General features: G+C 44.9%; 50 protein-coding genes and 3 pseudogenes. 21 read left to right on the top strand and 32 right to left on the bottom strand.

Going from position 1 to position 57,671, the window contains the following annotated elements:
- Positions 1-5: 5 nt before the first annotated feature.
- The gene (locus tag AB4209_RS15005; RefSeq protein ID WP_065584096.1) at positions 6-773 is read right to left on the bottom strand and encodes an SDR family NAD(P)-dependent oxidoreductase; all 768 of its coding nucleotides are present in this window, start codon (positions 771-773) and stop codon (positions 6-8) included.
- A gap of 105 nt (positions 774-878) precedes the next feature.
- On the opposite strand from AB4209_RS15005, the gene AB4209_RS15000 reads away from it, so the two are divergent.
- Positions 879-1,217, top strand: coding sequence for a helix-turn-helix domain-containing protein (locus tag AB4209_RS15000; protein WP_004741127.1), 339 nt, complete (start codon positions 879-881; stop codon positions 1,215-1,217).
- A gap of 47 nt (positions 1,218-1,264) precedes the next feature.
- Here the strand turns inward: AB4209_RS15000 and AB4209_RS14995 are convergent, their stop codons facing one another.
- Positions 1,265-2,170, bottom strand: a complete 906-nt coding sequence (locus tag AB4209_RS14995) for a LysR family transcriptional regulator (protein WP_136974130.1) — start codon at positions 2,168-2,170, stop codon at positions 1,265-1,267.
- A gap of 210 nt (positions 2,171-2,380) precedes the next feature.
- Between AB4209_RS14995 and AB4209_RS14990 the strand changes: the two genes are divergently transcribed.
- Positions 2,381-3,100 carry an SDR family oxidoreductase gene (locus tag AB4209_RS14990; RefSeq protein ID WP_372056363.1) on the top strand — a complete coding sequence of 240 codons (720 nt, stop codon included), beginning with the start codon at positions 2,381-2,383 and terminating at the stop codon, positions 3,098-3,100.
- A 110-nt stretch (positions 3,101-3,210) separates the two neighbouring features.
- Here AB4209_RS14990 and AB4209_RS14985 read toward each other — a convergent pair whose 3' ends face one another.
- Both AB4209_RS14985 and ompW read right to left on the bottom strand, forming a co-directional pair.
- Positions 3,211-5,022, bottom strand: a complete 1,812-nt coding sequence (locus AB4209_RS14985; protein ID WP_372056361.1) for a choice-of-anchor I family protein — start codon at positions 5,020-5,022, stop codon at positions 3,211-3,213.
- A 201-nt stretch (positions 5,023-5,223) separates the two neighbouring features.
- The gene (gene ompW, locus AB4209_RS14980; protein WP_372056359.1) at positions 5,224-5,868 is read right to left on the bottom strand and encodes an outer membrane protein OmpW; all 645 of its coding nucleotides are present in this window, start codon (positions 5,866-5,868) and stop codon (positions 5,224-5,226) included.
- A gap of 402 nt (positions 5,869-6,270) precedes the next feature.
- Between ompW and glgC the strand changes: the two genes are divergently transcribed.
- Complete coding sequence (glgC, locus tag AB4209_RS14975; RefSeq protein WP_102393453.1) at positions 6,271-7,491, top strand: glucose-1-phosphate adenylyltransferase; 1,221 nt, start codon at positions 6,271-6,273, stop codon at positions 7,489-7,491.
- Between the two features lie 121 nt (positions 7,492-7,612).
- On the opposite strand, the gene AB4209_RS14970 is transcribed toward glgC, so the two are convergent.
- Positions 7,613-9,043, bottom strand: a complete 1,431-nt coding sequence (locus AB4209_RS14970) for a YfcC family protein (RefSeq protein ID WP_372056357.1) — start codon at positions 9,041-9,043, stop codon at positions 7,613-7,615.
- 413 nt (positions 9,044-9,456) lie between these two features.
- Positions 9,457-9,684, bottom strand: a pseudogene (locus tag AB4209_RS14965) (hypothetical protein); the annotation flags it as partial.
- Between the two features lie 57 nt (positions 9,685-9,741).
- Here AB4209_RS14965 and AB4209_RS14960 point away from each other — a divergent pair.
- From AB4209_RS14960 to AB4209_RS14950, 3 genes are all read left to right on the top strand, one after another.
- Entirely contained in the window at positions 9,742-9,999 is a 258-nt protein-coding gene (locus AB4209_RS14960; RefSeq protein ID WP_229648214.1) for a hypothetical protein, read from the top strand.
- A 337-nt stretch (positions 10,000-10,336) separates the two neighbouring features.
- Complete coding sequence (gene hpf / locus AB4209_RS14955; protein ID WP_017061680.1) at positions 10,337-10,693, top strand: ribosome hibernation-promoting factor, HPF/YfiA family; 357 nt, start codon at positions 10,337-10,339, stop codon at positions 10,691-10,693.
- A gap of 240 nt (positions 10,694-10,933) precedes the next feature.
- Entirely contained in the window at positions 10,934-11,089 is a 156-nt protein-coding gene (locus AB4209_RS14950; RefSeq protein WP_017061679.1) for a DUF3012 domain-containing protein, read from the top strand.
- Between the two features lie 162 nt (positions 11,090-11,251).
- Here the strand turns inward: AB4209_RS14950 and dgcA are convergent, their stop codons facing one another.
- The 5 genes from dgcA to AB4209_RS14925 all read right to left on the bottom strand — a co-directional run bounded on the left by dgcA (position 11,252) and on the right by AB4209_RS14925 (position 15,832).
- Positions 11,252-12,238, bottom strand: coding sequence for an N-acetyl-D-Glu racemase DgcA (dgcA, locus tag AB4209_RS14945; protein ID WP_372056355.1), 987 nt, complete (start codon positions 12,236-12,238; stop codon positions 11,252-11,254).
- Between the two features lie 57 nt (positions 12,239-12,295).
- A complete protein-coding gene (dgcN, locus tag AB4209_RS14940) occupies positions 12,296-13,303 on the bottom strand; it encodes an N-acetyltransferase DgcN (RefSeq protein WP_017061677.1) in 1,008 nt (335 codons plus the stop codon).
- Between the two features lie 91 nt (positions 13,304-13,394).
- Positions 13,395-14,300: a LysR family transcriptional regulator gene (locus tag AB4209_RS14935; protein WP_372056353.1), complete on the bottom strand. Its 906-nt coding sequence runs from the start codon at positions 14,298-14,300 to the stop codon at positions 13,395-13,397.
- Between the two features lie 95 nt (positions 14,301-14,395).
- Complete coding sequence (locus tag AB4209_RS14930) at positions 14,396-15,232, bottom strand: SGNH/GDSL hydrolase family protein (protein WP_017061675.1); 837 nt, start codon at positions 15,230-15,232, stop codon at positions 14,396-14,398.
- Positions 15,233-15,319: 87 nt separating this feature from the next.
- Positions 15,320-15,832 carry an RNA methyltransferase gene (locus AB4209_RS14925; RefSeq protein ID WP_017061674.1) on the bottom strand — a complete coding sequence of 171 codons (513 nt, stop codon included), beginning with the start codon at positions 15,830-15,832 and terminating at the stop codon, positions 15,320-15,322.
- A 275-nt stretch (positions 15,833-16,107) separates the two neighbouring features.
- On the opposite strand from AB4209_RS14925, the gene AB4209_RS14920 reads away from it, so the two are divergent.
- Positions 16,108-17,769, top strand: a complete 1,662-nt coding sequence (locus AB4209_RS14920; protein WP_102429235.1) for a methyl-accepting chemotaxis protein — start codon at positions 16,108-16,110, stop codon at positions 17,767-17,769.
- Positions 17,770-17,883: 114 nt separating this feature from the next.
- On the opposite strand, the gene AB4209_RS14915 is transcribed toward AB4209_RS14920, so the two are convergent.
- The gene (locus tag AB4209_RS14915) at positions 17,884-18,753 is read right to left on the bottom strand and encodes a LysR family transcriptional regulator (RefSeq protein ID WP_017064933.1); all 870 of its coding nucleotides are present in this window, start codon (positions 18,751-18,753) and stop codon (positions 17,884-17,886) included.
- Between the two features lie 209 nt (positions 18,754-18,962).
- Here AB4209_RS14915 and AB4209_RS14910 point away from each other — a divergent pair, with 209 nt between their 5' ends.
- A complete protein-coding gene (locus AB4209_RS14910) occupies positions 18,963-19,310 on the top strand; it encodes a DUF3316 domain-containing protein (RefSeq protein ID WP_017064934.1) in 348 nt (115 codons plus the stop codon).
- 153 nt (positions 19,311-19,463) lie between these two features.
- On the opposite strand, the gene AB4209_RS14905 is transcribed toward AB4209_RS14910, so the two are convergent.
- Positions 19,464-21,101: a methyl-accepting chemotaxis protein gene (locus AB4209_RS14905; RefSeq protein ID WP_372056351.1), complete on the bottom strand. Its 1,638-nt coding sequence runs from the start codon at positions 21,099-21,101 to the stop codon at positions 19,464-19,466.
- Positions 21,102-21,360: 259 nt separating this feature from the next.
- Between AB4209_RS14905 and AB4209_RS14900 the strand changes: the two genes are divergently transcribed.
- On the top strand, positions 21,361-21,786 hold the full coding sequence (locus AB4209_RS14900; RefSeq protein WP_017071370.1) for a DUF3010 family protein: 426 nt from the start codon (positions 21,361-21,363) through the stop codon (positions 21,784-21,786).
- 103 nt (positions 21,787-21,889) lie between these two features.
- On the opposite strand, the gene AB4209_RS14895 is transcribed toward AB4209_RS14900, so the two are convergent.
- Positions 21,890-22,789, bottom strand: a complete 900-nt coding sequence (locus tag AB4209_RS14895; protein ID WP_372056349.1) for a DMT family transporter — start codon at positions 22,787-22,789, stop codon at positions 21,890-21,892.
- Positions 22,790-22,913: 124 nt separating this feature from the next.
- On the opposite strand from AB4209_RS14895, the gene AB4209_RS14890 reads away from it, so the two are divergent.
- Positions 22,914-24,341 (top strand): PLP-dependent aminotransferase family protein, encoded by a 1,428-nt coding sequence (locus AB4209_RS14890; protein ID WP_372056347.1) that lies wholly within the window; start codon positions 22,914-22,916, stop codon positions 24,339-24,341.
- Positions 24,342-24,454: 113 nt separating this feature from the next.
- Here AB4209_RS14890 and AB4209_RS14885 read toward each other — a convergent pair whose 3' ends face one another.
- The 3 genes from AB4209_RS14885 to AB4209_RS14875 all read right to left on the bottom strand — a co-directional run bounded on the left by AB4209_RS14885 (position 24,455) and on the right by AB4209_RS14875 (position 27,045).
- The gene (locus AB4209_RS14885; RefSeq protein WP_017069794.1) at positions 24,455-25,003 is read right to left on the bottom strand and encodes a carboxymuconolactone decarboxylase family protein; all 549 of its coding nucleotides are present in this window, start codon (positions 25,001-25,003) and stop codon (positions 24,455-24,457) included.
- Between the two features lie 236 nt (positions 25,004-25,239).
- Positions 25,240-25,809: a GNAT family N-acetyltransferase gene (locus tag AB4209_RS14880; protein WP_372056345.1), complete on the bottom strand. Its 570-nt coding sequence runs from the start codon at positions 25,807-25,809 to the stop codon at positions 25,240-25,242.
- Positions 25,810-27,045, bottom strand: a complete 1,236-nt coding sequence (locus tag AB4209_RS14875) for a MerR family transcriptional regulator (RefSeq protein ID WP_372056343.1) — start codon at positions 27,043-27,045, stop codon at positions 25,810-25,812. It abuts the gene before it with no gap.
- A gap of 490 nt (positions 27,046-27,535) precedes the next feature.
- On the opposite strand from AB4209_RS14875, the gene AB4209_RS14870 reads away from it, so the two are divergent.
- Positions 27,536-28,699: an amino acid permease gene (locus AB4209_RS14870; RefSeq protein WP_017061663.1), complete on the top strand. Its 1,164-nt coding sequence runs from the start codon at positions 27,536-27,538 to the stop codon at positions 28,697-28,699.
- A 121-nt stretch (positions 28,700-28,820) separates the two neighbouring features.
- On the opposite strand, the gene AB4209_RS14865 is transcribed toward AB4209_RS14870, so the two are convergent.
- Complete coding sequence (locus AB4209_RS14865) at positions 28,821-30,800, bottom strand: methyl-accepting chemotaxis protein (protein WP_372056341.1); 1,980 nt, start codon at positions 30,798-30,800, stop codon at positions 28,821-28,823.
- Between the two features lie 395 nt (positions 30,801-31,195).
- Here AB4209_RS14865 and AB4209_RS14860 point away from each other — a divergent pair, with 395 nt between their 5' ends.
- Positions 31,196-31,369, top strand: coding sequence for a hypothetical protein (locus AB4209_RS14860; RefSeq protein ID WP_372056339.1), 174 nt, complete (start codon positions 31,196-31,198; stop codon positions 31,367-31,369).
- A gap of 139 nt (positions 31,370-31,508) precedes the next feature.
- Positions 31,509-32,093, top strand: coding sequence for a TetR/AcrR family transcriptional regulator (locus AB4209_RS14855; protein WP_017064940.1), 585 nt, complete (start codon positions 31,509-31,511; stop codon positions 32,091-32,093).
- A 125-nt stretch (positions 32,094-32,218) separates the two neighbouring features.
- Here the strand turns inward: AB4209_RS14855 and AB4209_RS14850 are convergent, their stop codons facing one another.
- Positions 32,219-34,084, bottom strand: a complete 1,866-nt coding sequence (locus tag AB4209_RS14850; RefSeq protein WP_372056337.1) for a fructose-specific PTS transporter subunit EIIC — start codon at positions 34,082-34,084, stop codon at positions 32,219-32,221.
- 328 nt (positions 34,085-34,412) lie between these two features.
- Here AB4209_RS14850 and AB4209_RS14845 point away from each other — a divergent pair, with 328 nt between their 5' ends.
- On the top strand, positions 34,413-34,715 hold the full coding sequence (locus AB4209_RS14845) for a PTS fructose transporter subunit IIB (protein ID WP_017069788.1): 303 nt from the start codon (positions 34,413-34,415) through the stop codon (positions 34,713-34,715).
- Positions 34,716-34,722: 7 nt separating this feature from the next.
- Positions 34,723-35,496, top strand: coding sequence for a PTS sugar transporter subunit IIA (locus AB4209_RS14840; protein WP_017092229.1), 774 nt, complete (start codon positions 34,723-34,725; stop codon positions 35,494-35,496).
- A 155-nt stretch (positions 35,497-35,651) separates the two neighbouring features.
- Here the strand turns inward: AB4209_RS14840 and AB4209_RS14835 are convergent, their stop codons facing one another.
- Positions 35,652-37,430 (bottom strand): sodium:solute symporter family transporter, encoded by a 1,779-nt coding sequence (locus tag AB4209_RS14835; protein ID WP_029236500.1) that lies wholly within the window; start codon positions 37,428-37,430, stop codon positions 35,652-35,654.
- Between the two features lie 564 nt (positions 37,431-37,994).
- Positions 37,995-38,834, bottom strand: coding sequence for a helix-turn-helix transcriptional regulator (locus tag AB4209_RS14830; RefSeq protein ID WP_372056335.1), 840 nt, complete (start codon positions 38,832-38,834; stop codon positions 37,995-37,997).
- 379 nt (positions 38,835-39,213) lie between these two features.
- Here AB4209_RS14830 and AB4209_RS14825 point away from each other — a divergent pair, with 379 nt between their 5' ends.
- From AB4209_RS14825 to AB4209_RS14810, 4 genes are all read left to right on the top strand, one after another.
- Positions 39,214-41,118: a fructose-specific PTS transporter subunit EIIC gene (locus AB4209_RS14825; protein WP_372056333.1), complete on the top strand. Its 1,905-nt coding sequence runs from the start codon at positions 39,214-39,216 to the stop codon at positions 41,116-41,118.
- A 93-nt stretch (positions 41,119-41,211) separates the two neighbouring features.
- On the top strand, positions 41,212-42,429 hold the full coding sequence (gene manA, locus AB4209_RS14820) for a mannose-6-phosphate isomerase, class I (RefSeq protein WP_372056331.1): 1,218 nt from the start codon (positions 41,212-41,214) through the stop codon (positions 42,427-42,429).
- Positions 42,430-42,688: 259 nt separating this feature from the next.
- The gene (locus tag AB4209_RS14815) at positions 42,689-43,129 is read left to right on the top strand and encodes a PTS sugar transporter subunit IIA (RefSeq protein WP_102421523.1); all 441 of its coding nucleotides are present in this window, start codon (positions 42,689-42,691) and stop codon (positions 43,127-43,129) included.
- Positions 43,130-43,142: 13 nt separating this feature from the next.
- Positions 43,143-44,570: a fructose-specific PTS transporter subunit EIIC gene (locus AB4209_RS14810; RefSeq protein WP_372056329.1), complete on the top strand. Its 1,428-nt coding sequence runs from the start codon at positions 43,143-43,145 to the stop codon at positions 44,568-44,570.
- Between the two features lie 157 nt (positions 44,571-44,727).
- Here AB4209_RS14810 and AB4209_RS14805 read toward each other — a convergent pair whose 3' ends face one another.
- From AB4209_RS14805 to AB4209_RS14790, 4 genes and pseudogenes are all read right to left on the bottom strand, one after another.
- Positions 44,728-46,233 carry a putative bifunctional diguanylate cyclase/phosphodiesterase gene (locus AB4209_RS14805; RefSeq protein WP_372056327.1) on the bottom strand — a complete coding sequence of 502 codons (1,506 nt, stop codon included), beginning with the start codon at positions 46,231-46,233 and terminating at the stop codon, positions 44,728-44,730.
- Between the two features lie 208 nt (positions 46,234-46,441).
- A pseudogene (locus tag AB4209_RS14800) lies at positions 46,442-46,665 on the bottom strand (GGDEF domain-containing protein); the annotation flags it as partial.
- Between the two features lie 10 nt (positions 46,666-46,675).
- Positions 46,676-47,161: pseudogene (locus AB4209_RS14795) on the bottom strand (LysR family transcriptional regulator); the annotation flags it as partial.
- A gap of 160 nt (positions 47,162-47,321) precedes the next feature.
- Positions 47,322-48,947 carry an ABC transporter substrate-binding protein gene (locus AB4209_RS14790; protein ID WP_372056325.1) on the bottom strand — a complete coding sequence of 542 codons (1,626 nt, stop codon included), beginning with the start codon at positions 48,945-48,947 and terminating at the stop codon, positions 47,322-47,324.
- Between the two features lie 144 nt (positions 48,948-49,091).
- On the opposite strand from AB4209_RS14790, the gene mpaA reads away from it, so the two are divergent.
- Entirely contained in the window at positions 49,092-49,799 is a 708-nt protein-coding gene (gene mpaA / locus AB4209_RS14785) for a murein tripeptide amidase MpaA (RefSeq protein ID WP_372056323.1), read from the top strand.
- Positions 49,800-50,207: 408 nt separating this feature from the next.
- On the opposite strand, the gene eat is transcribed toward mpaA, so the two are convergent.
- The 3 genes from eat to AB4209_RS14770 are packed head-to-tail and all read right to left on the bottom strand — an operon-like array spanning position 50,208 to position 53,904.
- Positions 50,208-51,605 carry an ethanolamine permease gene (eat, locus tag AB4209_RS14780; protein WP_017061647.1) on the bottom strand — a complete coding sequence of 466 codons (1,398 nt, stop codon included), beginning with the start codon at positions 51,603-51,605 and terminating at the stop codon, positions 50,208-50,210.
- A 24-nt stretch (positions 51,606-51,629) separates the two neighbouring features.
- Complete coding sequence (eutC, locus tag AB4209_RS14775; protein ID WP_017067008.1) at positions 51,630-52,499, bottom strand: ethanolamine ammonia-lyase subunit EutC; 870 nt, start codon at positions 52,497-52,499, stop codon at positions 51,630-51,632.
- Positions 52,492-53,904 (bottom strand): ethanolamine ammonia-lyase subunit EutB, encoded by a 1,413-nt coding sequence (locus AB4209_RS14770; RefSeq protein ID WP_017061645.1) that lies wholly within the window; start codon positions 53,902-53,904, stop codon positions 52,492-52,494. Before AB4209_RS14770 ends, eutC begins: the two co-directional genes overlap by 8 nt.
- A gap of 200 nt (positions 53,905-54,104) precedes the next feature.
- Between AB4209_RS14770 and AB4209_RS14765 the strand changes: the two genes are divergently transcribed.
- Positions 54,105-55,025, top strand: coding sequence for a helix-turn-helix domain-containing protein (locus tag AB4209_RS14765; RefSeq protein ID WP_017061644.1), 921 nt, complete (start codon positions 54,105-54,107; stop codon positions 55,023-55,025).
- Positions 55,026-55,129: 104 nt separating this feature from the next.
- Here the strand turns inward: AB4209_RS14765 and folM are convergent, their stop codons facing one another.
- The 4 genes from folM to folK all read right to left on the bottom strand — a co-directional run bounded on the left by folM (position 55,130) and on the right by folK (position 57,466).
- The gene (gene folM, locus AB4209_RS14760) at positions 55,130-55,846 is read right to left on the bottom strand and encodes a dihydromonapterin reductase (RefSeq protein ID WP_372056321.1); all 717 of its coding nucleotides are present in this window, start codon (positions 55,844-55,846) and stop codon (positions 55,130-55,132) included.
- Entirely contained in the window at positions 55,843-56,481 is a 639-nt protein-coding gene (folE, locus tag AB4209_RS14755; protein ID WP_048611743.1) for a GTP cyclohydrolase I FolE, read from the bottom strand. Before folE ends, folM begins: the two co-directional genes overlap by 4 nt.
- 18 nt (positions 56,482-56,499) lie before the next feature.
- Positions 56,500-56,871 carry a dihydroneopterin triphosphate 2'-epimerase gene (gene folX, locus AB4209_RS14750; protein WP_017067658.1) on the bottom strand — a complete coding sequence of 124 codons (372 nt, stop codon included), beginning with the start codon at positions 56,869-56,871 and terminating at the stop codon, positions 56,500-56,502.
- A 97-nt stretch (positions 56,872-56,968) separates the two neighbouring features.
- Positions 56,969-57,466, bottom strand: a complete 498-nt coding sequence (gene folK, locus AB4209_RS14745) for a 2-amino-4-hydroxy-6-hydroxymethyldihydropteridine diphosphokinase (RefSeq protein ID WP_372056319.1) — start codon at positions 57,464-57,466, stop codon at positions 56,969-56,971.
- Between the last annotated feature and the right edge of the window lie 205 nt (positions 57,467-57,671).

Below are 57,671 nucleotides of genomic sequence, written 5' to 3'. Positions count from 1 at the left end.
CCTAATTAATTGCGGCCAGCAATCACTCCGCCATCAACATCCCAGATTGCACCCGTTACCCAATCTGCACTGTCTGACAGTAGGAAAGAGATGCTATTAGCGATGTCTTTCGGCAAACCTACTCGACCAATAGGATGGAACGCGTTGAAGCCTTCTAGCGCTTGATCCACTTCTTCAGGTTTGATGAAAGATTCGTAAATCGGCGTTTTAACAACAGCAGGAGAAACCGCATTCACGCGAATGTTGTAGTCCGCAAGCTCCATCGCCATGTGCTGTGTTAAAGCGTGCAAGCCAGCTTTTGCCATTGAATACGCAGAGGATGGTGTCGCTCTAATAGCTTGTTTGGCCCACATAGAGCCTACATTTACCACGTTTCCGCCACCGTTTTTGATCATCAACTTGCTGACAGCTTGAGTGATGAAGAAGGTTGCTTTATTGAGCTGCATGTATTGCTCGTAATCAGATTCTTGGTGTTCAATAAACGCTTTAGGGTTGAAGTAACCAGCCGCATTCACAAGGTAACCAATACCTTCTTCGAGCGACTCTAAATGCGTAATAAGACGAGACACACTTGCATCATCATAAAGGTTAGCTTGCCAGCCTGAAGCATGACCGAGCGATTGCAGCTCTGACACCGCTTTATCTAACTTAGTTGGGTTATTGCCGACCACCAACACATGGATGTTTTGAGCGACTAACTGCTTCGCTGTTTCAAAGCCCATGCCGCTTGTGCCACCAATTACGACTGCAATACCATTTTTAGTGAAGTTCATTTTGTTATCTCCTAAGTCATGTGAACGTGGTAATCTTAGGCTTTGAACTAACACTATGAATAGTAAGTACAAATCGGTTAGGTAGGTACTTATTGGTACATCTTTATGAAAAATCAGGAAAACTTTTTTTCAAGAAAATCGGCACCAGAGCGTTCCGCTCGTATGGTCGAAACCATCTACGGCTGTAAATGGTCGCTAACGGTTTACCAATTACTGGCAAATGGCATTAATCGCCCCGGTGAAATGGTGCGCTCGGTCGAAGGGTTATCGACCAAAGTATTGAATGAATGCTTGAAGCGAAATGTTGAGTTTGGGATTTTGGATAAGCAGATGTTCAACGAACTCCCACCAAGAGTTGAATATCAAGTGACGCCCTTTGGTGAGAAGTTCTTACTGATTCTGGATCAACTGGAAAGTCTACAAAACGAAATCGACGAGATGTAAGCCCAAGCAAATCCACTCTATTCCAAATAATGGACAGCACGCACTATTTAGCTGACTGGCATTTGCTCAAAACGGCCTTTCACAAAATCAATGAAGGTTCGAATTCGGCTCGGTTGATAGCGGTCTCGATGATAGATCGCTGAAAAGTCCACTTTCGGCACTATCCACTCATTAAACACCTGCTCCAATTGCCCATCATTGATCTCTTGCAAGCAATAGATGGTTGGTACACGAATAATTCCGTTGCCCGATTTCGCGCCCTGTACTAACACTCGCCCATTCTTACATTGCAGCCTACCCGTCACATGAACATCGACTGTTTTCTTGGTGTCATCCAAAGCTTGAAAGCTCCACTTACGCACAGACCCCGTTAAGCAGTCATGGTGAATGAGATCTTTAGGATGGTTTGGCTTTCCTTTGCGAGCAAAATATTCAGGGCTTGCGAGCGTTCCCATCTCGATGTCCAAAAGCTTTCTCGCGATAAAGCCCGCATCTTCAAGGCTTCCCATACGAAATGCGATATCGAACGCGTCTTCAATCAAGTCGACTCGGTTACTACTGAAATCAAGGCTGATGCTGATGTCTGGGTAGAGTTGCATGAACTCATTGACCAGATCCGCGATGATCACCTCGCCCAGATAACCGCCAACACAGTTTACTTTTATGTCGCCACGTACTTCTTCGACGTCATCCACAGCAGCAATCAAGGCTTGGTCTATATTATCTAAGGCTTGTTCACATCTCGCGTACAGATCTTGCCCTGCGTGAGTCAACCTTAAGGTTCGAGTGGTGCGGATAAACAGTGTCACACCCATCTGCTTTTCTAGGCTGCTCACTTGGCGTGATACGTGGGAACGAGACACATCCAACTCCTCCGCCGCTTTGGTGAAATTACCTAAACGAGCGATCAGCACGAAAGAACGAATATCAGACAGGTTAATTTGATTAAGCATAGTCGCCAGCTTACTAATGGAGTTATGAGATAGACACTTTTATTGTTGCACCACAGCAACAGTGTTTCAAGTAAAGCGCTATATATCAACAATTCTATTTTCCTTAATATACCTCCATCGCAACGAAGCAAGGCAACAAGCACTTGATTCGAATGCACTTAAACAACCCGTCGTAGCCAACCGACGCAATAAAAGTCCAGAGGAAATAAAATGAAAAAACTAATCGTAATTACAGGTGCAAGCTCTGGTATTGGTGAAGCAATCGCTCGCCGTCTAAGCGATGAAGGTCACCCTCTGCTACTTTTAGCTCGTCGTGTTGATCGCCTTGAAGCGCTGAATCTACCAAACTCACTGTCAATAAAAGTAGACGTAACAGACAAAGCGTCTTTTGATGCAGCAATCGCACAAGGTGAAGAGAAGTTTGGCCCTGTAGATGCACTTATCAACAATGCTGGTGCAATGCTTCTTGGTCAAATTGATACTCAAGACGCACAAGAGTGGAAGACAATGTTCGATGTAAACGTGATTGGTCTTCTAAACGGCATGCAGTCTGTACTTGCTCCTATGATGGAACGCAACACAGGTACTATCATCAACATCAGTTCAATTGCGGGTAAGAAAACATTCCCAAGCCACGCTGCTTACTGTGGTACTAAGTTCGCGGTACACGCTATCTCTGAGAACGTTCGTGAAGAAGTAGCAGCTTCAAATGTTCGTGTTACTACTATCGCACCGGGTGCTGTTGAGACTGAGCTTCTGTCTCACACTACATCTCAAGAGATCAAAGACGGTTACGATTCTTGGAAAGAAGACATGGGCGGCGTATTGGCAGCTGACGATATTGCTCGCGCAGTATCATTCGCTTACCAACAACCGCAAAACGTATGTATCCGTGAGATCGCTCTAGCACCAACTAAGCAACAACCATAGAAGCTAATCTATCACGCATATATTCGTGAAAATTAAATAGAAAGCGCCACTACTTACTCAGTAGTGGCGCCTTTGTTTTGATTCAATCTAATTGCTAGTAAGAAGCGTGATTAAAACTCAACGCGATAAACTGATGTGCTACCACTCACTTCGTTTCCAACCGCAATAAAGTGGTTACCAAAGCGAGTGAAATACTTGATTGACTCTGGGCCTAGGTCACCTGCTTTTGAGTTGTACGTATCGTTGTCGCAATCACCGTCTTCATCAACCTTAGTGCACACTGGTTGTGTGAAGTCTCGGTTGTTCAAGTAGCTGATGAAACTTGCATTTTTAGGCTGTGTTACGTCGTAAACCATAATGCCACCTTGGCGCTCAAGTCCAATAAAGGCATACTGCTTGCCGTTAATCTCAGCGACTTCGATCGCTTCAGGCTCTACCCCTTTATCATCGCTACGATCGTCACCACTTTGGTTGTTATCGTTGGTGCTGTTGAAGTTTGCAGGATCTTGCTCCAGCACAATTCGAGCGAAATCATCGCCACTATCAAACACGAGCTCGCCTGACTCATCCCAGATAGAGAAAGAGCGGCTACCGAATACTTGAACCTTTTGGTCGGTGGCAAGTGTCCCTTGTGGCTTAATCACCTTAAGGCGAGCCAATTGATTATTGTCTTTCAATGCACCAGCCAATGGGTGGTTAGCATCAACGTCTAACTTCTTGCCACGCACTTCATCGACATAAGCGATACAAAAGTCTTTTTCTGTTGTGTAGTTTTCGGTGCCTTTATAGTCATCACCATCCCACTCAAAACCTTTCTCGTCACACATTTCTTGCGTGGTTTTGATGCCATACTCACGACCATCACCTTCATTCGCAGTCACAATGTAGGTATTACCATCAACGCTGTAGCTGGTGATGCTGTCTGGCATGTAAAGGCCTTCTAACATCGCGTAGCTTTGCAGATTACCGATATTTTTGTCTTTGTTTGACGCATCTAGCTTAGCGTTATCCCAAGGCTTTCCGCCTAGTCCAAGAATCGCATCCACATGTGCACTCGCCACATCAATCGCTGCCAACGCGTTGTTCTCTTGGAGGGCAACGTAGAGTTTTCCGTTATCCGCAAATGTTAGGTATTCCGGTTCAAGATCTTGAGCAACCGTTGCATTCGGCGCAGAGATTCGAACCTTGTCGGTTAGCTCTGCATGGCGAGGCTGACCTTGATTGAATGCCTTGAAATCAATCTGAGTGACTGTCGCTTGCAAAGGACCATTGGTTAAATCCACCAGCGTTACTGAACCTTCAGGATCAATGCTGTAATCCGCATTCGGCTCACCTTCATTTGCAGAGGCAATGTAGCGACCATCTTTCGAGAAGCTCACCATGTCCGGTAATGCACCAGCCGTATAAGTAGTAATCAGCTCTAACGTGTCTGAACGATAAAGGGCAATGATGCCGTTTTGTTGCTTGTCAGCATTTTCAATCGCGACAGCAACTAATCCTTGATGAGTCGACACACTGTTCGCTGCACCAATATCAATACCAGAAGCTGCAGCCGCTGATTGAAGATCAATCGAACCCGAAGATGTTGGTTCGCTAGCTGAGTTCATTGATAAAACATCAACTTTCTGAGCTTGAGCGTTCACAACATAAAGCTTGTCGGTACATGAATCGTAGCTGACGATTTCGGCTGCAGAAGTATCAAACGGGGCGTCGGCGATTGAACGGCCAACTAGGCTGATTCCGGTTACCTCAGCATTGGAAGCGCTTGGCTGCTCGATGGATTGGCATTGAAGGCTAAAAGCATCAAGTGATGTTTGAGATGGCGTAGCAGTCGTTGGTGATGTTGGTTGAGAACAGCCTACTAGAGCAGAACTTACCGCGATAGGCAGTAATAATGTCAGCTTATTAAATTTACGATTCATATATCCTCCATAATTTGAATCGCGATCATAGAGGGCTGTTATGACACTTATCTTTCCCTTCTATTAACAATAAATGACAGCAATAAGTTTCTCTTACTCATAGCAACAGAAAGTTAAGGTGAGCACTCTATTAACAAGTAAGCAAAAAAAGGGCCCAAGCTGGCTGATGCTTGAGCGCCTTTAGTAAACCGAATAGGGAGATTAGAAGTTGTAACCACCACCAATCATGAATACCCATGGGTCGATATCAACGTCTGTTTTGAACGTATCTGTAGCCGTTTTGTATGTCGCTGTAGTACCGATATCTGCGTACCAAACCGATGCGTTCAAAAACCAATCTTCATTAATCATGTAGTCCATACCAATGTTAGCAGCCAAGCCCCAGGAATCAGCCAAAGACACATCCGTTAGGCCAGCGTCGTTCTTACCCGTACTAGTCAGAGACTCATCAAAGAATACCGTATAGTTGATACCTGCCCCTACATAAGGTCGGAAATCACTATTCGCTTCACCGAAGTAGTACTGAACCATAAACGTTGGTGGGAGGTGTTTAGTTTCAGCGACTTCACCAACACCGTTTACAGAGATACTGTGAGAAAATGGCGTTGCTGCTAGAACTTCCAAACTGATGTTATCAGTAAACATATAGCCAAACGTTAAGCCTAATTGTGTATTTGAGTCTACTGAGAATTCTAAAGATGAGTTACCTAGAACGTCACCGCTGCTATCGTTAGGAGATACAATCGCTGCACCTGCACGGATGATGAAATCACCTTCTTTATGAGCAAGAACATTGGTTGACATAAGAGCCGCAATAACCGCAATACCACATACTGGCTTTTTCATTATAATTTCCTTTTGGGGGGCTTAATCTTTATTGGTGAATGAGTAATCATTTCTTATTTTGCGTGCAAGGTATCATAGAATAACCCTACTTTATTGATGGAAATCAATTTGTGAAAAGTTGTGATTATTTATGTAAATTTATATCGACCCGATCACTTTATTCCTTCATTTTATTGACAGTTTTGTAATGCAGCTTTTCCGTGCGTCATTTTGTTAATCCAATCAATTCACTCTATTCGGATCTTTTTTGGATCAAAATAGAGCAAGCCAATATCTCACGTGCATCATTTTGGTGCAGAACAACAAGAATCAATCTCGCCTCGTATAATATTCAATGAGTTACATTTGGCTTAGTGCTTGCAAGTCTATGTTCATAATCATAAATACATTGAGGTTCTGATCATGCAAGACACTCTAACAATCGTTCTGGCCGGCGGTGTTGGCTCTCGGCTTTCCCCTCTCACCGATAACCGTGCAAAACCTGCGGTACCCTTTGGTGGCAAATATCGAATCATCGATTTCACACTCGCGAACTGCTTACACTCTGGGCTACGCCAAATTTTGGTGCTGACTCAGTACAAATCTCACTCTTTGCAAAAACATTTAAGAGATGGTTGGTCGGTGCTTAACCCTGAGCTCGGCGAATACATCACCAATGTTCCTCCACAAATGCGAACCGGTGATAGCTGGTACAGCGGTACTGCCGATGCGATTTATCAAAACTTGTATCTACTTTCACGCAGTGAAGCCAAGCATGTGGTGGTGTTATCCGGTGACCATATCTATCGCATGGATTACGCACCAATGCTCAAGCAGCACAAAAAGAACGAGGCCGACCTAACTGTGGCGTGCATGGAGGTTTCGATTGACGAAGCCAAAGAGTTTGGTGTGATGGAGATAGATGAATCTCTAGAGATCAATAACTTTACCGAAAAGCCACGTTACCCTGCATGTGTACCTGGAAGGCCAACTCGAAGCATGGCTTCAATGGGTATTTACGTCTTTGATAAAGAAGTACTGACACAGGCATTATTGGCAGACGCAGAAGATCCAGACTCAAGCCACGATTTTGGTAAAGATATCATTCCTAAATTGGTGGGCAACAACAGTGTTTACGCATACAAGTTTGGGGATGAAGAAGGCCGAGTGACCCAAGATGCGTACTGGAGAGATGTTGGTACTATCGACTCTTATTACCAATCCAACATGGACCTGTTAAAGCCAGCTTCGCCTATCGATTTATATCAACCTGATTGGGCGATTCGTACTTACGAACCGCAGCTGCCACCCGCACGAACCATTGCTTCAGTTGAAGGTAATCAAGGAATATTCATCAACTCGATGATAGCGAATGGCGTTGTAATTGAAGGCGGCTCGGCGCAAAACTCAATCTTCTTCCCGAAAGTGAAAGTCAGCAATGCCGCGATTGTGATTGATAGTATTCTGTTTGAAGATGTTGAGATTGGAAAAAATTGCCACATACAAAACTGCATCATCGACAAGAACGTTAAGGTGCCTGACGGAACCCAGATCGGTCTTGATGGCCTTGCCGATGCGAAACGCTTCCACATATCAAAACAAGGCGTGATTGTGGTGCCCTCTTCTTACCAATTTGAAGAGTAACCTTTAACGTTGGAATAGCTTTTCTTTAAACGAAAAAAGGCAGCGAATTCGCTGCCTTCTTATTTACTCACACAGCTTCAGTTAAGCCTTAACTGTCCATGTATTCGATTAAACAGAAACCTTAGAAAGGCCCTAACTCAATCATTTGAGCAATCACAACTGAAATCAAAGCGCCTACCGACCAGAACAAGAACAGTGGTAAGAAGAAACGAACCCACTTGGTGTAAGGCACTTTTGCAATAGCCAATACCGCTAACAAGCCACCATTGGTTGGGTAAATATAGTTAGAAATACCATCACCCAATTGAGAAGCCAGTGCAGCCACTTGGCGAGTCACTTCACCAATATCTGCCAATGGAATAATGATTGGCATGGTAATCACCGCTTGGCCACTGCCCGACGGAATGAACAGGTTGATCGCAGCCTGCGAGAAGTAGATCCCTGCTGCTGCCACAAGTTTAGAGCTACCAGAAATGATTTGTGCAAGATAGAAGATAATAGAATCAACAATCTTCGCGTCTTCCATAATGGTTAGCACTGAACGAGCAAAAAAGATGATCAGTACCGCGATCAATACGTCGCTAACACCTTTGGTCCAGTACTCACAGATCTTGTTCGGAGATAAACCCGCCACCAAACCCGGAATAATAGCCATCGCCACGAATGCACCCGCAATCTCGGTGAAGCCGAACCCCATCGTCAACGTGCCGAAGATCATGTATGCGAATACGCCCAAGAACGCGATGCCCGCAAGCTTTTCACGTGTGGTCAGTGTTTTCGCTTCAACATTTGATTCATAGTGGTAACCCGTGCCGTGTAACAAGCCTTTGGTCGGATCTTGCTTAACTTTGCGCGCGTAGTTAAGCACATACCATGCACCCGTTAACAACATGAACATACCAACAATAAAGCGGTACCACATGCCTGAATACATAGGCAGTTCAGCGATAGTGTGTGCAATACCCGTAAAGAATGGGTTAGCCAAAGCGGCCGCGAAACCGGCACAACTTGCCAGTAAAACAACGCCAAGTGCCGTAATCGCGTCATAGCCAAGCTTGATACAGATCGGGATCATCAAAGAGATGAAAATGACATCAAGTTCACGCATACCGGTGAAGGTAACGTTGAAGAAGATCGCCGTCATGATCACAGGCGCAATCACGTATAAGCCTTGCTTCTTTAGCTTAGTAGTTAGTGCAACAACGGATGCGTCTAACAGACCCATGTGTTTAATAATGCCAAAAGCACCACCCACAAATACCACAACGCCCATCACGCCAGAAGCGGATTTGAAGCCTTTAAAAAATGATTCGAAAAAAGAGGCTAATGTTGTTGGGTTGCTGGTCAATTGTGTGTAGCTGTCTGGGTCGATAACCGTGCGGCCATTCATGACCACTCGCTCGAATTCACCAGAAGGGATGAAGTAAGTTGCAATTGCAGCAACGATCACCATGATAACCAAAGAGAGAAACGGGTGGTTTACTTCTTTCTCTGTGGGCGCTGCGTTAGCAGCTTGAGATGTAGGTACGGATGTAGATACCGTAGTCGTCATATAGACTCCTTATTTGTCAGCAACTAAGGTTCACTTAGCCGCCGGAGGGATTTTTGGAAAAACGAAACCCTTCACGCAGAACATAGTTCACGCTAACTAGGCTGTTTCTAAAAGGCCTTTGATAGATGGTGCTCTCAAATGTACATAGTGAAGTAGTGAGAACTACTCTCTTTGCGTCCGAGCAAAATGCAGATGTTCGGCCAAGTCAGGCCAAACTGAATGAGGTCATTACAAGCAGATAAACAGAAAAAGACTGTTTGGGTAATGCGTTTTTTATCAATTACAAAGACAAGCGGCGCATACTAGCATAACGAGTCATTAATTGTCAGAAAAGTGTGAGTTTCGTCATGCTTTGGTGAGCAAAAGAAAAGCGCCCACTAATAAGTAAGGCGCTTTTCTGCAATCGAATCGAGTTACTTAGGTGCTAATTCGTAGTTTTCTTGCATCTCATGAGGGGCAATCCCGTACTTATAATCCGCTAAGTAGCCATCCTTATAGACCTTCATTCCCTTCTCATCCCAGCTCACTTTGATCATCGCCGTGTTGCCATCTTCACTGCCTAACAGCTCCAGCATTTCTGCATCAATCTTAATGGCTTTGATGGTTTTAATACGCTTAAACGGCTTAAATTCAGTGGCCGAGAATACGATGGCCGAGCGATAACGCTTAAGCTTGAGTCCAATCGCAAAGATTCTCGATTGTTGCTCAAACTGCAACATATTGATCTAGGCTCAATTGATGAGTCTCGCATTTCAGAACTTGTGCGATTCAAAGTCGAAACGCCGGTTCGTTATGAAGGTGACATTAATTATTGGCGTCAGGGCGTCGAATTTCCTGTCGATCAACTGGCATCCAATAAAGAAGTCGATATTCGAGCACGCATTACCATACCCGAGTCTCAACTCACAGCAGGAGAGTTTCACTTCAATATGGAGTGGGCAGTTGAGTGTCTATAAATTAGTAACTTAAGCTGAGTTTTTAATCAAAGAAGAAAAAGTGAGTGAGCTGGAAAGAAAATCAATGGAGTGACAAGTTCGGAATTATAAAACCGATAAAGAGAGATTCACTGGGAATTCGCTGTAGGTTAGCGCAAATTATCAAGGATGGAGTTTTTTTGAACATGTCTTTAAAACACGAAACATAATATGCGATCAGTTCATCGGACTTTCAAGGGAGTAACAAGAGAATATTTGATAACACTGAAGTCAATCACACATGTGCTAATTCTCAGTTGGTTAATCTATGCGATGTTTGCTACGTTTAAATGACACAGTCATTGGAAAGGTATGATTTATGAAAATAAATGTTCAAACACATCATGTATCAATTAACGACGAGTCACGCAAAGACATCGAAGGTAAATTCGAGAAGATATCTAACCATTTCCCATCACTGATCAGTTGCGACATCATCATTACTAAAGAACACGGTCAACATCAGGTTGAAGTATTCACCAACTACGAAGGTGTACGAGTAACAGCAAAATCGACAGACGATGTTATGTACCCAGCTATCGCTGCAGCACTCAAGAAACTTGAAGCTGGCCTAAGTAACCGTAAGGGACAATTGAAAGCCGACCTACACGAGAAACCAACAAGCACGAAGCCAGAGATTGCTTCGGACATCATCCAAGAGATGAAATTGGTATAAATCGATAAGTAGTTAAAGCGAAATAACGAATAGACACTTATTAAGAATTTCAAAGCCAGCACATGTTGCTGGCTTTTTCGATCTTAAAGCCAAGCAAACCTTCCCTTCTTTACCGTCTCTCGAATTCAGCTCAACCCCACATCATTATTAACGCCCTTAAGTTCTTAGCAGCTATAACAATCACTTGTGGTATTTGATACAGTTATAAGCAGAAATTTAGACGACAACGGAATGTTTATTATGAAGAAAATCGCGTTGATACTTTTCCTTGCCACGCAACTAATGGCTTGTACAGAAGTGGGCAGTGAAGCTTGGTGTGCCGATATGAAAGAAAAGCCTAAAGGCGACTGGACGGCTAATGAAGCGGGCGATTTTGCCAAGCACTGCATTTTCTAGGCGGGTTGTATTTAGCAGTTCAGTACACCCCACTCAATGAAGCAAGTGAGTAGTTGCAGTATGGTTTACTTATCTCTGTAAAACGGTACAAACAAAAAATCGCATAAGTTAACGCTTATGCGATTTTTGTATGGAGAGATTCCTAGCTAATTTGTTAGGAACTTAAAGAACAATCATCCCATCTCGATAAGTCAGTGATGGTGCTACATCTTGACCAAGTAAGACTGGGCCATCGAGGTCGACGATTTCAGATTGAACGGCGATAGGCAGAGCTGCACGCATCGCCAGCGATGTACCGAGCATACAACCCGACATCAGCGTAAATCCTAGCCTTTGAGCTTCTTCAGCAAGTACCAATGCTTCGGTCAAACCACCTGTTTTATCGAGCTTGATGTTGACCATTTCATATTTGCCTAACAAAGATGAAAGTTGCGAAGTGGTATGACAGCTTTCATCAGCACACAGTGGTATCGGGTGCTTGATGTGCGCCAATGAGGCATCGTGCTGTTGGGGTAACGGCTGCTCGATCATCGCAATATCAAATTCTACCAGTTGATTGAACAACTCTTCGAGATTCAATCCTGTCCACGCTTCATTCGCATCCAATACAATTTGAACATCTGCCGCAGCTTCTCGTACCGCGCGAACACGCTCTACCACCTGCTCGCCGTCAAGCTTCACTTTCAGAAGTTTCGCACCATTCGCGACATAGTCTCGAGCCTGAGTCGCCATGGCTTCTGGCGTGCCAATCGAGACTGTCATTGCAGTCACGATTTGAGCAGGCAACTCAAACAAGCTATTCGGAAACGTCTGGTCGTTCTGCTGAGCTTGATAATCCCAAAGCGCACAATCGACCGCATTGCGCGCTGCCCCTCCGGTCAATAAAGACTGAAGATGATCTCTTAGCTCTGCCGGATCAGTAACGCCTCGTTCAAACATAGCTTCAAGTGCGCTAGACGCTTGTTGGATTTGCGCTAACACAGACTCCGATGACTCGCCGTATCGTGGGTAAGGCGTGCATTCGCCCTGAGCTCGTTTGCCACCATATTCAATGTAAACACGAACAACGTGACACTCAGTTCGACTGCCACGAGAGATGCGAAAAGGCGTTTGCATCGCGATAATAATGGGTTCAGCTGTAATCTTCATAATTTCACTCGGTTGATGTTCACTTTAACAAATGGAAACGTAGAAATGATGAAGTCGTTAAAGTGAATGTCGCAAATGATCAGTAATGTGTTGTACACCAAAGCGCACTGGGTCCGTCACTGGCACTTGATAGAGTGTGGTCCATTCTTGGCACAATGTCTCAGCCTCTTCAATGCTAATCGCCGACGTGTTCAAGCAGATACCCACCAGCTTCGCGTCTGGATTAGTCAGTCGCGCCGCTTGCAAGTTGGCTTCAATCGTCTGTTCTATGCTTGGTAATTTAGCATGAGGAAGGTTACGAATATGTGGTCGCCCAACTTCATGACACAGCACTAAGGCATCAGCTTGTGCGCCATGTAAAAGACCCAAACTCACGCCTGCAAACGAAGGGTTGAACAAAGAGCCTTGCCCTTCAATGATGTCCCAATCGTGGTCGGTAAAATCAGGGCTAATCGCTTCAACTGCGCCAGAAATAAAATCCGCAACCACCGCATCAATCGAAATACCGCTGCCTTCAATCAAAATACCTGTCTGCCCTGTCGCTTTAAACTGAGCGGATGTTCCCGCTTGTTTAAGCGACTTTTCAATCGCTAATGCCGAGAACATTTTGCCTACTGAGCAATCAGTTCCGACAGTAAGCAGGCGCTTACCTTGACGAAGCTTGCCGTTACCAACATTAAGAACACCGTCAAAATGGCGTACATCATGAAGCTTAGTCAATCCTTGTTGCTGCATGTCAGCAAGCGGTGAAAATTCACTCAATCGTTGGTGCATGCCAGATGCAATCTCATATCCCATTTCTGCAGCGGCCATAATGGTTGACTGCCAAGAATCAGGAATAACACCACCCGGATTTGCGGTACCAATCACTAGCGTCTTCGCGCCCTGCGCTTGCGCCTCTTGCAGGGTCATATCCGTTAAGCCCAGTGAAACGGTATCACCCGTTAAACGCAGTTGACCTAGGCAGATTTCTGGTCGCCATTGATGAATACCGCGAGCTGTTTTTGCAGCGAGTGGGTCAGTAACATCCCCAAGAAAAAGAAGGTAAGGTTGAGCGATCGACATGAGTATTCCTAATTAATAAGCCCTTGTATGGGTTTACTTTAATTAAGAACTTCGAAGCTGCCGAATGCCTATTTATGGCGAGCCTATAACCTTAAGTTATAGGGTGAGTATGGATTTTCAATGAAGCGATAAATTGTTTAACGGAAATCGACTGAGGGGTGTGCTCTGCGCAAAGCATCGATATCGAAAATTGGATGTCTGGTTGAAGCGGCAACACACAGACCGCATCGTCATTTTGATATTGCTCTGCCGTCCACGGATCAACAATCGCAAACCCCGCTTGGTGCTTGACCAGTTCCGCAGCGGCGCTATACCCACGTACAGATATCGGGTGGTGATAATGCTGCTCACGTGCAATAAGGCGTTGATGTAACAGGAGGCCTAATGGATCGCGGCTATCGAGCCCGATGATTGGCAGCGGATAATTGATCAGATCATCTAACGTTAATTCCGCGGGGAAATGATCAACCGTATTGGAAGGAACCAAAACCTTTAGTGATTCGGTTAATAGCGTTTCACTTAATATCGCAGGCGGTGCTTCATCGCCAAACGCGATAGCAATATCAAGCTCATGCTTTAATAGCCCAGCGCACAGTTCATCACGGTTTGCTGTCAGCAACTCAAAAGAGAGATCTTGCTTACTGCCATTTTGCTCGCGAGACATTTGGGCGATTACCGGAGTCAGTAATTTAGTCGCTAAAATCGGCGGCGCACCAATGCGTAAATGCTGATGGCCTTGCTTCACTTTGTTGGTCAGAGATCGAAATTGCCCCAATTGCTGATACACCTTTTCCGCTTCTGGCAGTAAGGTTTTTGCCTCAACCGTTGGCACCAACCGCCCTTTAACTCGTTCGAATAAGCCAAACCCAAGTTGTTGCTCCGTGTGCGCCAAAATACGGGTCACGTTTGGTTGCGACACATGCAAGCTGCGCGCGGCTCCAGATACGGTTCCGGTCTGCATAATGGCGTAAAAGACTTCCAATTGTCTTAGGTTCACATTGATGTCCTTATGGTTCGCGAAACAAATCTAGGGTTTGGCTTTTCTTGTATTAGCTAAGCTGTTTATCGGTCTAGCTAGCGTTTTGCGTGAGTCTATTTTAGTAGCTCAGCTATCGTAGGTTGAAGTATCTCAGCCCAAGTTTGATAAGCCTTCGCATTCAAATGCAGATCATCACACGAGTACTTGTTCGACAACAGCTTATTAGGCGACAATACTGAATTCACATCTAAGAACGCAATGCCTTGCTGTGTACAGTACTCGCTTAGCTTGCTATTGAGCAGTTCAACCGACGGATTTAAACCTTGCAGTTTAGAGCCAACATAAAGCGTTGATTGCACCAATATGCGAATCTCATTTTCTTGCCACACCTTAAGCATATCAATGTAGTTCTGGTAGATATGGTCGACATCATAACCCTGAGCTAAATCGTTTATCCCTGCCATAAAACACACCAGCTTTGGCTTCACATTCAACGTGGTATCAATACGGCGCAACATGCCAGTTGTGGTGTCACCCGCTAAGCCACGGTTGACCATCGAAACATCGCGAAAGATATCCGCCCACGGGGCCCATTCGGTGATCGAATCACCAAACATGACTAGGTCTGCACTTGGGGAAAAATGGCGATGGTTATCTGATGTCATGATGTAACGACTCATACTGTGGCCTCGTTGCTGAATCTCAGACTGAAGAGCGACTGCCTTGAGGATCTCGCTATCTGGCGTGGCGCTATCAAATTGAGCTAGCAATCCTTCGATATGAGGCTTAAAAGGGCTAAGACGAGTACTCAGTTGATGATGTTCTTTAAGGGAAGATAACCTCTCTAGTAATGCATACAAAGAGCGGTTTTGACCAACTTCTTGGAATAACTGATAGAGATCGAGGACAGAGTGTTGCTGTAGCGCGGCAAGTAATTGCTTGTCTTCCATGGTGTTATCTAACCCTTCAATTATCTGATGATGAACTCAAGATAATATCCGATTGCGTACGGGATAGATAACACTAGAAGCAGAGAATTACTTTTCTTTGATTAGCAGATGGTTACGGTTATCACGGCTTTTCTTAATCAGTTCGTTGCTCTCATCCATTTCATCAGATTTAGCAAGACGATCGTAAAGCAGCACATTCACTGTCGCTGCCAAGTTCATGCAGCCAACTGTTGGTACGTACACAACATGATCGGCTCTGTCGGCGACATCTTGAGAAATAGAGCCGTCTTCAGGGCCAAAGATATAAATGGCATTTTCTGGGTGTTTAAAACGCGGTAGTGGTGTTGCACCTTCTGCGAGTTCTACGCAAACGATCTTAGTTTCTGGATCAAGATTGTCTAAAAACGACTCAACACCAGTCAACGGGATAGTACGCGCAGCACTCTTAGTATCGGTGTGGAATTTTGCGGCTTTTTCGTAGCGTTGCCCTGTGTATTTAACTTCGTCGACTTGGTAACAACCAGCCGCACGCATAACAGCACCAACGTTTGTCGGGCTCTTTGGGTTAGTTAAACCAATAGTCACATGGCTTTTGTTCATGAATCTTTCTCACTTAACGAATAGACATAGCAGGGTGCTACAAAGCGTCGCATTCTAACAAAGCAGCGTCGAATTCAAAAGCATCGATACAAACTCACTTTTTCGCGCTTAAGCCTCTAGTTGCAAGGCTTCTCACCCCAAAAACCTAACCGTCATCATATTTATAAAACAAAAACACTCTAGGATAACAATTAAACAACAAGCCCATTTACATTTTGAAACCACATTAATAATGTGTTGAAAATTGCATGAGACAATCACACAGGAAGCGTGACATGACCCTAACCATCAAAAACCGCCTTTATATTCTCTCTTTCATTCCTTTGCTACTAATGGCAATTGGCATGATGAGCGTGACGTATATGAAGAGCACCGAGCTAACCGCACAGCAAGTAGAATCGACGCGTAGCAATATGATGGCGATGAAAGAAAAGGAACTCAAAGCGTACCTGCAAATGGCCTACTCTTCGATCAGCCCATTTTTGGATAGAGGTGCAACATTAGAAGAAGCCTTACCAACATTAAGAACACTCGAATATGGCGAATCTGGCTACATCTTTGGCTACGACTCTAAAGGCGTTCGAGTGGTTGTTGGACAAAACAACGATGGTATTGGTAACAACTACTACGACCTGCAAGACAAAAAAGGCAACTACCTGATTCGTGACTTGATCAAGAACTCAAAGCTTGGTGAATTCACCACCTACTACTTTCCAAAACTTGGTCAATCCGAAGCCCTACCGAAACTGAGCTACTCGATATTCGTTCCCCAGTGGGACTTGATGCTAGGTACAGGCTTCTATACTGACGACATCGATGCGGTCATCGCAGAGATGAAAGAGAGCTCAAATGCTGCGTTACAAAGCTCATTGACGGCCATCGCTATATTCTGTGGTTTGATTGCCCTAGTAGTTGCTGTGTTTGCCGTTGCCGTCAACCGTACCATCATGCAACCACTCGAGCAGTTTGATCGTTCAATCAGCGCATTCGCGAGTGGCGAAGCTGACTTAACCGCTCGAATGGAAACCTTCAAAGCGCCCGAGTTCACAAAACTCAGCGAGAACTTCAATGCCTTTGTGGCAAGCCTGCAAACCATCATTCGCAGCGTAAGTGATGTCGGTCAGCAAGTCGTAGCCGAGACATCTAACATGTCTTCTCGTGCTGCGCAGGTCGACGAGATTGCTACAGGGCAACGTGAAGAGACAGAACAAGTTGCAACAGCGATGACTGAGATGACCACAACGGCGCAAGAGATCTCGAGCAACGCTAGCCAAGCGGCGGATTCCGCTAAACTTGCAGAGGGCAATGCCAAAGAAGCGCAACAGATAGTAAACGCCGCTGCAGATTCGGTGGCAGGCCTAGCGAGCGAAGTATCAGAAGCCAACACTGTCGTGTCTCGTTTAGAAGGTGATGTGCAGAATATCTCCTCTTCGTTGGCGGTCATCCAAGACATTGCCGAGCAAACTAACCTACTCGCGTTGAATGCCGCGATTGAAGCTGCACGTGCAGGCGAACAAGGTCGTGGGTTTGCTGTGGTTGCCGATGAGGTTCGTAAACTGGCAAGCCGTACTCAAGAAAGCACTGGCGACATTCACAAGATGATTGAGCAACTTAAAGCTGCCTCAGATGCTGCTGTGAAAGCGATGGATTCAAGTCAAAACCGAAGTGCGCAAACCGTGGAAGAAGCGAATGCCGCAGCCAAAGCACTGGCGAAGATCCAAGCGTCGATTGATACCATCATGGACATGAACTCGCTTATTGCGACAGCCACTGAACAGCAAAATATTGTAGGACAAGAAATATCTCAACGCATCGTGGTGATTTCTGACCAAAGCTCACAATCGGCAGAACTCGCGAATCAAAACCGTACAGGTAGCCAAAACCTCAACAGTCGTGCAAATGAGCTGTATCACTTGGTGGATCGCTTCACCGTCTAATACATTTTAGGTCTAGTAAGCCGTAATCAAACGCGACTTAACCCTAAAACACGTCGGGCTTCAGAATCTCTATTCTGAAGCCCGTTTTTATCGGTGGAGGTTTTAAGCCATACACTAATCCAATTGCTCAGAAAGGAAGTCCACCAGCAGGCGAACCTTTGAAGATAAGTTGCGGTTCTGAGGATAAAGCGCCCAGATCCCTTCTTTGTCATCTCGATAATCGGACAGCACCTCAACCAACTCACCAGAATCAAGGTCTTCACTCACATAGTATTCAGGCAACTGCACCAAGCCAATGCTCTGCTTAGCTGCGTCTAACAAGGCTAAACCACTGTTGCACTTAATGCGTCCGTTAACACGAACTGAGCGAGGGCGTCTATTTTCTTTGAAACGCCAATGTTCAAATCCACCGACTAAACATTGGTGATTATTTAATTCTGATAATGTATGCGGCTCGCCATAACGTTCAATATATTCAGGGCTTGCACATACATAAAGTTGGCGTTGAGACAGCCTCTTTGCCACAAGGCTTGAGTCTTCCAAGCGGCCAAGACGAATCGCAACATCAACACCCGAATCGATAAGATCGAGCTTTTGATTGGTCAGCATCAGCTCAAGCTCTACTTGCGGGTGAAGCTTTAAGAATTGATGCAGTATTGGGGCGAGTTGGCGCTCACCATAAGTCACAGGCGCGGTGACTTTCAGTAAGCCTTTGGGTGTGGATTGCATCTGCGTGACCGCAAGCTCAGCAATTTCTAAACCTTCGACCAACAACTTACATTGTTGGTAATAGAGTTGCCCAGCCTCTGTAAGAGACACCTTTCGAGTCGTTCGATTGAGCAGTTTCACTGCGAGTCGTTCTTCGAGGTTTGCTACTCTACGACTGATTTGAGCCACCGACGTAGCGAGCTTCTGCGCCGCACCAGTAAAGCTTTCACGCTCTGCCACTGCAACAAACTCACTTACCCCTTCCCAATTGGCCATGCCTTTACCTTATGCTGAACTTTGGTTACCCATACAGTGTATTGAAGTTAGATATCAGTGTCACCTTGCTTGATATGCGCTGTGCATTAATCTTCGGCACCTATAGTCATTCCCTTACAGAACCATATTTTTGTCCTAACATTAACCTCATCCCCTATTGCTAGGGTGAGAATCTCTAAAACACTGGTACAACAAAGTAAGGTATCCCTTTGAAGAAGTTAATCATACTTGCATCAACTCTTGTACTCAGCACCACTGCGTTTGCAGCAACTAAAACAACAATTCAAGAAACAACGCTAAAATCTGACACATATGCTAGTGAAGTCGAAGCATACGATGCAGGCACCAACCTTATGGATGAGTTACGCGCAAAAACACCTTTTGAGCTTTCAAGAGAACTGCCACAGTTCCAACAGACAACCAAATACGATTCGTTCAAGATTGATGATGCAAATATGGAAGTGAAAAAGATCACTAACATGAACGGCGACATCCACTACCAAGCGAACGTAAAAGTGGACTACCGTTACACATACAAAGACGGTCTTAGCAGCTAACACTGAGTGATTGATCAGGTCTAAAAACTGATCACCTAGTCAAAAAGAAAGTCCGCACTCATAGAGTACGGGCTTTTTTTCGTTCAGCGCTGATTAATGGAATTCAAACGAGCAACCATTATCGGCTCATATGCGTCTGTCTAATTTTGAAAATTACACTTCAAACTGAGACACAAGGCTATCTAGCGCTTCACACTGTTCAGCCAATGCCATACATGCATTTTCTGCGCTGCTTGCCATCTCAACCATTTTCATGGTGCTTTCAGCGATGCGTTGAACATTCTTATTCACTTCTTCAGACACTTGAGACTGTTGCGAAGCCGCCGTAGCAATTTGTGTGTTCATGTCATTCATCTTGCCAATTGAGTTTCGAATCTCACTCAATGAAGACGCTGCAGTTCCTGCTTGAACAATGGTTTTCTCGCCACTCACTTTGCTTTCAGTCATCACGCCAACCGCATGTTTAGCCCCCACTTCTAAGCGTTCAATCATTGATTGGATTTCGCCTGTACTGTCTTGAGTTTTGCTCGCAAGCGCACGAACTTCATCAGCCACAACTGCAAAGCCACGACCTTGTTCACCCGCTCGTGCCGCTTCAATTGCCGCATTCAATGCAAGCAGGTTGGTTTGTTCTGCAATACCTTTGATCACGCCAAGGATTGAGGCGATGTTCTTCACATCTGTGTCCAGTTCTTGAACCACACCACCCGCGTTCTCGATATCTTGTGCAAGGCGTTCAATCGAAGTAACAGTTAAGCCAAGCGTAGTATCAGCCGATTCCACTTCATGGTTTGCAACGTTACTTGCGGTTGCCGCATCTAATGCGTTACCACTCACCACTTCACTGGTTGCTTGCATTTCATGAACTGCAGCCGCGACCACTTCACTTTCTCGCTGTTGATTCGACGAGAATTCAGCAACACTTTGCGTGAGTGATTTGATGTTTTCCATCTCGCCACGTACTGCGTTCGATGTGAGAATAACTTGCTCCACGGTGACATGGATCTTGCCAACAAACTGGTTGAACGCAGAACTCAAACGAGCGATCTCGTCATTACCTTCGACCTTCATACGTTGAGACAAGTTACCGTCACCCGATGCGATCTCATTCATCGCTTTCTCTACGTTCTGGATTGGCTGAACGATAAAGCGATTCGATAACCACATCGCGAAAAGTGCAGCGAAAACAGCAACCGCCATACCCACTTCAATGATCAACTTACTCGATTCAATAGAGTCATCGGCTTGCTGGCGAAGCTCTTTCTGCTTCAGTTCGATCAGAGTTCGGATATCGCGCAGTTGAGTACGAATGATCGCAAACTCTGCGTCAAGCGCTGGCGAGTAATCAATATTGTATTGGTCTGCGTTTGCTGGATCAGCGAACATTGGCTCGTGCAGTGCCACCCACTTGCTCATCGCGTTAACAAGCTTTGCTAACTCGCCACGTGAAGATGGATCCAACACGCCCGCTTGATACAAGGTTTCGACACTTTGAAAACGAGGAACCGCTTTGTAAGCGTTGTCTTTAAATTCAAACTTTTGGTACTCGATCGCCGCTTGGTCTTTAGCAAGCAACAGACCTTGTGCCGAAGCGATAATTTGGTAGATATCTCGGTAGCCATCTTCTAGGTTATCTAGCACTGGCTGAACCACATTATTGAGCTCGTTATTAATCGCAGCTTGAGCATTTGATCTGATAACGTTGAGCACAGTAACGGTAGAAAAAACAATCACAATCACCAACAGCGGGATCGCGATTTTACTCTTAATCGAAAGATTATTGATATTCATTGGGATTAATAACCACACTTCAAATAGGGATGCGCGCGCAATATACAGCACACATATGAAATCCCGCTAAGCTTTTGTGAGCTTCATCTCATAGCAAACGATACCGTAAATTCGTGTGGTGTTTTTTCAATCAAAGGTTAACTTTCGGCGACTAAAATACTCTCTGATTTAGACTTATTTGCTGCTGATACGCGCAAATACTGGAGAAGTGTTAGAAATAACACCATAATGTAGGGCTCTAAAATAAGTAGGTAAGAACATGAAAATTTGTGGTGTTGAAATCAAAGGTAACGATGCAGTCATCTGTCTTCTTTCTCTGTCAGACGGCGTATTTAACATTCCTGATTGCCGAGTTTCTAAGGTTGCGATTAGCGACGCAAACGACACACAGAATATGAAAGACTTTCAATTCTCTTTTGCAAAGTTAATGGAAGATTACCAAGTAGAAAAAGTTGTAATTCGCCAACGTCAGACTAAAGGCAAATTTGCTGGCGGTGGCTTCGGCTTCAAACTAGAAGCAGCAATTCAGTTGATCGACGGCCTAGACGTAACCGTTGTATCACCTGCTGACATCAAGGAGAGCCTTAAGCGCAACCCTCTTATGATGAAGTTCAAAGAAACTGGCCTTAAGCAATACCAAGAAGCACCGTTTACAACGGCTTACGCTTGCTTGATGAAACGCTAATCAAAAGTCGCTAGCCAATATTTTATATAGAAAGAGCCTGAATATTCAGGCTCTTTTTTGTTTCTAGTCATCGATTTTTAGTAGGATGAGTTTGGTATATAAACTACCGCTCTAACACTGTTCGCCTACGAGCCTTAATTAACTCAGGCTTTTTCACCACCAAATAAACCGCCGCAGCAGACAAAGCAAAGCCCATCGCGCCATACATGTCGAACGACTCTCCAAAAATAAGCCAAGCTTGAATTGCCGTCGTTGGTGGTACTAAATAAAACACCGATGCTACACTCGAAGAAGCCCCATGCTCCACCATGTACAACAACAACAGAATAGCAATGCAAGATAAGACAATCACTAACCAAGCTAACGTTAGTGTAAATTCAATAGTCCAATTCACATGCATGGTTTCGTAACGCAAGGCGAAAGGTAAAAATAGCGAAGCCGCAGCAAGATATTGCACCATCGCACCACCGACCATGTCTGTCCCGTTGCAGAAACGCTTTTGGTACAATGTACCGACCGTGATACCCACCAGCGAAACCAAACACAACAACGTCGCCATGCCCTTTTGGTCATCAGATTGCCATTCAATATTGCCCATCAACACCAAACTAATACCCGCAAAACCGAGGGCTAATCCTAGCCATTGTGCGAAATTAAAACGCTGCGAACTACAGCTGATCATAATCAATGCGGTAAGAATCGGTTGTAAGCCAACAAGTAGAGAACTCAACCCGGCAGGCATACCCATATCAATCGCCAGATAGGTGCCACCAAGGTAGAAACCATGAATCAAGATGCCGACCACACAAGCATGGAAGAATGCGCGACCAAGAGGGATACGACGCTTAAGGATTGCAATCAAAACCAAGAACAGCACCACGTTGGCTACCATCCTCAGTGAAAGTAATGTTGCGGGTTCCGCGTATTCCACACCAAGACGTGCACCGACAAAGCCTGACGACCACAATATTACAAACACAAACGGAATCATTTTAATCAGCATTACAAACCTCTGGTCAACTCTTCATCAATGCTGTTACCTTAGTTGGGTACAGATAACTAATAAAGATACAGATATAACACTTTAAATGGTTACAGATTGAGAGTGAGCAACGAGGGAGAAAAACGTGGAAGCAGAACTCAGCGGCAATAAATACCTTGCTACCGAACAACATATTAAGGCTCAGATCGATAAAGGACTCTTTCAACCAGACGATCGCCTTCCCTCAATTCGTCAATTAAGCGAGCAGCTTGGTGTGAGTAAAAATACCGTGATTCGCGCCTACCAAGAACTGGAAGCGACAGGCTGGGTTTATTCAGTACCTAAATCAGGCTATCGTGTGAAAGCGCCCAATACCACCAGCTGGGATGCACCAAGCCAACCTCAAAAAGTTGACCTCTTATCTGTCACTAAATCAGTTCTCTCTCGTCCCAAAGGTCGTTTAAAGCTTCTAGCTGGCTCTGCCCATCCCAACATCAATAACCCCGCAATACGAAGCTTGTACGCTGAGATCGGTCGCCACAGCCGATTGCAAACTCAGTTACCCGGTTACTACCAATTGCCTCCTGGTGACGAGCAATTAGTAAAACAATTGTTAAAGATCACCCACGATCTAGGCGTACCTGCGGGATCGAAAGAGATTGCGATTACGCATGGCGCACAACAGGCGATCAGTTTGGCTTTACGCGCGCTCACCAAACCGGGCGACATCGTGGCGGTAGAGTCACCGTGTTACTTCGGCAATTTGTTGTTGCTCGAGTCGCTAGGTTTAAAAGCCCTTGAAATACCAAGCAGTGTTAGCCACGGAATCGACATCCCTTCTCTACAAAGTGCACTGGATAAATGGGATGTAAAAACGCTAGTGCTAACACCAAACTTTACCAATCCAACGGGCTCACGGATGCCATTATCTAATCGAAAAACGTTGTTGGAGATAACCGGAACTTTGCCGATTATCGAGGATGATGTGTTCGGTAGCCTGGCGTTTGATGCACCTATTGCCAGCCTAAAAGAGCTTGATGACCAAGATCGAGTTATCTACGTGAATTCGCTCTCTAAAACCTTAGACTCACGCCTACGTATAGGTTGGTTGCTCTCGGGGCGTTACCAAGCTCAAGTCGAAAAATATCTCCTTTGTGACAACATGGGGAGCTCAAACCTGATGCAATCCGCAGTAGGTCAGTTTCTCACTACAGGCAAATACCGCAGTCATCTTTCTAAAATGAAACGACTCTATCAAACCAATCAAAAGCAGTTCCAAAGCCTATTAATCCATGCATTAGATAGCTACCCTCACCTTGTCGGGCGTTACCACCTATCAAAACCTGAAGGCTCATTTTTAAACTGGATAACACTACCGGAATCGGTCGACAGTTATTCCGTCTATCAAGATTGCTTAAAACATAAATTAGGTATTTTACCTGGTACTGTCTTTGGCACACACGACCAATACAAACACTGTTTGCGCTTCACGGTCGCCAATATTGAAGAGAGCAAAGAGTGGAAAGAAGGGGTTGTAACACTAGCGAAGATAATCGCTAGGCACGTACGTTAGATTACCTTTCTAATTCTCCATTCAGGCCAAACAACAAAGCCCCTCCAACTGAGTGGGGCTTTCATCATTATCATATCTTGAGTTGCTTAAATACGATGGTTAATTAAAAGCGATTACCCTTGCCAAGCGAACTGTTCAAAAACTTTGTCGACTGGCGTTTTAGCAACGTGGTTTACGTAATTACTGATCACTTTCTGAGACAGGCCAAGAATCACTTCTAGCACTTGTTGCTGACCGTAGCCCGCTTCGAAAAATGCTGCCATTTCACTTTCAGGCACATTGCCGCGGTTACGTACCATGCTCAGCGTAAAATCATGCAGGGCTTGCAGCTTTTCAGTGGGTAAATCTGTGCGATTACGCAGTGCTTCGGTGATTGCAGGATCGACCTTCATTGAATGTGCAATGCCAGTGTGTGCAGGAACGCAGTAGTGGCATTCGTGTTCAACGTTGATGGTTTGCCAAACAACCGTTAGCTCTTCAGCATCGAAAGATGAGTCACTAAACGCCTGATGAAGCTGAGTGTAAGCCTTAAGTGTGTTTGGAGATTCAGCTAACACACCAAACAAGCCCGGCACTCTGCCCATCTGCTTTTTAGCGCCCTCAAGAATAGGTTGGCTTTGCTCTGGCGCGGATTCTACTGAGTGAATTTTGAAGTTGCTCATTGCTCTATCCCTATCAATTTTCGGTTCTAAAGTTATTCAATCACGGAGCAATTAATGAATGTTCTCCGTTGGTGTGAAAACAATATAGATCAAACAAGAACGATCGTTCAAGTGTTATTTTGAACACTCGTTCAGACTGTACATTGAAGCCTGACGGATATCTTTTGTTCATAACGAGAAAGCCCAACAGGCAACACCTGATGGGCTTTCTCTTTTTCTCAATTTTTTGCAAGCGGCTACCAATATTCTGCGTGAGCCAAGCCTTTAACACAACTCGACTTGCCACTTGTTACTTTGATTTCACCACCAGTCAACGATTGAGCCAACCAACCGTGAGGGAAACTCAATTCAAAGGGCGCTGGGACCTGCTCAACGGTAATTTGCCCAAAGCCCACTTTTGAATAGTAGTCAGGATCACCGTACGTCACTGCAAGCTCAATACCCTGCTCTTTTAGAAACTGCAAACCGAAGTTAATCAGGCGCTGACCAATACCACGCTTTTGCATCTGAGTGCTCACCGCCACTGGCGAAAGCAAATATGCCTTGGTTTCATCATCAAATGAAAGCGGCGTAAAGATAATCGCACCCACAATCGTGCTATCCGCATCCGACTCACTAGAATCGTCTTCAGCGACAAAGCAAAGTAGCTCTGTCGGAGCTGTGGTCGTTAAAAGATCGTTGGCAAGCTCACCCAAAGTTTTACCTTCGTTCTCACCTTCTGAATCCGTAAAGGTTTGAGTGAAAACTTGAGTGATCGTTTCGATTTCATTTGAATTATATTGCCTAAATTTCATGGTGTTACTCATTTACTTTAATTTCTTGAGCACAAAGAACTGATAATCAAAATCACGTTGTTCAGAACCTTTCGAAGGCTCTTGACCCAAACCGTTCTTTGATGTGCTGCTATCGAAAAATTGTTTAACTTCATTGTCGCAATCGACGAGCGCTTTTGAGTTCGGCATCGTTGCTTTAAGCGCTTCTATTCGCTTTTGAAAGGGCTGGTAATACGCAAGCCAACCAGCATCGCTCAGTGCAAAGTGCTCCAAGACTTCATAACCCGCAGCTTGTGCCTGTTTAATTCGCTCGGATACCGTCGTCATGTCTGGATACTCTTTTTGCCAGAACGCTTTGCTCGATTCGTTAGGTTGTTCGGTATTCCACACCAAATCATTAACGACCAATATGCCGTCATCACTGAGTAAATTTCGCCACTGCTTTAGCGCCTTTTCAACACCCATGATGTAAGCGCTGCCTTCCGACCAAATTAGGTCAAACGACTTAGCTTCAAACGGCAGATCCATCATGCTCGCGCATACGGTTTTGACGTTGCTTTCTAAGCCAAGAACCTGTGCTTGCTGAGTCAGAACATCTAAACTCGGTTGATCATTATCTACCGCCGTTATTTGCACATCCACTTGATGTTCTACTAAGGCTTTCGCTAACACAGAGGTGGCAATACCTTTACCACAACCGATCTCAAGCACACGTTTAGGAGAAACCGAAACGTGTACCAACGCCGCTAAAGTATCTTCCGCTGTTCCTGGCCCTAAACGCTGTAAACCCTCAAAGATCACCTCAAAATCCGCCATGTACTGGTCATGATCGTTCATGTCTTTTGAAAGCCATTTCAGTCGCAGTGCTTGCTTCTCATCAAAGCCTTGCTTAATGAGCCAATCGAGATGCGCATCAGGCGCCACCTTGTCCATCGATTCATGCCAATCTTGCAAACCACTCTCGCCTAACAAGGCCGATAAAAGATCTCTCGAACGCTGTTTCTGAGCGATCTCTTCGTCCAATTGTTCGAGTCGGTTTTGTAACAAGGAGCGGTCAACCTTGGCATCCAAACACGCCTGACACTCTTTCAACGTCAGTCCACCCGCTTGTAACTGCTGCAACAATTTCACACGCTGCAAGTCGCGTTCGGAATAACTTCGATAACCATTATTGGTGCGTTGAGCTTCTATCAAACCCAACTTTCCATAGTACAAAAGCGTTGAACGGCTCAGGCCAACGAGCTCCGCTAATTCAGATATGCGATACATCCACTTCTCCCTCATTTCAGTAGTAAAGATAAACTATGAAGTTGTAGTCAGGTCAACAGAATTTTCGACACTTTTCTCGTTCTTTACCTATTTACCTTCAAATTGATAAAGCGATCTGAGCGTGTCTTTTACCCATAGAACGGTTAGTCATCGACATTGCCTGAACGGGATTCAGGAAAGGAGAAGTATTAAACTTGATGAATTGAAAACAATTAGCTCATAAACATACTTCTTTTTAACTGAATTTTGCCAATTTCTAAATCATTCAATAATGGACGAACGTTAACTAAACGATAAATAAACTCACCGAGTGAATACTTAAATCAACCACACATATACACCAGAAATTCCTGCTTAAATTTTTTAGAAAAATTCAAAATTTATTAGAAATTAACCCCTAACTTTACTGAGTATTTTGTTAGTCTTGGAAACAATTATTTACAATCCAAACAAAATTTAATTGGATCGCTTGAGGTTGTTTTTCTTGAATATGAAATTATTCGGCAGTTCTTTGATTCTGTCAGGAACTGCATTAGGGGCTGGCATGCTCGCTATTCCCATGGTGTTGGCCCAATTTGGCTTCATGATCAGCTCAGTGCTGATGCTACTTATCTTTATCGGCACCACATACTCTGCACTCCTCCTGGCAGAAGCATGCACTAAAACTAAAGACAACAGTGGCATGAGCAGTGTTGCTTACCTCACTCTGGGCAGCAAAGGTAAACACTTTATCAATGCACTCTTTTACCTGTTGCTAGTATGCATGTTGATCGCTTATATCTTGGGTGTCGGTGACATCATTCATAAGCTACTGCTCGACGTTGGTGTCGATGTATCAGCATCCGTTGCGTATACCATTTTCAGCCTATTGATGGGTGCTATCGTCGTCTCGGGCAAGTCTTATATCGACAAACTGAATCGCGGGCTATTCATCTTGATGGTCGTGATGCTGTTTATCGTTATCGCGTCATTATTTAGCAACATTCGCCTTGATTACCTAACTCAAACCAGCCAATACACGGCCAACGACGTGGTGCAATACAGCGCAGTTATCTTTACTAGCTTTGCCTCTATGGTGGTGATCCCGTCACTGGTTATCTACAACCGTGAAGCAACTCAAAAGCAGATCCGCAATATGATTCTGCTAGGCTCAGTGATTCCATTAATTTGCTACCTGACTTGGTTATTCGCGATTATCGGCAACCTCGGCACAGACGCGATCAGCCAGTTCCACAATATCTCTGAGTTGATCTCTGCGTTCAGCGGCCAATCTGCTTGGTTGAAAGTGGTGATCGCTCTGTTCTCTGCTCTAGCCTTGGTGACTTCTTTCCTCGGCGTGTCGATGGCGCTTTACGACCAAAACAAAGATGCGGTGACCAACAACAAAGCGTTGGCTTATGCGCTAACCTTCATCTTACCTTTAGTATTAGCTGAGCTGTTCGCTAGCCAGTTTGTAAGCATGCTGGACTATGCAGGTATGGTGCTGGTGTTCCTCGCTATCTGGGGCCCACTCGCAATGGTAGTTAAGGTTCGCAGACCTGACTTCCCTCACCTACAAACCGAAGGCAGCTACACAGCAGCCGGTGGTGACACGGCATTAATGGCGACATTTGGTTTTGGTGCGTTGATTTTCGTGTCTTGGTTTATGGGGTAGATCCCCATTGAATGGACTATCTGTTGCCATTTAGAAGACAGCAGATACAAATAGCCCGTTAGTCCTGCTATTAAAAGTAGAGACTAACGGGCATTTTACTTCTTATTGGAGTGCTTGCTAGTTAGCTCTTAAACGTACTCGCAATATCTTTCAATGAAGCTGCTAACTGAGCTTGTTCTTTGGCTGTTGCAGCTATTTGCGTTGCACCTGTCGTAGATTCTGTCGACTTCTGCTCTACTGCCATGACGTTTTGAGCAATATCTTGAGTCACTACCGCTTGCTCTTCGGTAGCGGTTGCGATCTGCTCAGTCATGCTAAAGATCTCGCTCACCGATGCTGAGATACCTTGTAAGGTGTGTTCCACCTCTTTTGAATCCTCAACCGCTTTAGACGACATCTTCTGACTGTTATCAATCACATTAAACGCGGTTTGCACATCAGACTGTAACGAGCTGATGAAACCTTCAATTTCAGCTGTCGACTGCTGAGTACGCTGTGCTAACGTGCGAACTTCATCAGCCACTACCGCAAATCCACGACCTTGCTCACCCGCTCTTGCCGCTTCAATTGCCGCGTTCAATGCTAACAAGTTAGTCTGTTCAGCGACGGACTTAATCACATCAATCACACTGTTGATGTTATTACTGCTCTCGTGTAAGTGCGTGATCTTTTCCGCTAGATCATTAATTTCAGATGCCAGTTTTTCGATAGAGTGGTAAGAGTTTTGAACCGTACTCAAACCTTCTTGAGACTGCTCATCGACCAGTTTAGCGGAACTTGCTGTCTGCTGAGTTTTAGCCGCCACCTCATTTACCGTTGCTGATAACTCTTCTGTCGCCGTCGCAACCAAGCCAATTTGGTCTTGTTGTTGCACTAGCGTGTTCGAATTGTAGTGACAGGTTTGTGAGGTTTCTTCAGCGGCTGAAGCTAAGGTCAGACTCGACTGAGACAGGTTGTCGATAACGTTTGAAAACTTCTCTAGCGTTTCGTTGAGTGCCGAAGAGATCTGTCCAAGCTCGCTGTTGCCAACGAACTTAGCGCGAACTGTTAAGTCGTTGTCATTACGAACCTTAGACAACATCACTGTAAGATCTTTTACTCTCATCGTCAGGTCGCTGATCGCCTTATAGCTCACGAAGGTCGCGAACAAGGTTATCAAAGCAAACAGACCAATACTCATCATCATCGCAGACTGCGCCTCTGACATTTTTTTCTCTGTCAGTGCGATAAGCGACTCTGCTAGGTGGTTTTCTGTTTTCTTTAGCTGAACAATACGAGCGGTAGATTGCGAGAACCAGTACACAGGATCAACATCAAAACCGCTCATCTTAGATTCAGCCAAACCACGAAGCTTTTCTACTTCTGCCACCGAACGATCATTCAATTGCTGTTCAAAGAAACGAACGTTAGCTGGGTTACTCAATACCTCAAAGTTTGAGAAATAGGTATTTTGCTCAGTCACCAAAGAGATGAATTTAACCAACATGCCTGGGCCAAATTCATTTTTAGAGAAGGTATTATTTAGGACAGCACGCTCGATACCCGCTCGCTCTTTACCTTGTAAAAAGTTGTAGTAAGCGATGGTTTCAGTGGTGATGGCAGCATCAGAGCTAAGCTCAGCAATTAACGCCGATACGCTCAGCAGCTTTGCATTAAGTTGGGTGTAATAACCCAAAGCCTCAGACAGCGGAATCGATTGAGAATCGACCCGATTACGAATAGAAGTGATTTGATTTAGGCTTTGGCTGATCTCTGTATTCAAACGGTTGATCTGTGGCAGGTTGATATTGGCAGACTGCCAATAATCGTTTCTTTCATTACGTCGGTTGTCGGCGTTGGTTCTCTGCGCGGCTAATTCACTGACAAACTTGGTTCCTTGAGAGCCAATAAAGCCAGCTGTCATGCCTCGCTCTTTTTGTAACTCATGTACTAACTCACTGTACACAACCGAAAGGCGTGTCAGTTGATTCAATGAGGACATTTCAGTCTTTGTTTCTACGCCTTTGAATATCGCAGAAACACTGAGCCAGAGAAACCCTAAGATCGGTAAAATAAGCAAAGCGATGATTTTTTGCTTAAAAGACATATCGGTTAATTTCATTTTTATTTCCTAGCAGCTGACGAATCTTTATCTATCGTGTAATTAGACACACTTCTAAAACGGTGTACCTTTACCGAGATCATAATAATATTTAGTTTAATCAATTACCGTGCCATATCGGACGACAATCGATAACGCTAGCATTTAACCTTACAGAATTCATTGACTTATTTATAAAACTGTTAGCTATGCAACTTTAGAAAACACAAAAAACGTGCAACAACATTTTATTGACGTAAGCGACTGAAAAATGGCAGTTTTTATTAACCCTAAAGAGGTACGTACGCACGCTTTTTCTGCTCAGTTGTCGCGATATATTCAGCGCCAACTATGTATAATGCCGGGCTCAAAAAGTTACGAATTCAACTAAAATAGAAGCATAATTAGAGGTTTTTATGGACTGTCCCACTTGCGAAGAACACATTGGATGGGAATGGGTAGAAGAAGCGGCTATTGAACCCAATGAGGAATTCGATTGTCCAGAGTGCGAAGCAACATTGATGTACACCATCGATGAAGGCACCTACTACGGCGCTCAGCACAAGACCGTAGAAGTTATTGATGATTAAGATTATTTCCTGATGATCTGGATGTTTGATTAACTCTTTGATGTTCTAAGCCTGCGCAAAGCAGCTAAACACACCTTTACTAGAACGGGCGTTCAGCATAAAATATTGAACATATGTTCAGATTAATGAAGTAGATGTTATGGCTAAGACCGCTAAGTTCGATAGACAAGACGTAGTAGATAAAGCAACGAACCTGTATTGGGAAAAGGGCTTTCATGCGACTTCTATGCGCAACCTGCAAGACGTGATTGATATGCGTCCGGGCAGCATCTACGCGACGTTCGGCAGCAAAGAAGGTTTGTTTAAAGAGACGCTTGCTCGCTATACCGAACTTGGCATCCTGAATCTGAACCGCTTCCGCAGTGAAACAGACTCTCCAATCAAAGCGCTCGAAAGCTTCGTCAAACGTGCTGTGGTCGAATCAAAACAAAGTTCGCCAAATGGCATGTGTATGCTGGCAAAAACGGTAGCAGAACTGACTGATGAACACGCCGAATTATTAGAAGAAGCAAAGAAATCACTCAAAATCATGGAAGGTGAGTTCGCTAAGCTGATCGCAGAATCACAAGAATTGGGTGAGATAAGCAAAGAGCGTGAACCGACTCAGCTTGCTCGTCATGTTCAGGTTCAAATCGCAGGCCTGCGTACCTACGCCAAAACCTGTGACGATATCGATTTACTCAACTCTATGGTTGAAGACGTATTTAAGTACCACCCTTTTTAGCGTTTGACCTGACTGATTGGGCACAATACAAAAAGACTCCACTTTCGCCTTAACAGGTCTGAGCGGAGTCTTTTTAGTTTTGATCTAGTTAACTTTATAGATGATAAACTTTGCGGTTTAAAGAGTTACACCTTTCTCATGATCAACGCCTGAGCATTAAGCATTGCTTCCTTAGTACTGACATCCAAGGTTTTCACGTTCGCAAAGCGTTCAACTTCTTTAATCGCCACATCGTGAGCAAAGATCACCAACCTCGCCCTTTCAATGTCTTTCTGGGTAATGCGATTACCTATTCCGTTGGCACCTTGGGTTTCGACTTTAATCCGAACCCCAAGATGATGCGCCGCCTTTTCTAAAGACTTCGCCGCTAAGAAAGTGTGGGCAACACCAGATGGACAAGAAGTGATCGCCAATACATCTGCTTGCCCTTCTTCCGTTACCGAACCACAGGTCAACTGATTAGAATTCACTTCACCTTCGACCACGTTCTTCTTCAGAAGAATCACGATCAGGGCTGTCGTTAGAGCCCCCGCTAGTGTGCCAACGATATAGCCAATCTTGCCATCAACCACTGGCAACACTATCCATCCACCCCATGGTGCATGGTTCACTACATGGAACATAAAGCCAACCACGTTACCGACAATGCCACCAGCAACAACCGCAGGCAGAACGCGCGCAGGATCGGCGGCAGCAAAAGGAATCGCGCCTTCACTGATGCCAATCATACCCATGATACCCGCCGCTTTACCTGCTTCACGTTCGTCTCTTTTGAATTTCTTTGGCGATAAGAAAGTCGCCAATGCCATACCTAGCGGTGGCGTACAAATCGCTATCCCGACACCGCCCATCAACCATGGTTGAGTATTCACCTGAGTTTGGGCAAACAGCGTTGCTACTTTATTGATCGGGCCGCCCATATCAAAGGCCGTCATTGCACCTAAAATACTGCCCAATACCATTTTTCCGGAGCCTGCCATGCCCGTGAGCATTTGGTTCATCTCAAGCATTACTTGAGCTATCGGAGAGCCAATCACCCACATCACCGCACCACAGGTCACGAAGGTGCCGACTAATGGATAGATGAAGATAGAGCTCAGCGAGATCATGCTGTCTGGCAGTTTGATCTTCTTAAGTAGATTCACCACAAAACCAGCGAAGAAACCGACCACAATTGCACCGAGAAAGCCGGTATTGTATTGATTCACCGCAACCCAAGAACCAATCATACCGGGCGCTAAACCCGGTTTGTCGGCCATTGAATACGCGATGTAACCACCGAGCACCGCTGTAAACAGGGTTAACCCCGCGATGCCCATCTGTGCGATATCTGCTAACACACCGCTTTCAGGTACTGCACCATGACCCGACATCATCACCGACAAAGACAAAAGCACACCACCTGCAACCACGAAAGGAATCATGTGTGAGGTGCCGTATAATAAGTGTTCTTTGAGGCGATTAAGAGATTGTGCCCAAGGGCTTAGTGGTTCGACATACACTTCATGATGGCTAGATGCGTAGCTATCGAACGATTCTGAATTGGCTTCAAGAAACAGCTCTTGAGCTTCCTCGACAGACTCCACCGCCTTTAATTTTGTAACAAAGCCATCTTCGATAAGTCTGGTCGAAATCTGAGCCAGTACCTCGATATGGTGGTCGTCGTTGTTGTCTGGTGAAGCGAGCATAAAGAACACATCCGACAGCTCGCCGCCGTCTGCGCCATAATCGATACCAGAGCGGCTGATACCCACAGCAACGGCAGGCTTTGCAACGGCAGTACTTTTCGCATGTGGAATGGCGATACCATCGTCAAAGCCAGTATTTCCGATAGCTTCACGCTTCCAGATGTCATCAAGGAATTCACGTTTATTGGAGAGCTTACCGGCACGGTCGAGCAGTTCAACAAGCTCTTCAAATACCGCCGATTTTGAGTCTGCTTGTAAATCTAAGCAGATGATCTCGGGCTCGATAATGTTGGTGATATCCATATGCTGCTCTGCCTCGCCTGATTTCAGACTGAAGTAATTACGTAAGTGATAAGGTTAATAAGATGAAAAGATTAACGGTGTGAAGGCACTCAATATATAGGACGAAAGGTGCATTAACTGGATTATTGTAACCAAGAACTCAGAGTGTGACTTTCACCTTGGAATAAAAAACGCCAATCCATAAAATCCACAGAACCCATAACAATATCGTCCCTCCGCCATGCGAGCTTTCTATACTGGATTTTCCATGCAAGATAGCTTTTCCAAGGTAGCTTCTGAAAGGTAGCTTTTGTAACGTAACAGGGACGAGATTAAGCCGAGAATAATAATGAGAATTGTAGCGGTAACTGCGTGCCCTACAGGCATTGCGCACACCTATATGGCAGCTGATGCTCTAAATAAAACAGCCCCTAAGTTCAACGTTTCAATCAAGGTTGAGACGCAAGGCGCTATGGGTATTGAAAACTTACTGACAGCCCAAGATATTACCCTCGCAGACAAGGTGTTGATCGTCTCTGATATCGACATTGAACAGCCAAGCCGCTTCGACCCAGCTAAAACCTTATTCATTCCCATGGAAGAGGTGTTGTTGAGTGTCGATAAAGTCTTTATTAAGCATTGTCGAACCTAAACCTTTCATGAACGAATATCAGATCACCTTCTTCGTTGACGATCCTGCCGCAAACTCACATGTCGCGCAGCCGCTGACTCGCTTAGCGAAGAAGTTCAAAAGCAACATCCGCATTATCAACATCACTCAAAATCGAACCGCTGATCTCTCCAAATCCGTTGCGATGCTGCAAGTAGGTTTACTTCGTGGTGATTTGTGTCAGATAACCGCGGTTGGGATTGATGCGGAGCTGGCCTGTTTCGTTCTCAAAGATGTAATTGCTGAGCATTACGACATGGTTGGCTCACAAGTGAACCATGAATTCTCTAAAGATTTAATCCAGCGAATGCCACAAATATGCCCGCCTTGTGACATCAAATGGCACCACGCTAAGGCGCAAACCCAACTGACCAAATTTGAGTGCTTAAAAGGGCTCGCTCACCTTGTTTATCCAGAAGATCCAGATGAACTGATTCTAGCATTTATTAAGCGAGAAGAACGCTCTTCAACCTGCGTGTCACCGGGTATTGCACTGCCGCATGTGATGTTTGAATCGACTCAAGATCTCTCGATTGCGGTTATCGTCAGTGACGACCCGATTGACTGGGCATCACGTATCGGCGAAGTGCATGTAGCCATTGCTCTTGTTTTGCCAACCAAGCCACAGCGTGAGCACATTGTCGCGGCGACCAACCTAACTCGAAACCTGCTTCACGATCAGGTCAATGAGCGTCTGCAAAAGACTCGAAGCAGTGTCGACCTACAAGCTCTTCTGATGTATATCTCTTCACGTCTTATCTAATTCATCTCTTCTGGTCAAACTCAAAGCATCCATTAATCCCCTGTTGTGACACCTATCCAATCGTTATAAGCTCATTTTCTCATACAATAAAAAACGGCTGAGCATTAGAGCTCAGCCGTTTTATGTTTAATTACTTGTTTAACTGGTTAGCTAACTTAAGCTGTTTTTTTCGCTTGTTTCGCATCCTCAACCGAGTCGTCTACAGCTTTCACCAACAGCAAACCAACTACGAATACGATACCGCCACACAGTACGAACATCATTCTTCCCCAGAATGGGTTCGGTAGAGCAAACATCGCCATCACTGCCACACCAGACACTGCGATCAGTGAGCCCAGCATGTGACGTTGTTTGTTGTCCAGTTTCTTCTGTGCTGTTGATTCAGAAACCAATGGTGTCGCAAGGTTGTTGAAGAAGGTATCAACATCTTTCTGACGAGACGCTTCTAGTGGTTTGTAGAACAATGTCGAAAGAACAAAGAAGCCGCCAGTAAACACTAGGTGCGCAATCAGACCTACTGCAACTTTCAAGTCAGACCATTCGCGGCCTGTTAGAGGCTCTAGGTTGAACAAGTTTTGTAGCATTTCAGCGGTAATCACGAAACCAACGATGTAAGACACAATCGCACCGACCACTAGCGTACCCCAACCTGCCCAGTCCGGAGTCTTCTTAAGGAAGAAGCCACAGAATGCTGGAATGGTCATTGGGAAGCCAATAAGTGCACCCACGTACATCATGGTGTCGAACAAGCTCAAGCCTTTTAGCGAATTGATAAACAGCGCGATAAGGATGATAGCTAGACCGAAGAAGGTAGACATCAACTTAGACACAATCATCAGCTCTTTCTCTGTCGCGTTTGGACGAAGAATCGGTTGATAGAAGTTGATTACAAAGATACCAGAGTTACGGTTTAAGCCTGAGTCCATAGAAGACATAGTTGCCGCAAACATCGCTGCGATTAGAAGCCCCACCATACCCGCTGGCATGTATTGCTCTACGAAGTAAAGGTAAGCGAAGTCGCCTGCTTTAGAGCCTGCGTCTGGGTAATGTGCTGCAAGGTCAACGCCTTGTCCTGCAACGAACCAAGGTGGCATGAACCAAATGATTGGACCTATGGTCATCAGAATACATGCCAACAGTGCCGCTTTCTTCGCGTTCTTTGAGTCTTTTGCCGCTAGGTAACGGTAAGAGTTCAACATGTTGTTGGTGATACTGAACTGTTTGAAGAAGATGAAGAATGCCCAAATTCCGAAGATGCTTACGTAGTTCAGATTGTTACCAGAAACGAATGATGCGCCTTCTGCTACAGGGAAATCGTTGATGATTTCAGTAACGCCACCACCTTGTACGATAGCCACTGCAGCACACGTTACGGTTACCGCCATGATAATAACCATCTGCATGAAGTCAGACGCGATAACCGCCCAAGAGCCGCCTGTCACCGACATAACAAGTACAACAAGACCAGTCAGAACGATGGTTGTCGTCATGTCGAAGCCAAAGATGCCCGATGCGATGATCGCCAAACCGTTCAGCCAGATACCTGCAGAAACAATACTGTTCGGCATGCCAGACCAAGTAAATACTTGTTCGTTGAAGCTACCAAAACGCATACGAATCGCGTCAATTGGCGTTACCACACGCAGTTGACGGAATTTCGGAGCGAAGTACAGGTAGTTCATCAGGTAACCAAATGCGTTCGCTAAGAAGATAACCGCGACAGCCATACCATCGGCATACGCTTTACCCGCTGCGCCAGTGAAGGTCCAAGCACTGAACTGTGTCATAAACGCAGTCGCGCCAACCATCCACCAAAGCATGTTACCGCCCCCGCGGAAATAATCACTGGTTGTACTGGTGAACGTTCTAAACATCCAACCTATTGCTATAAGGAAAAGGAAATAAATTCCTACGATCAGAGTATTGAGTTCCATGTATAAGTCTTCTTTATGATGAATATCTGAAGATCATATTATCTATAGAATTTTTAATTTGTAGTATTATAAGTCAAGGTTGTGATGGGGCGTATAAACCTGAATATTTGATTTCGAGACATGAATTACACGTTAGTAAACAAAGAATAAGCCGAAGCGAAGTAAGCATTTAAAATCAATAACTTAAAAGCATTTAAATCAGTAAGCCGGACAACAACAACAAGATTTTATCGTCTCGATAAGTGGTTTTTAATTTACTTATCATCCATTAAATGCATCGCGTTAATACATCAACTCTCACACGTTTAATTCAATAAATAGGCAACGAAAAACAATAAGCAACTCGCAAAGCGAAGCCTTAATGTTATTAATTGGGTTTATTTAGTGAAACGGGATAAATAGAGAACGTGCCTAAAGATAGGTTTGGAAATAAGGTATAGAAATAAACAGCAGAGGAAAACACAAAGCAAATTGATCACCACAACACAGAGCTCACTGTGGTGATCTAGTCATACAAATTTCGGTCGTATAAGCTCTGGTCAAAAATGGCAATTTGAAGGGATATTAGATTGAACCACGATATTCAGTCGGGGTTCTTCCGGTGCGGTTTTTGAATACTCGGCAGAAGTAATTCACATCCTTAAAGCCACAACGTACCGACACTTCATTGAGCTTGAAATTGTATTTCTTGAGCATGAACTTGGCGCGGTCGATTCGCACACGTGTAATATGTTCAGCCAGCGTCATGTGGCCTTGTTGACGAAACATTCGCGACAAATGGTTGGATGAAATACTAAAGCGCAAAGCGATGCTGTCTCGCGTGATCTGGCGGTGGAAATTCTCTTGGATATAGATACAGATCCCTTGATACACATCCTGTACGCGGCTGTGAGACTTCTCGACAGGCGCATCCAGCATCGTCTTGCTGTATTGAAGCAACGCTTGCAGCAATAATTCATCCATCGGCTGCTTGTTGCTCTCGCGCGCTAACGAGCTGAGCGCCTCCAAAATATTATCAATCGCAAAGCCAGAGCGAGTCTGAATACTATGCTTTTGGATATCGTAGAAGCTCTCTTCCCCTTTGCGCTTGCTCACCAAGCTTAAACCAAGCTGACGACGCCCAAACAACATACTCAGTACCGAACAATCAGTATCCCAGTTCGGCTTGTTCCAACAGTTAGGCGGGATGAAAATCGCATCCCCTGCTTTCGCAACAACATTGGTGATCTTGCGATCATGACTCTCCATCTCATTAATATACTCTCCGTCTAGCACCAGCTCTAAGCGCGGAAAGTTCACCTGATAACTGCATGCTGAAGGCGTATGAAAATCTCCAGCAAACCAGATATTGTGAAACGGTTCTCGCTCGTTTAATGCCGACGAGATTAGGTCATGAAATATCATTGTTTCGAACTCTTATAAGCAGCAATAAGGCTACGGGAATAGATATACTCCTTAGTGAAACATAGCGCTATTGAGCAAAATCACAATTTGAGATCTAGGTTACAAAAATCCAGTAGTGGAAATAAATCTCCAGTCTAAGGCCAGATTTAGAACACTGTTATCATGATAGAAAAATCAATCTAAGCCCTTATCAATAAAAGCGTTATAACCTCATAAAAGCTGTCAACACTCCCCCAAACAGGCACTCCTAACCGATCAAAATCACACTCCATTTATAAGGCAACAATCATCCAGTAAATGCATTTTTTCTTCACTACAGAAGGCAAGTAATCAATTCCAGAATACCCCTAACAAAATAAAAACAGAGTAGGGGTTCATTATGATCACGACATTGATCAATCAAGATTTGATTAAGCTTTCGCTTAGCGCTAATTCAAAAGAAGACGTATTTAAAGAGCTGATAGACGTGCTGTACGCACAAGGCCGTATTTCAGACAAAGCACAGTTTCTTGCCGACATTAAGGCTCGTGAAGAACAAGGTAATACTGGGTTTGAAGAGGGCATCGCACTGCCACACGCAAAAAGCGCTGCGGTGATCAAACCCGCGGTTGTTATCGGCGTCCACAAGCAGGGTATCGAATACGGCGCCGATGACGGTCAGCCATCAAAACTGTTCTTCATGATTGCGTCTCCAGATGGCGGCGATGATCACCACATCGAAGTACTGGCAGAGCTTTCTTCAAAACTGATTGAAGAAGGCTTTATCGAAAGCTTCATGAATGCTCAATCTGAACAAGAAGCATTAGAACTACTGCTTAGCAAACCTGAGCCTTCAGCAACCGAAACCAACGTTGAGAAACAAGGCTTCATCATTGGTGTGACAGGCTGCCCAGCTGGCGTTGCGCACACTTATTTAGCAGCTGAAGCGCTAGAGAAAGGAGCGGCGGCTCTTGGCTACGACATCAAGGTCGAAACTAACGGTTCTATTGGTGTTAAAAACAGCCCGACTCAAGAAGAGATCGAACGCGCCGACGCGATTGTCGTGGCTTGTGATAAACAGGTCGACATGGCTCGCTTTGCCGGAAAACGCGTCATCAGCACCAACGTAAAAGCACCAATCAAAGACGCACAAGGCTTGATTAAGCAAGCGCTCAACGCACCTAGTTACCAAGCTGAACAAACGCCGACCAACCAATCTGTTGTAGAAAAAGCCTCACAAGCACGTTCAGACCTTTACCGTTACTTGATGAATGGCGTATCTCACATGATCCCATTCGTCGTGACTGGTGGCCTATTGATAGCCCTTGCACTGGCGATTGGCGGCGAGCCAAGTGAATCTGGCATGGCGATTCCTGCTGGCAGCATGTGGAACCAAATCCTAGAAGTGGGCGTGGTTGCCTTCACATTGATGATCCCAATCTTGGCTGGCTACATTGCTTATGCGATTGCTGACCGCCCTGCCCTAACCCCTGGCCTTATCGGTGGTTGGATTGCTAACAACGGCTCTTTCTATGGCGCTGACGCTGGTACTGGCTTCATTGGCGCAATCATCGCAGGCTTATTAGTGGGTTACTTCGTTAAATGGATCACCTCGTTTAACTACCACAAATTCGTTCAACCGCTTGTGCCTATCATGATCGCTCCGATCACTGGCTCTTTGTTCATCGCAGGTCTGTTCATTTTTGTTATCGGCGCACCTATCGCTGGGCTGATGGATGCTCTTACTGCACTACTAACGAGCATGAGCACAGGCAACGTGGTTCTGCTTGGCATCGTCCTTGGTGGCATGGCCGGTTTCGATATGGGCGGTCCGTTCAACAAAGTAGCGTTCCTTTTCTCGGTCGGCATGATTGCCAGCGGTCAAACTCAATTCATGGGTGCGATGGCGTGCGCAATCCCTGTCGCTCCATTAGGCATGGCTATCGCAACCAGATTGGGCCGCAAGTTCGACCTGTTTGAATCTTCTGAAATTGAAGCAGGCAAAGCAGCAGGTGCGATGGGCTTAGTAGGTATCTCTGAGGGTGCGATTCCTTTCGCAGCGCAAGATCCAATGTCGGTTATCCCTGCCAACGTGCTTGGCTCAATGACTGCAGCTGTTATGGCGTTCTCATTTGGTATCACCAACAGCGTTGCTCACGGTGGCCCTGTTGTGGCTCTGCTCGGCGCAATGAACTACCCAATGCTGGCACTGCTGTGCATGGCATCAGGTGCAGGTGTGACTGCGGTTACTTGTATCGCGCTTAAAAATCTACGCAAAGCCAAGCTAGCAACAGCAGCGGCTTAAGCCATTTCAACTCCAATGGCTTGAGTCCCTCTACTCTCGTATTTTAGTAAATCGAGTAGAGCTCAAGCCATGTTTCCCTTCATGGTGATCTCGATGTCTGATTTTTCTTTAGCGAACGACTCGTTCGTACAACGCTTTTTCTACCCTATGACCAACGTGATTCAGAACTACGCATGGGGTAGCCCTTCTTCGTTCAGCCAACTGTTTGGTACTGATAACCAGTCTGGTGAGCCGCAAGCGGAGATCTGGATGGGTGCTCACCCTAATGGTTGTTCGATAGTCACTGACAATGGTCATCAAACCACGTTGTCGAACTTGATTTCTAAGAACCTAAACCTGTTTCTGAGCGAGAAAGTCGCGAGCCGTTTTGGTGAACTTCCGTATCTGTTTAAGGTGTTAGCGGCGGAGAAAGCGCTCTCTGTTCAAGTTCACCCGAACAAGCAGCAAGCCGAATCTGGCTATGCTCTAGAAGAGCAGCAAGGCATTCCGATGACAGCGGGCAACCGTAACTACAAGGATCCCAACCACAAGCCAGAACTGGTGTATGCCCTAACCGACTACACCGCGATGAATGGTTTCAGATCGATCAACGAGATCCTTGAGCATTTCCATTACCTCGATGTTCCAGAGCTAAACTCTATGGTCAATGACCTAGCGGGCGATCAAACGCCTAATGGGTTAGCCAGCTTCTTCGCGAGCTTATTGTCTTTACAAGGAGAACAAAAAGGCATGGCGCTGACCATGTTGTTGATGAAGGCGAAACTTTCAGATGCCCCTGTGTTCCAGTTGATTTCAGAGTTGGAACAACAGTATCCGGGGGATGTCGGCCTGTTTGCTCCGCTGCTATTGAACGTTATCACGCTAAAGCCGGGGCAAGCCATGTATCTGGATGCCGAGACGCCCCACGCTTACATCAAAGGCACGGGCTTAGAGATCATGGCGAACTCAGACAATGTATTGCGCGCTGGGTTAACGCCTAAATACATGGACGTGAATGAACTGGTTTCTTGTACTCGATTTAAGGAAAAGCCTGCGGATAGGTTACTGCTCAGCCCGATAGAGCAAGGTGATGTGATGGAATACCAAATTCCAGTCGAGGATTTTAAGTTCTCTATCGTGCAAAACTCACATCAGCGACGGATCACTACCGAAGGTGCCGAGATCCTACTACCTCTCGACGAATCTATGGTGCTTACTCACCAGTGCGGCGAAACCTGCGTGATAGAGAAAGGCCAATCGGTATTCATTCCTGCTTATGCTGAGAGCTACAAACTGGATTGCGTTGGCCGAGTAGCGCGTGCTTACAGCTAGCTCCCTTAGAACTCAGTACAAAGTCTTACTGCCCTGCTCATGCGGGGCATTTTTGTTGCTGATGAGGCCGCTCGGCGTGTCAAAAACATAATCAAAAACACCATCAAATATGACCCATCTCACACTGGATGAATGATGCAAATCACACTTAATTTTGCTTGGTACAAATGTACAGTGAAGGGCTTTTATTTGCTATTTCGCGAATGCCGTTAATCCATTAATTTTAATTCAAGAACTTCAATAGTGAATGAGTTAATAAATGGTCACACAGCTAACTAACGTCAACTTAATTAATAACAACCTTCAAGCGAATAATAAAAAAGAACTGTTTGAAGAATTGGCAAGCATGTTATTTGAAAACAACCGAATCAGTAATAAAGAAGCCTTCTTGGCAGACATTGAAATTCGTGAATCTCAAAGCATTACCTCAATGGACGGCATCGCTTACCCACACTCAAAAAGCAAGGCGGTAACTGAGCCAGCAATCGCTGTCGGTGTTAAGCGTAAAGGTATTGATTATGGCGATGAAGACGACATCAATCCAACCGTATTTTTTATGATTGCCTCACCCGACAACGGTGCTGACCATCATATTTATGTACTACAAGAACTATTTGGAAAATTCAGTGATGAATTTATTCAAAATATCCATAACGCAAAAGATGAACATCAAATCCTTAATATTTTAATTAATTCATAAGGCGTAGAAAATTATGAGCACCCTAGCAAATCAAGCTACGAATACCAGTAGCAATTCTAATAATAAGAATAGTAGTAGCGACTATAAAAAAATCCTTAGTACCATGAAAGGTCACCTGCTTTTCGGAACCTCACACATGCTGCCTTTTATCGTAGCCGGTGGTGTTCTGCTGGCTTTAGCGGTCATGGCATCAGGCAAAGGTGCGGTTCCAGCAGACGGCTTACTAGCAGATATCTCTAACATCGGTATCAAGGGCCTTGTTCTTTTCCCAATCATTCTTGGCGGCTTTATTGGTTACTCAATTGCAGACAAACCAGCACTGGCACCTGCGATGATCTCTTCTGGCATCATGGCTGACATGGGCGGCGGCTTCCTTGGTTGTATCGTGGCAGGCTTTATCGCCGGTGGCGTGGTGTTCCAACTTAAGAAGATCCCACTTTCTGCAAATATGACGGCGCTAGGAGCGTACTTTATCTACCCGCTTCTAGGCACGTTAATCTCTGCAGGTATCGTATTGTGGGGCATCGGTGAACCAATCAAACTGTTCATGTCTTCTATGAACGAGTTCCTAGCTTCAATGGCTGGCGCATCTAAGATGGTTCTGGGTACAATCCTTGGCGGTATGACGGCGTTTGATATGGGCGGCCCTATAAACAAAGTAGCGACCCTATTTGCCCAAACTCAAGTAGACACACAACCTTGGCTAATGGGCGGCGTTGGCATCGCGATTTGTACACCACCTCTAGGCATGGCATTGGCAACGTTCCTATTCAAAAACAAGTTCTCTAAACAAGAGCAAGAAGCAGGTAAAGCTGCAGCAATCATGGGTTCTATCGGTATCTCTGAAGGCGCTATCCCGTTCGCAGCGAATGACCCAATGCGCGTACTTCCTTCAATCGTTGCCGGTGGTATCGTGGGTTGTGTGTTTGGCTTCATGACAGACGTTCTACTTCACGCACCTTGGGGCGGCTTAATCACTGCACCTGTATCAAGCAACATTCCAATGTACGTAGTAGGTATTGCACTTGGCTCGCTAACCACAGCGGTTATCGTTGGCTTCTGGAAACCAGTCGCAGTAGAAACAGAAGATGACATGGTTGAAGCAGCGCCAGTTCAAGCTCAAACAGCACCTGTAGCAGGCGAAGGCGAGTACGACATCGTAGCAGTAACATGTTGCCCTTCAGGTGTTGCACACACCTTCATGGCAGCGAAAGCACTGGAAAAAGCAGGCTTAGCAGCAGGCCTTAAGATCAAGGTAGAAACTCAAGGTCAAAACGGTATTCAGAACCGCATCACCGACCTAGATGTAGCGAACGCAAGACTGGTTATTTTGGCTCACGACATCCTAGTGAAAGACGCACACCGCTTTACTAACGCGAACGTGATTGAGTGTTCAACCAAAGAAGCAATGAAGAAAGCCGCGACTATGGTGGCTATTTAAAACCTGAAACAAGTTAAAAGATAAAATTACTACCCCCTAGTAACTAAAATCCCCATTCGTCTAGTCAACGAATGGGGATTTCTTATAGTTAGGCCAACAGCATCCTTCTCGATACAAGTCATCTGTATCTCTGTAGCCTAGATGAAAAAGTATTAAATTATGTTGTTGAACATGGTTCTATTTCAGAGGTGAGACTTTCTTTCAACTGTTTATATGGCATCGGGTAGCCCAAATAATAACCTTGGGCTTGTTCGCAATTTAACATTTTCAAAATTGACAGTTGTTGAGCATTTTCAACCCCTTCAGCCACTACACTAATGCCAAACCCTCGCGCTATATCAATAATACCAGACGTTATGGCTCTAGAACGATAATCATCTTCCAACCCATTGATGTAACTGCGATCGACTTTGATTTCATCTACATCCAATTTGCTAAATATACCAAAAGACGTGTAGCCAACACCAAAATCATCTATCGAAAAGGACACCCCTTGTTTTTTTAACTTCTGAACAGCGATCGCACACTGATCTATATCTTTCAAAATAGCGGTTTCAGTAATTTCAAGACAAAGTAAGCGAGCAAACTCGGGATCCTTTCGTAGATATTCATCCAGATGGTTCATGTCATCAACGCTATTTAGCTCTACCGCTGAAATATTGACCGAGACACTATTAAGCGCATTCCCTAGCAAGCCATTAGCCCTAAGTTGTGACGCAGTCTTCTCTAGAACTAACGTAGTCAAATCACGACAAAAATGATTCTCTTCTGCTAGCGCGACAAAGATATCCGGTGAAACGACACCATAGCGCTCATGCGTCCAACGAGACAACACCTCCACGCCAGCGACAAATTTACTTTCAATGTTGAATTTAGGCTGAAACACAATATCAATCGCTTTGTCATCAATCGCTTTACGTAATTCTTGCACCATTTCTTGTCGTTGACGTTCAAGCTCAGTGAGTTTTGGGTCATGAAATTCAATCGTGTCCTTGCTTTTCTTTGCTTCAGTTAAGGCGTGGGTTGCTGATGCCATGAGTTGCTTGGCATTATTCCCATCCGAGGGGAATAGAGCAGCGCCAATACAACAAGTGGCGTGGATATCATAACGATAAGCACACTGGTTAAATCTACGATGTACGAGAGCAATGTAGGATTCAATATCTTCCTTATCATCGAGTTTGACTAAACATGCGAAACCATCGGAATGTACCCGTGACGAAAGTGGTTGATGCTCAATAGGAAATTCAATAGATCGTGCAATGTCTTTTAAAAATGAATTTGTATTTTCGAATCCGATCTGGTCAGCGACAGATTTGAAGTTATCAATGTCTAATAAGAAGAGGACATAATGGTCAATGGCTTGAGAATTTTTCAGTCTTTTATTTAAATATCGATAAAAAACTGATGGGCTATGAAGCCCGGTGACACTATCAAGATCGTTGGCGCTCTCTAAATCGCGATTATTTTTCCGAACCATTACCCATAACAGAGCAGACGTTAGAATGATAAATACCAGACCTTTGACTGTCTGTGCTAAGGCATGTTCACGCAAGTCATTTGATAATGATTCAACCGCGAGATCAGAAAATAAAACCCATAAAGATGAAAGTATTAGGTAGCTGAATACTATGCTGGCCGGATATCTTTTTGTCTTGTTCATCGTTAGCTGCTATCTCTCAGTCTAATGTGTCATGACTTATATGTTATAAATTGCTCATAACGTAGCACCAACATAAATCGCAATCTACCGCTCGCGTTTTTATTTTTGACTTTTATTTACCGATTTTCGTCATCACTTTGCACGACGAAAGCCTTTTAGGGCTAAACATGCCAAAAATAATTTGTGTGGATGTTGGCTCTTAGTCAAACTAAGAGCTGCCGATCGCTTTTGTTGATGCCGGGTATGACTCTTCAATCACAATTGTATTTCGTCCTTTTAGCTTTGCTTGATAAAGCGCGCGATCGCACAGTCTTTCCACTTTTCCTTTTCTGATAGCAAGCTAATACCAAAACTAGACTTAATTGTTAGAGTTGGTTGTTGCTCAAGTTTGATCTTCTGAATTGCTGAGCGTAATTTCTCTGAAAGGGCTGCACACCAGTTACCTATGCTCCTGAAACAGTCGCTCACTATGGGTGTCTTCGCTTTCGACCTTGCCGTTGGTTAGTTCGATATCGACATTCTGACAAGGATTGGTTGATGGCCAGTCCACCAGCTGAATATCGAGCCTGATAAAAGGGTATTTTTGATAAAAAGATGGCAGGCGAGGTAACAGCCAGTTATGGCAAAAAGTGTGATTAACGCGCAGGCTCAACACGTCGGTTTCTTTTTCCCCGAACAAGATTTGAGTCTGCAATTTAAGGTGAGCAAGTGAGCCTGCCACAATCGGTTGATAATGCTGAGCAGCTGACGTTAGCTTTACGCCTTTGGAGCTGCGCTCAAACAATGTGGTATCGAGAAAGGTTTCTAAACTTTTAAGCTGCTGACTCACCGCAGCTTGGGTAACACAAAGCTCGCGCGCAGCAGCGCCAATAGAACCGAGGCGGGCAACAGCTTCGAACGCAACAAGGGCACGTAGAGGGGGTAACATGGCTTCACCTGATTGAAATAAAAGTGAAAAATACTTCAATCAGGTTTCAGTTTTTTGCGCTTACCGTTACAGATTAATGACGAAGGGACGTTGATCAGATATTTATGATCAACATCCCTTTTCTTTATTTCAGAATTTTATTGGTATATAAGAAGCTCAATTACTCTTCAATGTAGAGATCTTTAGAGTAGATACGCCCTTCTACATTGTTCTTCGCAAAACCACCGACACTTGGTCGCACTAGACGAGCCTGCATGTAGTAGTAGATTGGCGCGATCGGCATGTCTTCTGCCAGCAACTGTTCTGCCCGGTCGTAGAAACCTTGGCGATCTTGTTCGCTGGTTGCGGCTAGTGCGCTATCCATTGCTGCGTCGTACTTTTCATTGTTGTAGCGAGCAAAGTTACCTGAAGAGCCAGAACGCAACAGGCTCAAGAAGGTTGATGCTTCATTGTAGTCACCACACCAAGAGGCGCGCATCACATCAAAATCACCTTGGCGACGCGATACCAAGTAAGACTTCCACTCTTGGTTTTCTAGTTCAACTTGTGCGCCTAAGTTGCCTTTCAGCATTGATGCAATCGCCACTGCAATCGACTTGTTCGATTCACTGGTATTGTAAAGCAGTTTGAAATCCAACGGGTTAGACGCATCGTAGCCCGATTCTTGCAATAGTTCTTTGGCCTTTTGATCGCGTTCTTTCTGAGTCCACGTGCTGTATTCAGGTTGTGTTGCATCAAAACCAGCCGTGTACTCATGAGCAAAGGTATAAGCCGGTAAGTTGCCCACCTGAGTCACACCATTGGTGATAACGTCACGCATCATAGAATAAGAGACAGCTTTACGTACTCGCGCATCATCAAAAGGTGGTCGCGTAGTATTGAATGCGTAGTAGTAAGTACACAACAGAGGCACTGTGGTAAACGCATCTTGATATTTGCTTTTAAGCTGCTGCGCCATGTGTGTCGGCACGTCCGAAGTAATATCGACCTCGCCCACCGCATAACGGTTAATCGAGGCATTCTGATTCTCAAACGGAATATAAGTTACTTCGGTTAAGTGGGTATCTGAACTGTCCCAGTACGTCGGGTTCTTCTTAAGCTCAATGCGCTCGTTCACCACCCACTCATCTAGTACGAATGCACCATTACCAACAAATTGCTTAGGATCGCTCCACGGCTTGTCACTACTTTCTAGGGTTGCTTTGTGCACTGGCATCATGGATGTGTGGCCTGTCATCGCCACAAAGTAAGGCACTTTACTATCGAGTTCGAATTTCACCGTGTGTTTATCGACTGCAGAGATACCTAACTCTTCAACGGGCTTTTTGCCTTCGGCTACGTCAGCAATGTTGTTGATTTGAGTAAGCTTGAGATACCAAACATTCGGCGATGCCGTTTTAGGATCGACCGCGCGTCTTATCGCATACACGAAATCATCGGCCGTCACCGGATCGCCATTCGACCATTTCGCGTCTTTACGTAGGTGGAATACAAACGTCTGGTTGTCTTCGGTTTCCCAAGACTGTGCAACACCTGGGGTGATATTGCCATCGCGATCTTGAATCACTAAACCTTCAAATAGGTCACGTAGAATGTGCATTTCTGGCAGGCCTTCTGCTTTCGCAGGGTCAAGCGTCGCCGCTTCTGCATCGTTAGCACGAACTAAATGTTGTTCTTTCGCCAGAGAAGTTCCCGCAGGCAATGTGTCAGCAACGGCAGTTACTGAGATAAAAGGGGTCAATAGAGATGAAATGAGTAAAGCCGTTGAATGTTTCTTAAAATCCATATGTTTTTGCTCTCCTAGCCTATCTTTGAAGCAAGTAATAAAATTAACAATGCGACTGTTGACGAGTTTTAACGCTTTAGTTTATTTAAGTAAGTTTGTGTAATCGTTAATACTTGATAGTACTTGATCAATCAGGAGATAAAGGTGAGTTTAATTCCAAGAACGGAAAGAGCTGCATTTTCAATAAAGCCGCTGTCATATGGAAAATCAGTGTTGGGTGCGCCTTTGCTCTATTTCCCCGCGCAAGTAGAAAGCGAGTCTCGCGGGCTGATTTTAGCAGGCACACACGGTGATGAAACGGCTTCTATCGCAGGTTTATCTTGCGCGCTAAGATGTTTGCCTGCCGCCAACTTACGACACGATGTAATCCTGTCGATGAACCCGGACGGCAATCAATTGGGTACTCGTGCCAACGCTAACCAAGTCGATCTAAACCGCGCCTTTCCGACTCAGAACTGGACAGAAAATGGGACCGTCTATCGCTGGAGTTCTCACACACCAGTCAGAGATGTAAAAGTAAAAACGGGACAAGCCGATCTGCTTGAACCGGAAGTGCAGTCGCTCATTAACCTCATTGAGCAACGCCAACCCAAGTTCGTCATCTCTTTCCACGAACCACTCGCTATGGTCGACGACCCAACCCAATCGGAACTCGCCACTTGGCTAGGCAAGCAGTTCAACCTACCACTCGTGGAAGACGTGGATTACGAAACCCCAGGCTCATTCGGTACATGGTGCCAAGAAAGAAGCCTACCGTGCATTACTGTAGAACTACCGCCGGTTTCTGCGGATTTAACTATAGAAAAGTATTTGGATGCGTTTGTCGCAGTGTTGGGGTGTGAGGGAAATTAGTCTGGAGTAGGCTACATATACACATGCGAACAGTAATTCATCCTAATTACTAGTGAATCATATATTCCGTCTACTGAATCAATCCCATTCATAATCTATGCCGAATTCTTCCTTTGCATCATTTCAACTTATCTTTAGAGAAAGGCAATCGACATGATTAGCGCGATGAAAACTTCACTATCAATGAACTTCGGGGCTCGTCGCTATGAATCTAACTCGTTATAAAAAATCATGATAAGTGTCTGGACAAAAACGTTCCAAGAAAATGATCCTAAAACAGCACTATTTCTAAATTAATATTTATCGTTAGAGGTGATCGCGATTGGGGTTTACACGCAAGTTACTACAAGTAGTGTAATAAAGGCTCCAGCAAAGCACTAGAGCCTTAAATACCATTAGAAATTGGATCTAATTAGTAGCCTCAAGCTCTTTCTCTGCAACCGACAGCATCTCAAACTCTTCCTCAGCGGTCGATGCGACCAATTTATTACGGCTATATAGGCCATAATAAGCACCACCAATCACAAAGAGTCCCATAGTCATAAAGAATGCAGATGGGTCAAAAGCATAAACACCCGTCATTGCAATAAGCGACAGCACTAGTGAAGTGCCGGAAGTCAGCATGCCACCCGGTGTTTTGTATGGACGGTGAAGCTCTGGTTGCTTGATACGCAACAATATATGACTAAGCGACATTAATGCATAAGACACTGTCGCCCCCACTACCGCCATCGCCAAGATCAGGTCGCCTTCTCCGGTCAATGACACAGCAAAACCAAACACACCCGGCACCACTAAAGCACGAGCAGGCACTTTGTTTTTGTTTGTAAGCGACAAGCTTTGAGGCAAGTAACCCGCACGAGACAATGCAAACACTAAGCGGCTATAACCGTAGATAATCGAGAAGAATGAAGCAATAAGTCCTGCAAGTCCTAGTATATTAACAGCCGTTGCAACGGTTGGATTACCGGTCAACTTCAAGGCATCGACTAGAGGAACGGCACTATTCGCAATCGCTTCAGAACCCACAGCGCCCGCAAGCAGCAGAACGACTAAGGTAGCGGTGACCAGTAAGAATAACATTGCGCCGATAATACCTTTGGGTACATCCTTGGCCGGGTTTTTCGCCTCTTCAGCAGCCAGTGGAACCCCTTCTACCGCAAGAAAAAGCCACATTGCAAACGGTAGTGCCGCCCATACACCATACCAACCAAAAGGAAGTAGTTCTGTGGCTTGTGCGGTTGCCGGAGCGATATCAAACAGATTATTAGCATCAAACTCACTAACCAATACGCCTGCTGTCATAAGAATTGCTAGTACGGCTAACCCACTGATGACCATCATGACTTTCAGAGCTTCTCCTACCCCTGCCATATGAATACCGATAAAGATGGCATAAAAGATCGCGTAAACAAGAGGACCATCGATACCCATTAGTTCATTCACCGCTGAGCCAATAAAAATGACAATCGCGGCAGGTGCAAGGGCATACTCAATTAAGACGGATAAGCCGGTAAAAAATCCCCCCGTTGGTCCCATGGCTTGTCGAGCAAAACTATAGCCACCTCCTGCAGCGGGAATAGCCGCAGACATCTCCGCCAAAGAAAGGACAAGGGTAAAGTACATCACCGCCATAGCAATTGCAGCAATAAGAAAGCCTCCCCAACCAGCTTGACCGATACCAAAGTTCCAGCCTGCAAAGTCACCAGAGATCACGTATGAAACGCCTAACCCTGCTAGCAAAATCCACCCAGCAGTGCCCCTTTTAAGTTGTCTTTGCGCCAAATATTCCTGATGTTCTGACATTGTAAATCCCTCTATTTTTGTCTTTTATCCAATTAAAAAATTGCCTGTGTGCTTGTCTTCTAACTGCTCACCACCTTCTTCCTCGATACTCGAACGGTCTTTAAGGTTGACCCCAGAAAGCTCTAGCCGACGAGCTTCCTTCAATAGGTATACCGCTCGCTTACACGCATCTTCATAAGCCAACCCCTGTGGGCGAATATTAGAAATGCAGTTCCTATCAGAGTCTTTTGCTCCTCTTCTTGCCTGCCAAGTCAGGTACATACCCATGCTATCTGGAGAGGTCAGTCCCGGGCGTTCACCAATCAAAACCACCACCATCTTGGCTTGTAAGCACTCGCAAACATCATCTCCTATTGCCACTCGGCCCTGCCTCACAACAGTAATAGGAGCAACATGCCACGGCACTTCGTCTTCCCCTAATAAAGAAAGCAGATGCTCAATGACTGGATTTGCATGATTTTGAATGGCAATTGAAGACAAGCCATCAGCGACTACTATCGCGAGATCAAACGGGGGAGACTCTGAATGAAGAACGGCTTGCAACTGATTCCAACAGACGTCATCAAGCTCACGACCAAGATCCGGCCTTTGCAAATACATGAATCTGTCTGTCGCTTTGCTGTGCGCCTTAATTGGTGCCTGAGAAGTGTGTTGAATGACCGAGTTTGATTGAGCGATGAGCTCAACCAATGAATCCACATCTAAAGCACAATGAACGGCATCCATCGCCTGTGCATGGTCGAGTTGAAATGAAAGCAACTCTTTAGTTGGAACGCTATTTCCACTTCGACCCAGTGCAATACGTGCCGATGTAAAACCTTTAAGCTCGTGCCAAGGGTTTTGAGTTACCAACTTAGAAGCAGAATGTTTTGCCATAGAGACCACCTTACCCATGTGCGGGGCCTCCATTAAGTTGTGCTAGAGCGCCAGCAAATGAGCCGGAGAGTCGTTCATTTAGGCGCACATCTTTTACATCATCAAAAATCTGCATCTGAGTTAGCCACTCCTCAAACTCCGGCGCAGGTTTTAAACCCAACACCTTGCGTGCATAAAGTGCATCATGAAACGAGGTTGTTTGATAATTGAGCATGATGTCATCGGAACCCGGAATCCCCATAATGAACGAGCACTCAGCGACACCGAGCAATGTCAGTAAGTTATCCATATCATTTTGATCGGCATAGGCATGGTTGGTATAGCAGATATCACACCCCATCGGCAGGCCAAGCAATTTGCCACAAAAATGGTCCTCAAGCCCTGCTCGAATAATCTGTTTTCCATCAAAGAGATATTCAGGGCCGATAAAGCCGACCACGGTATTAACCAACAATGGATTAAAATGACGCGCTACGGCATAAGCCCGTGTCTCACAAGTTTGTTGGTCCACACCATGAAAAGCATTGGCAGAGAGAGATGTTCCTTGCCCTGTCTCAAAGTACATGACGTTACTTCCAACGGTGCCTCGGTTCAGCGAAAGCGCCGCTTCGTTTGCTTCTTTAAGGATCGAAAGGTTAATACCAAAGGTGTCGTTCGTACCTTGAGTGCCACCAATAGATTGAAAGACGAGATCCACCGGAGCGCCCATCTCAATCGCTTCAATCGTGTTTGTAACATGGGTTAATACGCAAGATTGGGTCGGGATCTGGTAGTGTTGAATGACCTCTTCCATCAGATTCATCAACTTAATTGCCTGTGGTACATTATCTGTTGCGGGATTAATGCCGATCACAGCATCACCATTGCCATACATCAAACCATCAAAAATACTGGCGGCAATGCCATTGAGAGAATCGGTTGGATGATTGGGCTGTAAACGGGTGGATAAACGACTAGGCAAGCCAATGGTGTTACGAAACGCAGTCACTACCCGACATTTTTTGGCGACTTGGATCAAATCCTGATTACGCATGATCTTACTCACTGCAGCCACCATTTCTGGAGTTAAACCAGGACGCAGCTTTGCAAGCGTGAGACTATCGGCTTCATCACTTAGCAGCCAGTTCCGAAAGTCTCCCACTGTAAGGTGATCAATCGCTTTAAACGCCTCTCTATCATGGCTATCAATGATTAAACGAGTAACTTCATCACTTTCATAAGGGATCACCGCTTCATTTAAAAACGTCTTTAGGGGCAAGTCTGCCAGTGTCATCTGAGCTACAACACGCTCTGCAGCAGAAGTCGCAGATACACCAGCCAAAACATCCCCTGAACGCTCTGGCGTAGCCTTTGCCATCAGATCTGCTAACGACTCAAAGTTAAAAACCAGGTGCCCTTGTTGTCGGCGATAAGCTGCTGTCATAAATTCCCTCTTCATAAACTGGTTCAGTTCTTGCTCAATAACCTTTTGTATATATGAGTAATTAAGCGATTTTTGAACCGAATGAATATCAAGAATCGGCAAACATAAAAAAGCATTAATAAACATAAACTTAAAGACACACTGTACTAATATGGGTCACATGGGTAGGTCATGGAATGATGAGAAAGGATGAAGAATTGATGCGTTATGCACCTAATTTGTGCACATTCAACACATTTGATGCAAATCAGCAGGCAGCCAGCCTCTTTAACTGGCAGCAAGAATATGACCAACTGAGTCAAGGAAGTTTTCTAGGTCAGATCCGTGAACGAAAATTTTCTCACGTGCACCTATTTCGAGAAGACAGCAACCGAAAACTCAAGCAGCAATGTCGTATTAATGAAGGGATTTGGTTAGGGATCAGTGCTAACGATAGACCTTTACACATCAATTACGCACAAGGTAATCCTGATAGTATTTTGATCCGTGAGGCTGGGGCGGATTTTGAGCTACTTACGCCAGAAACCTTTTCTATTTATGGGTTAGTCATAAGCCCTTCACTGGTTGAAATGATTCAGCAACAGCTAGAGATTGAATCATTAAACAGCAAGAGCCACTTTCTTGGTTGCTCTCAACACTACACCCAACAAATAAAAGCTTACTTGAGCTTACTACTCTCCCCGAGTCAATCTCGCTGGTCTTTTCAAACTCATCAATCCATTGTTCAAGATATGTTGGTCGAATTGTTCGCTCAATCGTCTAATCAAAATATGCAAAAAACCAATGCCTCACAGCGTGAGAACACAATGCGTCGAATTAGGCAGTACCTAGATAACTCGCAGTACCGTAAACCCGTCACCGTGTCTGAACTGTGCGATGCGGTTTATGTCAGTCGCCGTACGCTGCAATACACCTTTGAGTCCTGTTGTGGCATATCACCAAAACAATTTATACAAAATGTACGTCTCAACCAGGTACGGCGCATTCTGCAAAATCCGAGCGAACAACGGTGCATCAATGAAATCGCCTTTGACTTTGGTTTTTTTCATCTGGGATATTTTTGCCAAAGCTACAAGCAGTTGTTTGGTGAGTCGCCCATGCAAACACGTTCTAATGTCTAAAACCCAAAAAGTGTCGAGGGACAACTTAAAAAAATGTAGTTAGACGATATGAAAGACGAATAGATTAGTTGACTATCCTGCCTCAAGATCACAACGCATGAACTTCACTTCAAGTGCCTGCCGCCATCAAGGTGCAAAGTCCTTCCTGTCATATAGTGACTAGCCAAAACAAACTTAATGCCATCTATCACTTCTTCAAAGCCTGCCTCTGCGGGAATCAGTGCTTTTTTCAGAGCTTTGGTTTTGTACGCCTCGTCATCATGTTCATTGAATTTTATCATGGCAGGAGAGACAGTATTGACTTTCACCTTGGGAGCCAACATCGCTGAGAACGACAGCGTCAAGTTGTTGAGTGCGGCTTTACTGGCCGCGTAAGCGATGTGTTTTTTACTGCCTTTTTCCGCAACGTAATCACTGATGTGGATGATGTCCGACGTTTTATCGCCAGACATTAGTTGGTCTTTGAGCATTAAATTAACCAGATAAGGCACGGTGGCGTGAATCGTCATCATCTGGTGCATGATTTGTGATGCATTTTCACTGGGGTTTGTCTTGTTCTCAGGCTTCCAGTCGGAAGCGTTATGTATGATGGCACGAAGTGTCTTATATTCTTGACCAACGTAATGAAGAAAGCCCTCTAGGCTGCTTTGTTGATAAAAGTCTACCTGTTGTAAGTCGGCTCCACTGTCGCGCAGTATTTTCAGCTGGGGATAGTCGCTTCGGTAAGTGCCAACGACTTTGTATCCGTCAGATATAAGTTGCTGCGCCAGAGCGAATCCTAAACGCTTCCCCACTCCAGTTATTAGAATCGTTTCACTCATCGTAAAAACTCAGCTCTAGTTTGAGGGTTAGTTTTGAAACTGCCACCAAGCGCGGTTGTGGTGGTTTCAGAGTTAGCGTCCATAACGCCTCTCGATTTAACGCAGTAGTGAGTTGCTTTAATCGTCACAGCCACATTTTCTGTTTCGACCAGAGCCTGTATCGCGACCAGGATTTGTTGAGTAAGGCGTTCTTGAACCTGCGGACGCTGAGCAAAGAATCGAACAATACGGTTTATTTTAGATAGCCCAAGAATCTTGGATTCTGGGATATAAGCCACTTGTGCTAAACCATCGATGGTGATGAAGTGATGTTCGCACGTCGAAGTTAAATCTATATCCGATACCTTAACCATTTCATCAACTGACATTTTGTTGTCGATAACACTAATTTTGGGGAAGTTATTGTAGTCGAGCCCTGAAAATATCTCGTGAACGTACATCTTTGCAATGCGATGAGGTGTTTCAGCGAGACTGTCATCGGTTAAATCCAGCCCGAGCGTACTGACAACTTCCGTCAAAAGCCCTTTGATGCGGTTGTACTTCTGGTCGGGGTTCATTTCGCTCGATGTCATCGGGGTTTCAAGCCCCTTTTCGAGCAAAGCTTCTCTTACTTTTTCAGCTTCTGTGGTTAGCATTGAGTCGCTCCTTATGAGTTAATCTTCAAGTTCTGCTTCATAGCTCAGGGTGAGCGAGACGGAATCGGCAAAACGTAGAGCATGAGGCTTGTCAATTCTCACCTGAGCGTATCGAACCCATGAATGGTCGATACAAATACCGAGTACGTCGCTGGTTAACTTTTCTAAAAGCAGAAACCGTCCAGATTCAACATGTTCAATAATTTTTTTGCAGATATTTTTGTAGTTAAGTGCGTTCTCCACATCATCAGAGAGGCAAAGGTTGTTCGCGGGATAATGGATCTCCGCATTTATGACGATGTCTTGCTGCTTGGTTTTTTCTTCTTCGTTGAAGCCGATGAAGGTTCTTAATCTGAGATTTGTGATGGTGATAATCGCATTGTGATTCATAACAGTTTCCGATCCTTAGAAGGTAGAGTGAGTTACGTGCCTGTTAGAAGAAAAGATCAATAAAGCTCAAGCGTTCTGTTTAAAGCAGTTACAGGGACTAAGTGAAGCTGACCTCGAACGGTATAAGTTCGGTTTTCTGACTCAGCTGATCGAAGTTGTTCCAGAGATGCTGAAAAGAGATATCTAGAGTGGGATGAAGTTCTTGCGCGGCAACATCAACTAACGGTCGAAGCACAAAAGCGTACTCGGTGATTTCACCTCGAGGCAGCTCTACTCCATCAATAATGCCTACTTCGTTACCGTAAAGAAGGATATCGATATCCATCGTGCGCGAGGCATATTCTTTAGTTTCTCGCTTGCGGTCATTTTCTAATTCGATTTGATGCAGAACCTTAGCCAGTTCAGCGATAGAAAGGTCACATTCAAACCCTGCGACTAGGTTTAGGAAGTTGTCCCCTTCAAAACCAACAGGCTCACAATCGTAGAAATTAGAAATGTTCAGAGGTGCAAAGTGACTATTCAATGCTTTGAGAGATTCTGTGACGTGATATTCGCGGTTAATGTTGCTTCCGATGCTGACATAAACGGTGGCCATAATTTTTTCTCCCTTTTAATCGGCCTCTTACGTTGTAAGTCGCTAGGAAGATCAGCTATGGATCCGTTTGATGTAGGGAGGGTAAAAGAAAATCTCCCGACAACTCATATAGAGTTCGGTTCTGAGTCGGAAAGGAGGACTTTTGAACTAGAAAATGCCACGGGCGAAAATTCAGCTTATGAAGGTTCTGGACAAAAGCTTGCTA

It is taken from the genome of Vibrio sp. 10N.286.48.C11 (assembly GCF_041469805.1).
In the GTDB taxonomy this organism is placed as follows: Bacteria; Pseudomonadota; Gammaproteobacteria; order Enterobacterales; family Vibrionaceae; genus Vibrio; species Vibrio crassostreae_C.
This window is presented reverse-complemented; position numbering and strand designations above follow the sequence as displayed.

What these genes read in the sequence shown, in the direction of transcription:
- AB4209_RS14830 (WP_372056335.1), bottom strand. Translation starts at nt 38,834, where the DNA reads ATGATATTTCATGACCTAATCTCGTCGGCATTAAACGAGCGAGAACCG.
- AB4209_RS14880 (WP_372056345.1), bottom strand. Translation starts at nt 25,809, where the DNA reads ATGAGTAACACCATGAAATTTAGGCAATATAATTCAAATGAAATCGAA.
- AB4209_RS14865 (WP_372056341.1), bottom strand. Translation starts at nt 30,800, where the DNA reads ATGAAATTAACCGATATGTCTTTTAAGCAAAAAATCATCGCTTTGCTT.
- AB4209_RS14805 (WP_372056327.1), bottom strand. Translation starts at nt 46,233, where the DNA reads ATGAACAAGACAAAAAGATATCCGGCCAGCATAGTATTCAGCTACCTA.
- AB4209_RS15005 (WP_065584096.1), bottom strand. Translation starts at nt 773, where the DNA reads ATGAACTTCACTAAAAATGGTATTGCAGTCGTAATTGGTGGCACAAGC.
- AB4209_RS14985 (WP_372056361.1), bottom strand. Translation starts at nt 5,022, where the DNA reads ATGAATCGTAAATTTAATAAGCTGACATTATTACTGCCTATCGCGGTA.
- AB4209_RS14790 (WP_372056325.1), bottom strand. Translation starts at nt 48,947, where the DNA reads ATGGATTTTAAGAAACATTCAACGGCTTTACTCATTTCATCTCTATTG.
- AB4209_RS14900 (WP_017071370.1), top strand. Translation starts at nt 21,361, where the DNA reads ATGAAAATTTGTGGTGTTGAAATCAAAGGTAACGATGCAGTCATCTGT.
- dgcA (WP_372056355.1), bottom strand. Translation starts at nt 12,238, where the DNA reads ATGAAGATTACAGCTGAACCCATTATTATCGCGATGCAAACGCCTTTT.
- AB4209_RS14995 (WP_136974130.1), bottom strand. Translation starts at nt 2,170, where the DNA reads ATGCTTAATCAAATTAACCTGTCTGATATTCGTTCTTTCGTGCTGATC.
- AB4209_RS14825 (WP_372056333.1), top strand. Translation starts at nt 39,214, where the DNA reads ATGATCACGACATTGATCAATCAAGATTTGATTAAGCTTTCGCTTAGC.
- AB4209_RS14770 (WP_017061645.1), bottom strand. Translation starts at nt 53,904, where the DNA reads ATGACAGCAGCTTATCGCCGACAACAAGGGCACCTGGTTTTTAACTTT.
- AB4209_RS14850 (WP_372056337.1), bottom strand. Translation starts at nt 34,084, where the DNA reads ATGGATATCACCAACATTATCGAGCCCGAGATCATCTGCTTAGATTTA.
- dgcN (WP_017061677.1), bottom strand. Translation starts at nt 13,303, where the DNA reads ATGTCGATCGCTCAACCTTACCTTCTTTTTCTTGGGGATGTTACTGAC.
- AB4209_RS14920 (WP_102429235.1), top strand. Translation starts at nt 16,108, where the DNA reads ATGACCCTAACCATCAAAAACCGCCTTTATATTCTCTCTTTCATTCCT.
- eutC (WP_017067008.1), bottom strand. Translation starts at nt 52,499, where the DNA reads ATGGGTAAGGTGGTCTCTATGGCAAAACATTCTGCTTCTAAGTTGGTA.
- AB4209_RS14765 (WP_017061644.1), top strand. Translation starts at nt 54,105, where the DNA reads ATGCGTTATGCACCTAATTTGTGCACATTCAACACATTTGATGCAAAT.
- folX (WP_017067658.1), bottom strand. Translation starts at nt 56,871, where the DNA reads ATGAATCACAATGCGATTATCACCATCACAAATCTCAGATTAAGAACC.
- AB4209_RS14885 (WP_017069794.1), bottom strand. Translation starts at nt 25,003, where the DNA reads ATGAGCAACTTCAAAATTCACTCAGTAGAATCCGCGCCAGAGCAAAGC.
- AB4209_RS14895 (WP_372056349.1), bottom strand. Translation starts at nt 22,789, where the DNA reads ATGCTGATTAAAATGATTCCGTTTGTGTTTGTAATATTGTGGTCGTCA.
- folE (WP_048611743.1), bottom strand. Translation starts at nt 56,481, where the DNA reads ATGCTAACCACAGAAGCTGAAAAAGTAAGAGAAGCTTTGCTCGAAAAG.
- AB4209_RS14835 (WP_029236500.1), bottom strand. Translation starts at nt 37,430, where the DNA reads ATGGAACTCAATACTCTGATCGTAGGAATTTATTTCCTTTTCCTTATA.
- AB4209_RS14810 (WP_372056329.1), top strand. Translation starts at nt 43,143, where the DNA reads ATGAGCACCCTAGCAAATCAAGCTACGAATACCAGTAGCAATTCTAAT.
- AB4209_RS14950 (WP_017061679.1), top strand. Translation starts at nt 10,934, where the DNA reads ATGAAGAAAATCGCGTTGATACTTTTCCTTGCCACGCAACTAATGGCT.
- AB4209_RS14915 (WP_017064933.1), bottom strand. Translation starts at nt 18,753, where the DNA reads ATGGCCAATTGGGAAGGGGTAAGTGAGTTTGTTGCAGTGGCAGAGCGT.
- AB4209_RS14870 (WP_017061663.1), top strand. Translation starts at nt 27,536, where the DNA reads ATGAAATTATTCGGCAGTTCTTTGATTCTGTCAGGAACTGCATTAGGG.
- AB4209_RS14855 (WP_017064940.1), top strand. Translation starts at nt 31,509, where the DNA reads ATGGCTAAGACCGCTAAGTTCGATAGACAAGACGTAGTAGATAAAGCA.
- ompW (WP_372056359.1), bottom strand. Translation starts at nt 5,868, where the DNA reads ATGAAAAAGCCAGTATGTGGTATTGCGGTTATTGCGGCTCTTATGTCA.
- AB4209_RS14905 (WP_372056351.1), bottom strand. Translation starts at nt 21,101, where the DNA reads ATGAATATCAATAATCTTTCGATTAAGAGTAAAATCGCGATCCCGCTG.
- folM (WP_372056321.1), bottom strand. Translation starts at nt 55,846, where the DNA reads ATGAGTGAAACGATTCTAATAACTGGAGTGGGGAAGCGTTTAGGATTC.
- manA (WP_372056331.1), top strand. Translation starts at nt 41,212, where the DNA reads ATGTCTGATTTTTCTTTAGCGAACGACTCGTTCGTACAACGCTTTTTC.
- hpf (WP_017061680.1), top strand. Translation starts at nt 10,337, where the DNA reads ATGAAAATAAATGTTCAAACACATCATGTATCAATTAACGACGAGTCA.
- folK (WP_372056319.1), bottom strand. Translation starts at nt 57,466, where the DNA reads ATGGCCACCGTTTATGTCAGCATCGGAAGCAACATTAACCGCGAATAT.
- AB4209_RS14990 (WP_372056363.1), top strand. Translation starts at nt 2,381, where the DNA reads ATGAAAAAACTAATCGTAATTACAGGTGCAAGCTCTGGTATTGGTGAA.
- AB4209_RS14815 (WP_102421523.1), top strand. Translation starts at nt 42,689, where the DNA reads ATGGTCACACAGCTAACTAACGTCAACTTAATTAATAACAACCTTCAA.
- AB4209_RS14970 (WP_372056357.1), bottom strand. Translation starts at nt 9,043, where the DNA reads ATGACGACTACGGTATCTACATCCGTACCTACATCTCAAGCTGCTAAC.
- AB4209_RS14930 (WP_017061675.1), bottom strand. Translation starts at nt 15,232, where the DNA reads ATGGAAGACAAGCAATTACTTGCCGCGCTACAGCAACACTCTGTCCTC.
- AB4209_RS14840 (WP_017092229.1), top strand. Translation starts at nt 34,723, where the DNA reads ATGAACGAATATCAGATCACCTTCTTCGTTGACGATCCTGCCGCAAAC.
- AB4209_RS14860 (WP_372056339.1), top strand. Translation starts at nt 31,196, where the DNA reads ATGGACTGTCCCACTTGCGAAGAACACATTGGATGGGAATGGGTAGAA.
- AB4209_RS14845 (WP_017069788.1), top strand. Translation starts at nt 34,413, where the DNA reads ATGAGAATTGTAGCGGTAACTGCGTGCCCTACAGGCATTGCGCACACC.
- AB4209_RS14925 (WP_017061674.1), bottom strand. Translation starts at nt 15,832, where the DNA reads ATGAACAAAAGCCATGTGACTATTGGTTTAACTAACCCAAAGAGCCCG.
- AB4209_RS14875 (WP_372056343.1), bottom strand. Translation starts at nt 27,045, where the DNA reads ATGTATCGCATATCTGAATTAGCGGAGCTCGTTGGCCTGAGCCGTTCA.
- AB4209_RS15000 (WP_004741127.1), top strand. Translation starts at nt 879, where the DNA reads ATGAAAAATCAGGAAAACTTTTTTTCAAGAAAATCGGCACCAGAGCGT.
- glgC (WP_102393453.1), top strand. Translation starts at nt 6,271, where the DNA reads ATGCAAGACACTCTAACAATCGTTCTGGCCGGCGGTGTTGGCTCTCGG.
- eat (WP_017061647.1), bottom strand. Translation starts at nt 51,605, where the DNA reads ATGTCAGAACATCAGGAATATTTGGCGCAAAGACAACTTAAAAGGGGC.